Source organism: Kitasatospora sp. NBC_01539, assembly GCF_045040525.1.
Classification (GTDB): domain Bacteria; phylum Actinomycetota; class Actinomycetes; order Streptomycetales; family Streptomycetaceae; genus Kitasatospora.
The window spans coordinates 4,630,598-4,685,809 of the sequence record NZ_CP109390.1 but is presented as its reverse complement, the minus strand read 5'-3'; the positions used below and the strand labels follow the sequence as shown (position 1 = coordinate 4,685,809).

The following is a 55,212-nucleotide window of genomic DNA, read 5'->3' as shown; positions in this document are numbered from 1 at the left end:
TTCACACCGTCCACGTCGAGGGAGGAAACCGCAGGTAGAGCGATCACGGAGGCGTACACGCCGTCCACGCGACCCAGCGTTCACGCGCGAGCCCCCCTTTAGAAGGGGGCTCGCGTGTACGCCCCACCGTGAACGCCCGCCTTCGAGGAGACTCCAAGCCACTGCCCGCTGTGACCAGATGGGCCCAGCAACAAGAGATCACCGTGATCCGAATCCTGATCAGACCACCGGAAGCCGGAGCAAGTTGTGGGGTAAGGACTCCTTACCCCCGGCCCCGCTCCTGGCGGAGCAAGTTGTCGCATTGGACGGTCCTACGGCCCGCCACCGCACTTGCCCTCGCCCAGGGGTGCGAGAGCAAGCCCCCAACCGGCGGCAGCGGGGAGGCATGGAGCCACCGATGCTCGCCATCGGACAATTACGGTCTGCCCTCAGTCCTTGGCTGCGGGCGCGAAGTAGTCGCGGAGCATGACAGTCGTCCACTCGGCCTGGCGCTGCTCTCCGCGAGGGCCCATCTCACCGAACCACGGCTTCACGTCCAGGACCGGCGTGCCGTCGACAGCGTCGAGGTCCTCGACGTGGAGGTCCAGGCCGTCGACCTTGATCAAACGGCAGCGTGAGACTCCGAGCCAGTTCAGGCGCCGCATGTTGCGGTGCCCGAAGATCCCGACCTCCGGCCACTCTGGGTTGTCCCGAGGCCGGCGGGCTCCGAGGTTCAGGTCGGTCGGGTCGGTGAGGTGGAAACGGAAGACGATCTCCAGGTGCGAGAAGTCCTCAAGCCCCTTGGTCGCATCGGCGGTGAAGAGGGATCCGTCCAGCCGGATGATCGCCCGGGTGCCGCCCCAGAAGTCGTCTGTCGGTTCGATCCGGCCGCCGACCACGTGGCCGAGGGCCTCGACCTCGAACGTCTCACGGTCTGCCATCAGTGACTCCTCATCAGGCTGTTTCGGACAGGTATGCGGCAGCGCGTGCGTCGATCTCGCTGATCGCCGCGGTACCGCGCCGCCGGTAGGGGGAGAGCAGGGTGCGCATGTCGGCGGCAGCCTGGCGGGTGCGGCCGGATCGAACGCCATCCATGGCGTCGAGCGCCTGCGACCAGGTGGCACAGGCCCGATCGATGTTGTTCATCTGCGCGTACACGGAGCCGAGATATCCCAGCGTCACAGCGTGGGTGCGGGTGAACTTCGTCGCCTTGCGGGTGCGGACGCTGTGGTGGAACTCGCGCACCGAGCCGTCGAGGTCTCCTATGTCGCGCAGGGCGCAAGCGGTCTCGTGAGCCAGGCTCGCCTCACCGAAGAAGAACACCCGGTCCGGCTCAGCGATGTCGTCGCTCGCGGCGGACAGGTCGTCCTCGGCCCGCAGCAGTGCCTTGGCGGCGGCGTTCTTACGTCCGGCGGCGGCCAGGCTCCGGGCGTGGACGACGCCGAGGAGAGCCCGCTCCCGTGGGGAGGCGAGCGCGTATCGGTCGCCGTCGACGGAGGCGGCGGCAAGGTTGAGAGCCTGCTGGTGGTGTCCGAGGTCGATGGCCTGGTGCGCCATGGCCCGCAGCACGTGAGCGGCCATCGGCGGATCACCGGCCTCGGCCGCGAGCTTCACCGCCTCAGCGAAGTACCGCTGCGCTGTCGCGTGTTGGCCGCCGTCGAACGCCATCCAACCCGCCAGGTAGGCGAGTTCGCTGGCTGCGGAGAAGAGATCACGGCGAACACGCTCGTCGGTGAACTTACCCCGCAGGTAAGCGGTGACGTCGGTCGCCAGGTACTGCACCACGGACGTCCAGGCGTGACCACCGCCTCGCCGTTGGTCCACTTGGGAGAATAGGGTGGTCATGTCGCGGACGGCTGCGAGGTCGCCAGGGCCGACCCGCCGGGTTGCAGCAGAGCTACGCGCACTGCCCCGTTCGGCCATGCGCTGCCACCAGTCTTCGCCGGGCAGGGAGAGCGCAGCCACCGAGTAGACCGCCACCCCCAGGGCCCGCCTGCGTTCCACGTCCACGTCGGCTCTCCCGAGTTCGGCCAGCGCGCTCAGCGTATCCGCGTCCCAGTCGGGTTTTTGAGGTGCGGGCGCGATCAGGCCGATCTCCTCCAGCGTCACGACCCGTCCGCCGAGCGCGCGGCCCAACGCCTCGGCCAGGAAGGCACCGACGTTCCCGGCCGGCTGACCGCCGTTCTTCCAGTGCGTGATGCTCGACTTGTTGGTCTCCAAGAGCTCGTCATGCTCAGCTGCGACCCGCCTGACCAGGCGCGCGATTGCATCGCCGGAGAGCTTCGTCTCGCCGATGACCTTCCGCAACCGCTCGTTCGGTTCCCTCGTCGGCGCCAAAGCGCACCTCCCTGACGGGCCGTTAAACCGCTTAAACCGCATAGCGTGCCCAACACCGTACTCCCAGTAGCGATTAGGCGGTTCACTAACTGCATGCCGCTCGCCGGGTGGGGCCGATTCGGGTCCTGGATCCCTGCGGAGCGGCGGCCTGCGGCGGCTCCAGCCATGTCCGGCATCGAGATCCGCCCCGCCAACTCGCGACCCCGGAGACGCTGATGACGACTGCCGACCGCACACCGCACCCGTGGACCCTCAACGGCACCTCCACGCTGGTCGACCCCAACCGGCCGATCCGGCACCGGTCCACGAGTCCGACGCGGGAGGGCGCCGCCGCGACCAGCAATCGCATGCTGCTGGACGAGCACAGCAGCAAGGACGGGCTGTGCATCCGGTGCGAGAGTCTCTGGCCCTGCGACGTGACCAGAAGCATCCGCTTCGGGAGCACCACGTGAACAGCGCCGAGATCCACATCCAGGCCGGCGACCGGACCGTCATCTTCGTCCCGAACCGGGAACGCGCCCGCCAACGCGCCCTGGTTTTGCGTCAGCTCGTTGCCGGTCGTCGCCGCCGCAAGCGGCACCGGGAGTCGGTGGCGTGAGCACTCATAACTCCCCGGACTTCAAGCTCCCCGAGGACCGCCACCAGGGCCTGTACATCCGCACGTTCAAGATCGCGAAGGACGGCACCCGGTACGACGACTCCGGTGTCATCACCGTGGAATCGGAACCCGACGCCTACGCCTACCACCCCTCGGCCACCTGGCCCACCTGCCGCTGCCCGCAGCACCGCGACAGCTGACACGACCATCACCGGCGGGCTACCGCGCTTCTGCGGCCTCGCCAACCCCGCGTGAGAGGAAGAACCTGTTGTCCCTCGAACAGCTCTCAGGAAAGACCGTCCTGGTCACCGGAGCCGGTGGCCTAATCGGCAGCCGCATCACGTCCCAGCTCCGTCAGATCGGAGCCCGCCCCATCTCGGTGTGCAAGCTCGACGCCTACCCGCACGAGGTGTACCGCGAGCGGTTCGGCATCGACACCTCCGACTCGGACTTCATCGTCGGCGACATCGCCGAGCCGGACCTGATGCGCAAGGTGATCTCCGGCTGCGACTACGTCATCCACGCCGCCGCCCTGGCCGACGTGGCGGCCTGCACCCGCCGACCGCTGGACGCCATCGACACCAACATCACCGGCACCCAGCGCGTCCTGGACGCCGTCGCCGCTTCCGACCGGGTGCGCAGGATGGTGTTCGTCTCCTCCGCCAGCGTGTACGGCAACGGCAGCCCACAGTTCGTGGAGAGCGCTGCGGTCCAGCCGGTTTCGGTATACGGCAACACCAAAGCGTGGGGCGAGTACCAGACCGCCGCAGTGCTCGGCGGAGCCGGCATCTCCTACGCCGTGGTGCGGTACTTCTCGGTCTACGGCGAGCCGCAGGTCGTCAAGGAGCGGAGTCACTCCTGGGTGGTCGCCTGGTTCGCCATGCGGGCCGCGCTGGGCCTGCCGCTGCACCTCAACGGCGGCGGCCAGCAGATCCGCGACATGGTCCACGTGGACGACATCGCCACCGGCACGATGTGCACTCTGGTCGCACCCCGCGCTCACAACGAGACCGTCAACATCGGCACCGGGACTGGTACTTCGATCCAGCAGGTTGCCGAACTCGTCCGCAGCCACTTCCCGGGCGTGCCGCTGGTCGAGACGCCCATGCCGCCCGGCGACCCAGAGGGCGGATACGCCTCCGTCCAGCGGATGGAGGCCCTGCTGGGCTGGAGGCCGAGCATCACGATGGCGGAAGGTGTCACCCGCTACGTGGCCTGGCTCAAGGCCACCCCCGACGCCATCCCCGACTGGATGCGCCAGGCAGCAGCGGCTTAGATGATCGGCGGCCTGCCCAGCCGGGTCATGGTCCACACCGTGCGCCAGCGCATCGGCTTGCGCCGGCCGCACGGTGTACGCCAGCCCTCGGCGAAGCCCGCGAACCACGCCTTCAGCCCGGCCGCGTCCCGGGTCCGGGCGACGGTGAGCGCCACCCACACCCCGAGGTAGACCGGCACCAGCAGAGCAGGCAGGTGCCGGCGCGCCAGGTACACGCGGTTTCGGGCGTTCACCCGGTAGAAGAAGGAGTGCCGGGTCGGGCTGGTGCGCGGGTGCTGGAGCAGCAGCTCGGGGACGTACAGCACCCGCCATCCGGCGTCCAGCGCCCGCCAGGCCATGTCGGTCTCCTCGTGTGCGAAGAAGAAGGCGTCCGGCCAGCCCCCAACCTGCTCCAGCATCTTCGAGGACAGCGCGTGGCCGCCGCCGAGGAAGCCGGTCACCTCGCCTCCACGCATCGGATCTCCGGCCCGCAGACGGGGGACGTGGCGCCGCTGGGTGACGCCGGTCTCGTCCGCGATCCGGAAACCGACGATCCCCAGCCCGGGGTCGTCTTCGTACAGGGCGGCGATCCGTGCGAGGACGTCGTCCGCGACCAGCAGGCCGTCATCGTCGAGGTCGATCACCACGTCGACGTCCCGCAGGTGGTCCAGGGCGACGTTCCGGCCGCCGGTCACCCCGAGGTTCTCCGTCAGCTCCACGCCCTCTACCCACGACGGCAGTTCCGGCAGCACGCACGCCTGGCCCACCAGCACAACCTTCGCGGCCTTGACCGTCTGCATCTCCACCGAGGCCAGCAGCTCGGCCAGCTCTTTCGGCCGAGTGCCCATGGTCAGGATCGCCACACCCAGCTTGACGCCCACCGAACCTCTTCCCTTCGAGGAACCAGAGATGACCTCACGAACGCCGGAGCACAGCACCACGTCGCTCAGAGAACTCGCCGAGAACCGGAGCCTTCCCGCCCATCAGGTCATGGACCAGGACACACTCACCTGGATCACCAGAAACCGGCCCGAAGCCTCAGCCGCGCCGCCCACCCTGCCACATCCGCCGCTCATGCTGGTACCGGACGCCACCTGGTTCGCGCAGCCCCAGCTCGTCGACTCCATCCACGGCATCCGGCACAACGCTCGCGTCTCCCTGCTCGCCGGTCTGCTCGCCCGGGAGTACGGACTCGACAGCGATCACACCGCCGCCCTGTGCGCCGCCGCAGCGGTCCACGACTGCCGGCGTCGCGACGACCGCCACGACCCCGGGCACGGCCGACGGGCAGCACTGTGGTTCACGCGCAACCAGCAGGCAATGACCACCATGCTCGGCCGAGAACTCCCACCGGACCTCTCACAGCAGGCAGCCACAGCGATCGGCCTCCACGACGTCCCGTACGCGGACTTCACCTCGCAGCAGAACCGCGCCTACCAGCGCGCGCCCCACTTGATCGACCTGCTCAAGGCAGCCGACTGCCTGGACCGCTACCGGCTTCCCCTCGCCCGCTGGTGGCCCGACCCATTCCACCTGCGCATCGTCATCCCCGCATGGCTCCACCCCGTCGCCTTCGACCTGGTCGTCCGCAGCGAACAGGCCCGACTCAACGGCGCCACGAACCACGGAGCACTCATCCACGCCAGCCAGCTCCTCAACCCCCGGCAGTAGGAGGCCATCCATGCACAGCGAATGGGACAACGCCCACACCGACCACACCAGCAGCGCCACGCGCCCCGGCCCGTCCGGACTCGCCGAGACCGAAGCCGACTGGCGCCACCACCTCGCACACGAGACCCCGAACGGCTGGCTGCTGAGCGGCAACGCCATGACCAAGACGCTGGCCGCCGGACGCCCCATCCACCTGATGCACACCACCGTGGCCCTGGACGCGATCCGCGCGAGCGGACACCTGTATGCCTCCACTGGCTGCCTGGTCGCAGCCCTCTACTGCGCGCCCCTCACCCCCGAGCCCGCCGGCCTACGACCCCACAACCTGGGCACCTACCTGCTCGAGACCAAGAAGCACACCCGCACCCTGGTCTTCGAGATCACCCCCGACGCCCCCGTGCCGCCCAAGGGAATCGACTACCTCCGGCTGGGCGCTATCCACCTACGGACCTACCTCACCCACCGAAGCTTCCTCACCGACGCCGAAGACGCCCAACTCCGCCGAGCAGTGCTGGACCGGCTCCGGGCAGCGGTGCCCTTCCTCGACACCCTCCTCGCCAACGCCGCCGGGAGGCCGACACCGGAAGCCGAGTTCATCGACCAACTCGCCGCCACCGTGCCGGCCTTCCCATTCCTCGGCTACCTCTACTTCGAGGTGCTGTCCGAGTACCTGATGCTCAACTCCACGACCCCCGAGACCAAGGCGTACGCCCAGCTCGGAGAGATGAACAACCGCCTCTACAAACGGCTGGCCTTCTCCGCGGTCCAGGGCATGGACCAGCTCTTCGACCTGTCACGCTTCAACCCGGGACACGAACGCCTCTTCCAACTCGTCGGACAGATCGAGGCCGGCCTGGCATCCCAGGTGGCCCGCTTCACCAGGCAGCGCCTGTCGCACCTGTTCGCCACCGTGGCGCTCGCTCCCAGCCAGGACGCGGCGTCCTTCACCTTCCGCGACGCGGACTTCGACACCCTCGCCGAAACCGCCCCGTACCTGCTGGGCCAGCTCGTCTTCCGCGAGATGCGCATCATCGACCGCTACCCGCAGCTCTACCTCGCCTTCGAGCAGGCGAAAGCGCTGGAAGCATGGGCCTACTGGAACACCGAAGGCATCCCGACCCCGTTCAACGGCACAATCCCGAAGGGCGAGATCGGCATCAACACGGCCTACCCGCGAGCCAGCCACACGGTATGGACGGCAGAGACCTGCGAGCGTGGCTGGCTGCACCCGATCGAGCGGCTCGACGTGGCCTTCGTCCCCCGCCTCGCTGAGCTGTCCATGACCGCCATGCGGAGGGACCAGACAGGGAAAGCGGCAGGACACATTCGACAGGAAACGACTTGACTCCCTCCGCGCCGACGGCCCCGCCTTGCGGGTCATCGCCGCCCGTGCATCCATTGCCGAGGCAGGGGTCAGGTCTGTCCAGCCAACTCTGCTAGCTCGGGATCAGGCGTCTGCCTCTTCAGCAAAACCAATCGTGAGCAACCTGTACCGCAGGGTTTCCTTGCCCGTAGTGACCGACCAGGTGGTCGTTTGCTCGACCTCGACCACCACGCGCCTATTGAAGTAGTTCCCCAAACTAGCTGCCTCTTCAGGACTGACGGACATATCGATGCGCTGCCCATCGTCCGTCAAAAGCTGAGGGTGAACCAGCGTACTTACAGTCGAGAGCGTCCCATGGAAGCTCTTCTGCTCTACCTCTTCGCGAGTGCGCTGGATAGCATCCTTCAAGGCCAATGCACCTCTGCGATGGAGCGAAGCATTGGCGCTACAGGATCCGTTAAGCCAGGAGAGGTCAATGTCGATGTCGCTCTCGGTGACCTCTTTGGCAAGATCGTTCAGATGCCTCACCGCGCGCGGCCCCAAGAGCTTCAGTGAATCGACAGTAGTCGCCTCACCCAAATCATCCGACTCTACACTGTTGAGAATTGAAAAGAGATCGCGAAATACTCGGTCGAGCAAGATATCCGAACCAACGCCATCTGGAGTCTCGCTCCCCTCCAGAGACTCCGCAGCGCCCCCCAGATGAAACACGACGGAGCCGAACCCCAGAGCTGGCGAAAGGCGAAGCTCCGTGGCCCGCAGAATGGCAGCCTGGACGCTTCCAGCAGCAGTCGCCTTTTTCGCAATTGCCTGACCGCAAGCCGACACTGCCTCCTGGAGCGAACCAAGGATAGAGGTCGCCTCCCGCACAGGAATTTCGTGCCCGGGAATAGCGCGCCCATGAAGCCTGACGTCTAGCTTGGGCGCTCCCTCGGCAACCGCGTACCCCGAGTCACGCAACATTGCCCGAGTACTCAGGTTTGCAAGTTCGATGCTATCGCGAGGGCCCTCTAGCCTGGCATTAGCAAGCCTTGATCGCAGCGCAGAAGCCCTCTCTTCAGAGGTAGTCATCGTAGCCAACCTCCAGGTAACCGCGCTTCGGAACTGCATCTTCGAACACTGGAGAGCTTCCCTTTGGGCCGCTTCGAGCTCTCAGCCAGAAATCGTCCCAGTACCCTCGGTTGATGAAGTAAGCCTGCTGAGCCGGATCTGCCCCAGGATTTGGGATAGGGAAACAGCGCCAGGGAATCATGTAAGAGTCAACCTGAAGGTTGTGGTGCACCGCCCCCGCGCTCCCCTGAGCAAACAGCGAGGCAATGGCCTGCTCGTTCGGCGGAAGGGCGTCGTACTCGTTGCCGCTCACTACAAAGACCACATCGACATCTCCCGGATCAAGCTTCGATGTGGTAAAACTCCCAGCCATCCACACTGCATGTACAGTCACAAGAGACCTGACAGTATCGCGAGCCGTCTCCCAGTCATTCCAAATCTTTCTCCTGGTTACTGAAGAGGAGAAATCTGGATGCTCGACAAATTCAGTGCGTATTTCCGTTTCAGTGCACTGGTAGCGCCCAAGGGGCAGAAGGCCAGTTGCTCGGAAGGAATCTGGGATCGGCATATATCGCACCCCTCCAGGCGACGCCATGTGCGCTGTGCAAGAGCATGAGACTACCGCGCCGACGGCATGTGGTACACACCGTGCTGCCCTCTCCATCATCCACCGCTCGAGCCCCCTCTCGCGTGCACTTCGCCGCATGACGCCAGCGTGAAGTTGACCAGCATCCGGCTGGCCCCCTCCGCCCAACAGCACGGCTCACTCACTGGCACCCCTGCCTGCCCGAACGCCGATCAGTGCACTAGCCTCCGCGTTTCGGTTGGGGCTGGCTGAGACGAGGTGATCTCCGGGGCGGTGGTGCTCGACCTGTCGCTGTGGGTTGGGCATGCCGAGGGCCCGACGCGCGGTCGGGTGCTCCTTGGTCCTCGGGTCGTGGGCGGTCAACGGCGCGTCGCCGGGTCAGGTCACCGGGCGGGGCAGCGCCGCGAGGCGGGCGAAGGCGAGGGCCAGCTCGTTGCCCCAGGGCCAGGTCGAGGCGATCCGCAGGTGGACGCGTCGTGCGGCGCGGGTGATCCGGGCGGCGGCGTGCAGGATCTGGTAGCGGAGCTTCTTCGGCTCGGCGGTGGCCAGCTCGCCCTCCAGCAGCAGGGTCCGGGCCCAGACGAGCAGGTCGACGGCGGTCAGGGACAGTTCGAGCCAGGCCGCGTTGATCGCGAAGTGGCGGGAGGGGAAGCGCCCGAAGCCCGTGCTCTTGCCGCAGCGGATGTGGTCCTCGACTCTGGCGTGGGCGCGGTGGCGGACCTCCAGGTGTTGCAGTGACCCGCCGCCGGCGACGGGCGTGTCGGTGAGGAAGACCTGGTGACGCATCCCTTCGTCTTGATCGAAGAGCGAGAGTTGGGCTCCGGGGTGGGGCCGCTCGCGCCGCACGATGGCCCGGGTGCCGTCCGGGTGGCCGGCGAGGTGGACCAGGCCGGTCAGTTCGGCGACCTCGGCCCCGGTGCGAGGGGAGCCATCCTGTTCGAGTGCGGGGTGCCAGACCTGCTCGGGCAGGGCCCGGATGGCTTTGCGGAATTCGGCGGTGACGGCGTGTCCGACGGAGAAGGTGGTCTGGATGCCGCGCTGTCGCAGGGCGCGCACGTGGGTCAGGAAGGCCTTGGCGCCGCCCGCGCCGTCGGCGCGGATGAGGACCGGGGTGCCGTGCCGGTGGGCGTCGGGGATCTGGGCGAGAGCCTGGTTGAGGACCGTGATGTGGTCGGCGGCGGTGTTCGCTCCGGCGTTTCCGGGTCGCAGGAGCCCGGCCAGAGCCTCGCCGGTGTTGTCCAGGAAGCAGAGCAGCGGGTGGTAGCCGAAGCCGCGCTTGTAGGTGGCGGCGGCCTGTTCCTTCTCCGAGTGGCAGGTAACCAGGGTGGCGTCGATGTCCAGGACCAGGCCTGGCAGTTGACGTCCTCCGGCGCGGGACGGAGGTATCCCGTCCCTGGTCTCGGCGGCTTGCAGCCAGGCGACCTCGCGGGCTTGGGCGCGGGCGGCCCGCAGTGCGCTCAGGGCTGCGGCGTCGATGCCGGCCAGGACGCGCCAGGCGGTGGGGGTGGAGGCGACTGGGCCGAACACCTGGTGCTGGTCGCGCAGCAAGGCCAGGTCCCGGATCGCTTCGCCGCCGTCGGCGAGCATCACCGCCAGGTCGACCGCGACGCGACCGGGAGCGTGCCCGGTCCCGCGAGGTCTGAGCCGGCGAAGGGCCTCGGTGAAGGCGCTGGTCAGTGTGGTGGCATCGGCCAGATCCGCCAGCAGGCGTGATCCGGCGTGGCTGACGACCCCGTGCCCGTCGGCACTGACGACAAGCTTGGGGCGGGACCGGGTAGTGTGCACGCAGAAAGTGCCTTCCTGCTGGTACGACGGAGACCTTAGACAAGCCTCATCGTCCCAGCTCAGAAGGCACTTTCGCTTTTCTGGTCATGATCCGGACGCGCCCCGAAGTGAAACGCGCAGGCTAGGCCAGAGACCCAGCCGGACCTGTCGCCCCAGAGCAAGGGAAGGTGCGAAGCCGCCGGCCGCTGACGCGATCATCATCGTGGACTCGATGCAGCTCACCACAGACGCACTCTGACTACCTCGAGTAACAATCGCCACGAAACCGTCCACTGGCGACCACTGACATCGTGTACTGCCTCCAGTCTCCGCCGCCTTCCGTGGTTGCAGTTTTGGTTGCATTCACCCCCGTCCAGCAGCGTCCGGAGCCCGGCTGACGGACCGCCCTGCCGCAGGTCAGGATGCCTGCGACCCCCGCTGGACGGCCGGACGGACAGTTGGAAAGCGTGTTGGGGGCAACCCCTCACGAGTTCGAATCTCGTATCCTCCGCCGGCAGAAGGCCCGGACCGCATCAGCGGTCCGGGCCTTCGTCGTTGGCCGGAGCACTCCTGATTGACTTCGGAACACGTTCCGAAGTAGTGTCGAGCCATGTCCACTCTCACCGTGTCGTTCTCCGACCTGTCGAAGAACTCCAAGCGCGTCGCGGACACCGTCGAGCAGGCCCAGCGCGTTCACGTAACACGCCGTGACGGCGAGGACCTGTACCTGACCACGGAGCGTCACGACCGCCAGCGCGAGGAGACCGCCGACGTCACCGCACGGCTGTTTGCAGCGCTGATCACCAGTGACGAGGGTGTTCGCGCCGTTCTTCTCGCGCTCCCCGAGGTCTTCCCTTGGACCCGCCACCTGTCGGCCGAAGAGGTTCGAGAGTTCGTCGTCGACCTCGTGAACGCCACTCTCGACGTGGTGGAGCTGGACGTCCACGCCAACCTGCACAGAGTGATCGTCGAGTGGCGCGCCACAGCCCGGATCCTGGCGGATCCGGAACTGGCTGCACAGCTCACCGAGCCGCTTCCCGGCGACGACCACGGCGAGGTACCCGCACCATGAGCCCCAAGCGCGGCGACGACGTCCCACCGCCACCGATCGGCGACGAATGGCGACTGCGGTTCGCCACCGCCGAGGCGGCCAAGGGGTGGGGCGACCTCTGCTCCGAAGCTCCCGGGAACGCGCGACGCTGCTTCGAAGCCCTCCGCACCGACCCCATGTCCATGAGTGACCCGGATCGACAGCACAGGCTGCGGGGGTCTCTGGCGGCTCGCACCCTCGGAGGGAGCCAGCTGCCGCAATGGGAGTTCGAGGTGACCGCCGGCGGACGCGTGCGCTATCTCGTCGACGAGCCCGGCCGGACCGTCCATCTCGTCCATGCCTCGACTCGGCATCCCAAGGACACCGACAACTAGCCCACCGCGCAGTGGTCTCGGTTCTGGTCTCGTTCACCCCTGTCCGGCCAGATTCAGCCCTCCCCAACGGTTCGCTCCGCCGCAGGTCAAGACAGGCGTGAACCCCAGCGGACAGCGTTCCGGAGAATGGGAAAGCGTGTTGGGGGCAACCCCTCACGAGTTCGAATCCCGTATCCACCGCCCTCGCCCGCCAGTGCGGACGAAAGGCCCGGACCGCTTCACGTGGTCCGGGCCTTCGTCGTGTTCGAGACCCGAGCCGCAGTGGCTCGGGCCCTGTCCGCGGCTCGGCGGGTGACGTGCCGACGGCCGCGCTGCCGACGGGGGCCGCAGTCGTCCCGGATGTCGGCGCTGAAGGCGTCCCGCCCTCGGCAGGTGAGGGCGGGACGAGTCTTCTTCACGGCCGTCTCCAGGCCCGTTCGCGTCGGACGGACCGATTGCCCCGCGGGCGGGGCGGTCATCCGCTCTGGGCGGGCGTCTCCTTGATCCGGTCGACGACCGCACGCGTCATGACGGCCTGGGTGAACACCACCGTGCCGGGCTTGATCAGATCCTGCTCGCCGGAGCTTCCCTCGACCTGGACGGTGCGCTCGCCGAGAAGCACGAGGGTGTTGCTGTCGAAGATCCATTCGGTGCGCTGACCCGAGGTCTCGTCCAGGCGGGCGACCGCGACCCCGTGCCGACCGGCGGCGTCGACCGCGTCGTCCACCTTGACCACGCCGGGGATCTTCGCCGCGGTCTTGTAGAGCGCGACTGTCAGGTCGGCCGGCGGGTAGCTCTCGCGCAGCAGATCGCCGATGGTGGTGAAGGCTTCCTGGTCGGGGGTGCGGCCGTGGCCCCGGGTCTCCGTGTAGATCTTCCGCAGCAGCACGTCGGGGTCGGTGGGCAGAGCGGCGAGGTAGTTGTACGTGGGCGCGTTGAGGTACGCCTTCGGCATCTGGCCGGTCTCGGTGGGACCCGCCAGGGTGATGCCCTCGGGACCGGTGGTACCGGGCTCGATCAGCCAGCCCTCGGTGCCGTCCGGGGAGTTCCAGGTCCGGCGCAGGTGCAGCTCATCGCCGACCAGGGTGCTCTTGCCTTTCACGGTCCTCACGTGCGTGCCGGCCGACTTCGTACCGATGTAGATGAACTGGTTCTCCCGCACCTGCGACGGACCGGGGACGGCGGCGGCGGCCAGGGAGATGCGGTCCAGGAGCTGCGGGGCCCCCATGGGGTCCGCGGAACCGATCCGGGTGGTCAGCACCGGGCCGGTGGCGAGTCCGGGACCGTGGTCCGTGGCGTCCACGGTGTCGAGGAAGTGGACGCCGGTCGCGACCGCGCCGGCCAGGACGCAGGCTGCCGCGGGCAGGAGGATCGCGCGGCGCAGGAACGGGCTACGCGGCCTCGTGGTGCGGGTGGGCCGGGTGGGGGCGGCGTCGGCGGAGCGAAGGTCGTCGTGGATCCGGGTCATGAGGTGCTCCTTGTGGAACTGGTGGCGGCCCGCCGGCAGTTCCCGCTCCACGGGCGGCAGGAGGTGCTCGGTCTCCTCCCATTCGGCCGGGTGGGGCTGGGAAAGGTTGGCGTTCATCGGATTCCTTCCGGTGCGGGCCGGACCGCGTTCGCGCGGTCGCCATGTGTCTGTCGCGGGCGATCGGCGAGTTCCCGTCTGTTCCCCTTCAGTTCCGCGTCAGCGAGTTTGCGCAGCTTGGCGCGGGCTCGGGACAGCCGGGAGCGGACGGTGCCGACCGGGATCCCGAGGACCTGGGCGGCTTCGGCGTACTCCAAGTTCTCCGACAGGCACAGGAGGAGGACTTCGCGCTCGGGCCGCCGCAGCGTACTCAGCTGCGCCAGCGTGACCGCGATGCGCCGCCGGTCGTCGAGCCGACCGACCACCTCGTCGGCGTGGTCGGGTACGGGCGCCACCGCCGCGGCGGCGGCAGCGGCCGCGGCGCGGTACCGCCGATTGCTGCGGCAGTGATTGCGGGCGAGATTGGTGGCAACCCCCAGCAGCCACGGCCGGAGCGAGCCTCCATCGGGTTCCACCGTGCAGCGCAGCCGCCATGCCTCCATGAAGGCCGCCGACATGACGTCCTCCGCAACGGACCAGTCGCCGGTCAACCGGAAGGCATGGTTGTAGACGGTGCGGGCGTAGCTGTCGAACAGCTCCGCGAAGGCATCAGGGTCACCGGACCGCACCCGGGTTCGCATCTCTGTGGTCACTCCTGTCGGCTGTCCGGCATCCGGGGCGGGTTCCCGTGACGCGCGCCACAGTCAATCCGGCGGGTCTCCGGCCGCCCGTGCCCGAGGCTCTGCCGCCTGCAGACGATCACCACGGCAGCCCGCCAGGCCGCTTCCGGATGAGGACCACAGCGAGGTGCTCGCGCCATGAACCCGTGCACGGCGACGACGACGCCCCGCCACCGCTGATCGGTGACAAGTGGCGGCTCGTCAGGACCGGTCCGCCGGACGCACGATACGGGTAGGCCTCCTCGGCGCGTACGACCTGTCCGAGCGGTCCCGGCTCTGGGGGTGGGCCAATCCCAGACCGTGTCGCAGTGCGGTGGTGGCGGCCAGCGAGCGGATCGCCGAGTTCGGGCGCCGCAACGGGGTGCCCGAACTCCGGGACGCCGGCGTGGATCTGTCAGGCTTCGGCGATCCGCGCCAGGCCGCCGAAGCGATTGCCTTCGTCGAGGTGGGCGCACTCGGCGCCCCGGGCTGCATCGGTGGATCGGCCGGACCCGAGATCCGGGTTCACTTCGCCCCGGACGACCCTCGGATCCCGCACACGAAACTGGACTCGATTGACGCCAAGCCTGTGATCGACGTCCAGGTCGGGTGCCGGCCGGCCGAAGTCACCACCGCCGTGGAGCGGATCGAGGAGCTCGGCTTCGAACACCTGGGGCAGTCCGGTGTACCCGGACGTGAATACCTCCGCCGGCGCTCCGGGCAGCCCGCCAACGTCCACGTGGTCGAGCGGGGCGGCCACCTGTGGACCGACAACATCCTGTTCCGCGATCACCTGAGAACCCATCCCGACGTGGGCCGCACGCTACGTAGAGGCCGCCAAGAGTGACGCGGCGGTCTCAGTTCTGGTCTCATTCATGCCGGTCCGCCAGCTTCAACCAGCACCACGGGACCGGCTCCGCCCCAGGTCAGGACCAGCCCGAATCCACCTGAACGACGCCGAGGAGAATTGGAAAGCGTGTTGGGGGCAACCCCTCACGAGTTCGAATCTCGTATCCTCCGGACCCGACCGCACTGCGGTCGGGTCCTGCATCGTCGACCGTCTCACTTGCAGTCTCCACGGACCCTCATCGATGCCCTGCCTCCTGCCGGACTGTCGTGGAACTACGACGGTCAGACGGCCACGAGCCGCACGCGATCCCCGCAGAGCTTGGCCATGTCGTCGATGTCCGACGTCAGCAGGACGACCGGCCGCTGCTGCCGCAGCGCCATCTCAGCCACCGCCGCGTCGATCGCGTACTTGTGTCCGTGGAGACCCGCGGCGACCAGTATCGCGGAAGCTGCTCGGGCCTCCTCGTCTCCCACCTGCACGATCCGCAGCCCGGACAGAATCCAGCGGAGGCGAGCCTGGTCAGTGCGACTGTGCACGGCCTCGATGATGGTGAGAGCGCTGATCACCACCTCCATGCCCCGCTTCCGGGCCTCCGCGACCAGCGCAACGGCGGGCTCGTGGTCGCCGAGCAGCTTGGACAGGCCTTCGGAGTCGAGCACCAGGGTGCCCTCGTGACTCAGCTTGCGACGGGCCATCCGCCCTCCTCGGCGAACACCTCGTCGAAGACCTGACGGGCCCGGTCCTGCTCCGTCGCCGAGATCGACCCCTTCCGACGTTCATAGTCGGCCAGGTACTCGTCCAGGATCTGCCCGCGCAGCTCCCGCTCGACGGCCGCAGCGATGAATGCCGAGAACTCACGCTTGCCCACCCGTTGGCGGATCGCCTCGGCCGTACCTTCGGGCAGAGAAAGGCTGACCCTGGTGGCCGGCCCCTCGCCGATGCTGTAGGGCATCTCAGTCATGGGCACATATTATCAAAGAAGTAGGAATGTCAAGCCCTGCTCTCCGGGCGGTCTTGCTCCGGTTGCAGTCCTGGCTGCATTCACACCTGTCCGGCGCCGCCCGAAGCCCGGAGGGTCAGGAGCCACGCCGCAGGTCAGGACGCCTGTGCCTACCCGTGAACATCCGGACGGACAGCTGGAAAGCGTGTCGGGGGCAACCCCTCACGAGTTCGAGTCTCGTACCCTCCGCCTCGATCGAGGGCCCGGACCGCAACTGCGGTCCGGGCTCTCGTCGTTCTGCCGTGTCCTCGCCGCGCGGCGAGGACACGGCGGACAGGCAACAGGGGGGCAGGACAGTCGCAGCCCTGTCCGACTCGGGGGCGGCCGAGGAGTGCGGGGTCAGGCGGGCGTGTCTCCCGGAGCGGCGTCGGTGGTGCCGATGGCGTCGAACACGGCGGTGAGGGCTTCCGGGGGGAGGCCGAGTTCCTTTTCGGCGAAGCGGGCCATGGTGCGGCGGACATCGACCAGGCCGCGGTTGACGCCGAGAGTGACGTGGATGATCACACCGTCGAGGGCGGTGAGCAGTTGCCAGGCGACGGCGTCGGGGTCGTGCGGGGCGAACGAGCCGTCGGCCAGGCCGCGGGCGAGGAGTTCGGCGACGCGGGCGTGGCCGGCCCGCATGATCCGGTCGACGCTGTCCTTGACTGCGGGGCTGCGGTTGGAGCGGCACCAGGCATCGAGCCAGAGCCGGGCGTGCTGGTCCGGTTCGTCGGAGACCCAGGCCAGGAGCAGGGTGCGCAGGCTCTCCACCGCGCTGCCGGCTTCGTCGACGCGGGCGAAGACGGCTCGCAGGGCGGTGTCGGCGGCGTGGCCGAAGGCTTCGGCCTCCAGGGCTTCGACGCTGTCGAAGTAGTGGTGGACCAGCCCCCGGGTGCAGTCCGACGCCTCGGCCACGCTGCGGTACGTCACTTCTTCCAGCCCTTGGTCGAGCGCCACCTGCGCGGCCGCCCGAACGATCCGGTGGCGGCGTTCGGCGCGCGACAGGCGCTTGGTGCGGGGCTGGTCGACGGCGGTCATGGGTCACTTCTACGCGAGCGGGAGCAGCGGGGCAAGCTTCGGCGGCGATCTGTTGGCCTTGGGGCCAGTAGCCATTGACAGGCACTTTTCGGCCATGGTGCACTTCCTGCACTCCAGACTGTTGGCCTCTAAGCCAATAAAGCTGCCCCCACGAGTCAGGCGGAGACCATGGACTCCAGACACCCCCAGCACCCCGGCCTTCCCCGCGAGCTCACCCCGGAGGCCGAGGCCGAAGCCGTCCACGGCGGCAACCGGGCGGGCCGGATCGAGGTCCGCGGGATCGACCGCGTCCCCGACGCCGAGCGGCACGGCCGTCCACGTGATCTGTTCTGGGTGTGGTTCGCCGCGAACATCACCTATCTGTACTTCCTACTGGGCGGCTTCGTGCTGCTGACGGGCCTGAACCCGTGGCAGTCGATCGCGGTGGTCGTGGTCGGGAACCTCTACTGGGTGGGCGTGGGGGCACTGGCCGTCAGCGGCCCCGCATCGGGCACGCCCGGCGTGGTCGTCACGCGGGCGATGTTCGGGGTCCGCGGCAACCGCCCGCTGTCCGCCGGGATCGGCTGGCTGATCGCGGTGGCCTACGAGGCCGTCAACCTCGCGCTGGGGGCACTGGCCGGCTTCGCCCTGGCCGCGCACCTCGGGCTGCCGGTCTCCACACCGGTCAAGGTCACCGTCCTGCTGGTGATCGCCGCCGCGACGTTCGCCATCAGCGTCTACGGGCACGCGACGATCGTGCGGGTCAGCCCCTGGTTCACCGCGCTGCTCGCCGCCGCCATGGTCCTCCTGGCGGTGTTCGTGGTGGGCCACACCCGCACCGACTACGCACCGCCGCAGCCGCTGCACGGTACCTCGCTGCTCACCGCGCTCTGCCTGGGCGTGGCGCTGATCGCTGCCGTCCCCCTCTCCTGGGCCAACGGCGCCGACTACGCCCGCTACCTGCCGGCCACCACCTCGAAGCGCTCGGTCCTGCTCAACACCGCCCTCGGCGCGTTCGTCCCCGCGGTCCTGCTCGGTGTCCTGGGCGTGTTGGCCGGCACCAGCATCGACATGGCCGACCCGCAGGCCAACCTGGCCGCGATCGTGCCCGGTTGGTTCTACCCGGTGTTCCTGTTCGTCGTCGTCTTCAGCTCGCTGACCAACAACGTGCTGACCGCCTACTCCTCCGGGCTGTGCCTGCAGTCGGTGGGCATGCGCGCCAGTCGCTCCCGCACCGTCCTGATCGACGCCGTGCTCAGCGTCGGCATCGCCGGATACGCGCTGTTCGTCAGCGACTTCATCGACTCGCTCAACAACATCCTCGCGGTCACCGTCGTGGTCCTGGCCCCGTCGATGGCCCTGTACGTCACCGACATCGTGCTGCGCCGCAACCGCTACGACGGGGTGACCCTGCACGACGAGACGCCCACCAGCCGCCACTGGTACCGCGCCGGTTTCAACGTCGCAGGCACCGTCGCCTTCGCCCTCGGCACCGTCGCGTCGCTGCTGTGCGTCAACACCACCGTCTACCAGGGCCTGCTCTCCCGGGCGATGGGCGGCGCCGACCTGTCGTTCCTGTCCGGGCCGCTGCTCACCGCGGCCGTGTACGCGGTGCTGTGGCGCCGGAGCGAGCGGGGAGCCGACCGTGGCTGACATCCTTCTGACCCGGTCGGACCTGCCCGACCTCGCTCTGGGCTGCGCCGTGTTCGGCACCGGCGGGGGCGGCGACACCGCCGCCGACCTCCTGGCCGCCGACCACGCCCTCGCCGTCCACGGCGACGTCCCGCTGATCGGCTTCGCGGACCTGTCGCCCGATTCGCTGGTCCTGCCGCTGTCGATGATCGGCGCGCCCACCGCGGGCCTGGAGATGCTCGGCAGCGGCCGGGAAGCCGCCACGCTGCGCACCGAGGTCGAACGCGCCACCGGCCGGCCCGTCGACGCGGTGATGGCCCTGGAGATCGGCGGCGCCAACGGCCTCGCACCCGTCGGCTGGGCCGCCCAGCTCGGCCTGCCGCTGCTCGACGCGGACGGCATGGGCCGTGCCTTCCCCGAACTGCAGATGGTCTCCATGCACGTCATGGGCGTCCCCGCCGACACCGTCTTCATGGTCGACGCGCTGGGCAACACCGCGACCCTGCGCCCCGTCGACAGCGCCTGGTCCGAACGCTGGGCACGCGCCCTGTGCGTCGCCTCCGGCGCCTCCGCCCTCATCGCCGACTACCAACTCACCGGAAACGACGGCCACGCCGTCATCCACGGCTCCGTGTCCCGCGCGCTGCGCGTCGGCCGGCTGCTGCGCACCGCCGAACGCCCCGTCGACGCCCTGGTCGCCGAACTCGGCGCCACCCGCCTGGTCACCGGCACCGTCGAAGACGTGGTCCGCGACACCCGTGACGGCTTCGTCAAGGGCGCGCTGCACGTCCGGGGCCACGGCACCGACCAGGGGCGCAGCCTCACCGTGGACCTGCAGAACGAGAACCTGGTCGTCCGTGAGGAGGGGACGGTCCTCGCCGGTGTCCCCGACCTGATCGGTGTGCTGGACACCGAGACCGGTACCGCCATTCCGACCGAGGCACTGCGCTACGGACAGCGGGTCACCGTCCTGGCCTGGCCCTGCGACCCGCTGTGGCGCACCCCTCGCGGCCTGGAGACCGCCGGGCCGGCCGCCTTCGGCTACTCCCACCCCTATGTCCCGGTCGAGTCGACCGCCCCTGCCGCCCCCGCCGGCTCCGCCACCCCCGCCGTGCACGAGAGGCAGCCTGCCCGATGACCACCACCGGCCACCCCCGGGAGCACCTGCGCATCGGCATCGACGTCGGCGGCACCCACACCGACGCGGTCGCCCTCGACACGGACGACCGCATCCTCGCCCACACCAAGCAGCCCACCACCCCGGACGTCACCCGAGGCGTCCGCGCGGCCATCGACGCCGTCCTCCACCTGCTCGGGCCGGACGACGCCCGCCATGTGCGGCAGGTGATGCTCGGGACCACTCACGCGACCAACGCGGTCGTCGAACGCCGGAACCTGGCGCGCGTCGCCGTGATCCGGATCGGACGCCGGATCACCTCGGCCGTTCCCCCGCTCACCGCCTGGCCCGCCGACCTGCGCGACGCCGCCGTGGCCGGGACGGTGATGGTCGACGGCGGCTACCTCGTCGACGGGCACCAGGTCGCCCCGGTCGGCCGGGAGGAGGTCCGCCGCTTCCTCCACCAGGTCGCCGACCGGGCCCAGGCGGTCGCCGTCACCGGCACGTTCGCTCCGATGTACCCGGACCAGGAGCAGGTGGTCGCCGAACTCGTCCGCGCCGAGCTCGGCGCCGGGACCCCCGTCTCGCTCAGCCACGAACTCGGCTCGCTCAGCCTGCTGGAGCGCGAGAACGCGACCACGCTCAACGCCGCCCTCGGACCGGTCGGCGCCCAGGTCGCGGACGCACTCGACCAGGCCCTGCGCGCACACGGCCTGGACGTCGCCAGCTACCTCGCGCAGAGCGACGGCACCCTGATGGAGGCCGGCCACGCCAGACGCTTCCCCGTCCTGACCATCGGCTCGGGCCCCTCCAACTCCCTGCGCGGCGCCGCCCTGCTGACCGGACACCAGGACGCGATCGTCATCGACGTGGGCGGCACGACCACCGACCTCGGCGTCCTGGTCGACGGCTTCGCCCGCGAGAGCGCCGCCGGCAGCCTCATCGGCGGGGTCACCACCAGCCTCGCCATGCCCGACGTCCTGTCCCTCGGCTACGGCGGCGGCACCGTCATCCACCCGGACCGCGTCGGACCCGAATCGGTCGGCCACGCCATCCGCCGCCACGGGCTCGTCTTCGGCGGCACCACCCCCACCCTCACCGACGCTGCCGTGCACGCCGGACGCAGCGCCACCGGTACGCGCTCCCGTCTCCTGGACCGGCCCGCCGAACCGTTCCAACGGGCGATCACCGCCTTCGACGGCGACCTCGCCCACGCTGTCGCGCTGGTCTCCCACGGCCGCCGCGACCAGCCCGTCGTCGCTGTCGGCGGCGGCGCCGACCTCCTCCCTGGCACCATCGCCGGACGCACTGTCGAGCACCCCGGCCACGGCGGCGTCGCCAACGCGGCCGGCGCCGCCATCGCCCTGATCAGCGGCGAGTACGAAACCCTGATCCCCGCCGACTCCGGCCGCGGCGAAGCCCTCGCCCTCGCCCGCACCGAGGCCCTCACCCGCGCGACAGCCGCCGGAGCCGACCCCGAGCACACCACGGTCGTCCGCATCCGCGAAGTCCCCGTCAGCTACGCCGGACGCCCCGCCCTCCGCGTCACCGTCAAGGCCGCCGGACGTCTGCGCACGAGCCGGCCGTTCCCTCCCCGCCCGGAGAGCCCGCCGAGCGCCGCCTCCTGAGTCCGTCAGGGGCGGCCAGACCGTCCCGCCGACCTCGGCGAAGTGGTCCTGGTCCTGTCCAGCTCCGGCCGCCCCTGTTCATTCGAGGAGCATGCGTCCAATCCGTCGCAGGTCGGGAGGAGTGCGAACCCCGGCGGACGGGATTCGGGAGAATTGGAAAGCGTGTTGAGGGCAGCCCTGCACGACTTCGAATCTCGCATCCTCCGCCTCGATCGATGGCCCGGACAGCATCTGCGGTCCGGGCCTTCGTCGTCTCCGCGCCCCGATGCCAGCACCTTCCCCCTCCGGGCCGACCTGATCGCCCCGCCCCCTGCCGGGCGCTTGCCCATACACTTGACTATCTATACAGTCGAGTGTATGGATGCTGGATGGGAGATCGAGATCGAACCGGAAGTCCGGCACTGGCTGGACAACCTGTCCGACCGTGACTACCTCCAGGCGGAGCATGCCGCCGAGCGGCTGCTCGACGCCCCCACCACCCTCTCCGAGCCGTATGCTCGCCACCTTGGCGACGGCCTGCGCGAGCTGCGATTCATGCTCGGCCACGACAGTCAGGCAATTCGCCTGACCTACTGGCTCGCACCGGGCCGGAGAATCGTGCTCCTGACCGTCTTCCGCAAGACCAGGATGCGCGAGGACGCCGAGGTGGATCGCGCCAAACAGGCCAGGAAGACCTGCGAGAGCGAACGGCACACCGCACACGACGAGTTCAGCCGCACCATGACGAAGGGAGAAGCCCGATGAACCACACTCGCTGGAAGCTCGCCCGCGAACGCGCGATCACCGAAGGCCGGAACGAACCGCCCGAGGTCGAAGCCATGCGCACGGAAATCCGAATGGCCTTCGACCTCGGACAAGCGGTCTACGACCGCCGGACAGCACTGGGCATCTCCCAGACGGAACTCGCCAAGCGCGCCAACATGACCCAGCCCCAGATCTCGAAACTCGAGCTCGGCGGCACCGTCCCCACGCTGCCACTGCTGGCCCGCCTCGCCAAGGCGCTGGACGCGTCTCTGAACATCGCCCTGGACGGCGACACCTCCACCGTCGCCTTCACACCGCACGCGGCCTGAGCCCCTCCTGGTCCCAGTTCCGGTCTCATTCATCGGGCTTCGGGACTGTCCGACCCCCGCCGCGAAAACCAATCCATCGCAGGTCAGGACGCCTGCAGCCGTTTCCGGACAGCCGAACGAACAATTGGGAAGCGTGTTGGGGGGGCAACCCCTCACGAGAGATTGGGTGAGGCGGTGGAGGATCCACAGGCTGTCGGGGCGGGGAATCCTGAGCATGTCCCGCTGGGCGTCGGCCCGCGCCGTGCGGGCCGCCCACTGCGTTCCCGCTCCCACCACGGCCTTTCGGACGGCCTCGGCCCCGGCCTGACGGCCGCCGGCCGGTGGCGCAGGTTCGGCAAGGCCGGGCCCCGGGCGGCTCCGGCGGCCACCGCGTGCCGGATGATGGAGGCAGCGGAGATGAGGGGCGCGCAGTGACAGACAGTGAATCGATCGGGTCCGGGTCGGAGACCGCCGTGGATACCGCCGGGCCCGAGGCCGGGGCGGTACCTGCACCGAGTGCCGCGACCCCGGGCGCTGCAACCGCGGGCGCCGCGGCCCAGGGTGGGAGGGCAGGGCGTCGGCGGTCCATGGGCCGGCGGCTGACCGTGGCCGTCCTCGTCCTCGTGGTCCTGTGCCTCCCGCCCTGGTGGACGTTGTTCGCCTCCGGTGCCGACTGGCCGCTCCCGGTCGTCCTGGCCGGTACGGCCGTCCTCGCCGCCTGGGTGGTCTCCTTCCCCTTCCTGATGGTCGCGGGCCACGGGCCGCGACGGGTCGACCGGGCCGCGCGCGTCGCGGACACCAGCCTCGGCATGATCTGGGTGCTCTTCACCTGGTCGTTGCTGGGCGGCTCGGTGAACCTCGTGCTGATCGGGCTCGGCGTCGGCGGCGCCGACCGGGCCAGGACCGTCGCGGTGTCCGTCGCCGTGGTCTCGGTCGGACTGCTGGCCTGGGGACATGTCGAGGCCATGCGCGTGCCCCGGGTGAAGCGGCTGGACGTCCACCTCCCGCGGCTCGGCGGCGGCCTGGACGGGACCCGTGTCGTCGTGCTGGCCGACACCCACTACGGGCCGATCGACCGGGCGGCTTGGTCGGCGCGGGTCGCCGAGGCGGTCAACGCGCTCGACGCGGACGTCGTGGTCCACGCCGGCGACATCGCCGACGGCACCCCCGGCCAGCGCCGGGAGCAGTCCGCGCCGCTCGGGACGATCCGGTCGCGGCTGGTCAAGGTCTACGTCACGGGGAACCACGAGTACTCCGGGGAGGCCCAGGGCTGGCTGGACCGCATGGCGGAACTCGGCTGGGAACCACTGCACAACCGCCATGTCGTGGTGGAGCGCGGTGGCGACGCCCTCGTACTCGCGGGCGTGGACGACGTGACCGCGGAGTCCTCCGGCCTGGCCGGACACCGCGCGAACCTGAACGGCGCGCTGGCGGGGGCCGACCCGGCCAGCCCGGTCCTGCTGGTCGCCCACCAGCCCAAGTACGTCCCGCAGGCCGCTGCCGCCGGCATCGACCTGCAGATCTCCGGGCACACCCACGGCGGCCAGATCTGGCCGTTCAACTTCCTCGTCCGGATCGACCAGCCGGTGGTGCACGGCCTGAGCCGGCACGGGGAGCGGACCCAGCTCTACACCAGCCGGGGCACGGGCTTCTGGGGGCCGCCCTTCCGGGTCTTCGCACCGAGCGAGATCACGGTGCTCACGCTGCGGTCGGACGCCACGCCGGCAACCGCGTAGCGCGCCGGACCGCCACGGACCGTACGAGCGCCGCGGACCGTACGAACGCGGTGGACGCCGACGCCGTCCACCGCGGGCCGGCGCCCGGGTCGGGACCTGCGTTCCGGCACGCCGGCGGACCGGCACGCAGGAGGCGGCAGGGCTCACCCCATGCTCTTGGCGCCGTCCAGGGACTCGCGGATGATGTCGGCGTGGCCGGCGTGCTGGGCGGTCTCGGCGACGATGTGCATCAGCACGCGGCGGGCCGACCACTCCGCGCCGGCCTCGAACCACGGGGCCTTCGGCAGCGGCTGGGTGGCGCCGAGGTCGGGCAGGGCGGTGACCAGGTCGTCGGTCCGGCGGGCGGCCTCCTCGTAGTCGGCCAGTACACCGGCGAGCGTCTCGCCGGGCAGCAGCCGGAACTCGTCGGCGCGACGGGCGAAGTCCTCCTCGGTCATGGCGGCGAAGTCCGGCATCGACGACGGGCCGTCCAGGATGAAGTCGGCCCAGGCCCGCTCCACCGAGGTGACGTGCTTGACGAGGCCGCCCAGACAGAGCGCGCTGGCGGTGGTCCGCAGCGCGGCCTGCTCGTCGGTGAGGTCACGGGTGGTGAAGCGGAGGAAGTGGCGCTGCTTGGCCAGGGCCACCAGCAGGTCGGCGCGCTCGCCGGTCGCCGTCCGCGCGTCGGTGCTCGGCGCGTCGGCCGTCTGCGCGTCGGCGGTCTGTGCGTCGGTGCTCGGTGCGTCGGTGGTCGACTCGTTGACGGTCAGGGTCTCGCTCATGGTCTCCGCCTTCGTGGTTCTTGCTCCGTCGGACAAGTCCACGCTACGAGGCATAGCGGTCACTTTCCGGCCTGAATTCCCGGGATGATCGAGCCATGGCGAACACCAGCAACCGCACGCTGCGACTGCTCTCCCTGCTCCAGACGCACCGGTACTGGCCGGGCGACGAGCTGGCCGACCGGCTGGGCGTCTCGGTCCGCACCCTGCGCCGCGACATCGACCGGCTCCGCGAGCTGGGCTACCCGGTCGAGGCGCAGCGCGGTGTCGCCGGCGGCTACCAGCTCGCCGCGGGCGCGGTGCTTCCGCCGCTGGTGATCGACGACGAGGAGGCGGTGGCGCTCGCGGTCGGTCTGCAGGCCGCCGCGGAGGGCCCGGTGGAGGGCATCGCGGAGGCCTCGGTCCGGGTGCTGGCCAAGGTGGTGCAGGTGATGCCGCCGCGGTTGCGGCGCCGGGTCGACGCGCTGCGGGCGATGACCGTGCGCACCGACTGGGGCGGGTCGGCCGGCTCGGGGGTCGATCCGGACGAGCTGACGGTGGTGGCGCTGGCCTGCCGGGACGCCGAGCAGCTCCGCTTCTCCTACACGGCTGCCGACGGGCGCCACGCGGATCGGCACGTCGAACCGCACCGGCTGGTCTGCCTCGGCCGCCGCTGGTACCTGGTCGCGTACGACCTCGGACGGCACGACTGGCGCACGTTCCGGCTCGACCGGCTCGCCGTGCCGCAGGGTGTCGGCATACGGTTCGGATCGCGCGCCCTGCCTGCCGCCGATGCCGCCGCCTTCGTGCGCGCCGGGCTCACGACCATGCCCCGGCCGTACCGGGTGGAGGCCGTGGTGGACGCCCCGGCCGCCACCGTGCGAGGGCGGATCGGCCGGTGGAGCACGGTCGAGGAGGTCGACGCGGGGAGCTGCCGGGTCCGGATGACCGCAGACTCCCTGGACTGGCCGATGATGGCGCTCGGCTCGGTCCGTGCGGACTTCCACGTCGTCGGGCCGCCCGAGCTGCTCGACCGGATCGGCGAGTGGGGCGACCGGTTCCTCCGGGCGGCCCGGGAGGTCCGGGAGGCCCGGGAGGCCCGGGAGGCCCGGGAGGCCCGGGAGGCCCGGGGGTAGTCGAGGGCGTCGCCGCCCGCGGCGGGCGGGCCCCCGCCGTCGGGGCCGTCCGCCCGCGGGCGCGTGTCCGGGATCACAGGACGGTTCGCCGGGTGGACGAAATGCCACGGCGGCCGGAACGGTTGGCACTCACGCACTCAATGCACGTGCACATATCGTCCGTACCTGCGAGGACCACCCATGACCGTCACTGCATCTCCCGCCTCCCGCGCGGCCGCTCTCCTGTCCCGGCCCGTCGCGCTGAACGGCCTGACCGTGCCCAACCGCATCGCGATGGCCCCGATGACACGCATGTTCTCCCCCGGCGGTGTGCCCGGTGAGGACGTGCGGTCGTACTACGCCCGTCGCGCCGCCGCGGGCGTGGGCCTGATCGTCACCGAGGGGACGTACGTCGGCCACGAGTCGGCCGGGCAGAGCGACCGCGTGCCGCGGTTCCACGGCGAGGAGCAGCTGGCGGGGTGGTCGCGGGTCGCCGAGGCCGTGCACGCGGCGGGCGGCACGATCGTGCCGCAGCTGTGGCACATCGGCATGGTGCGCAAGCAGGGCGAGCCGCCGTTCGCCGACGCCCCGGCCGTCGGCCCCTCCGGCATCCGCGTCGACGGCACCGAGGGCACCGGCAGGGCGATGACCCGGCGCGACCTCGACGACGTCATCGGCGCGTTCGCCGAGGCCGCGGCGGCCGCCGAGCGCATCGGCTTCGACGGGGTGGAGCTGCACGGCGCCCACGGCTACCTCCTCGACCAGTTCCTGTGGGCCGGGACGAACCGCCGCACCGACGCCTACGGTGGCGACCCGGTGGCCCGCACGAGGTTCGCGGCCGAGATCGTGGCCGCGGTCCGCGCGGTGGTCTCGCCCGGCTTCCCGGTGATCCTCCGCTACTCGCAGTGGAAGCAGGAGGCGTACGACTCGCGCCTCGCCGACACACCGGAGGAGCTGGCGGCGATCCTGACGCCACTCGCCGAGGCCGGCGTCGACGCCTTCCACGCCTCCACCCGCCGCTACTGGCTGCCGGAGTTCGAGGGTTCCGACCTGAACCTCGCCGGCTGGACCAGGAAGCTCACGGACCGGCCCACCATCACCGTCGGCTCGGTCGGCCTCGACGGCGACTTCATCCGCGGTTTCATGGGCGAGGGCGCGCCCGTCCGGGCCATCGACAACCTCCTCGACCGTCTGGAGCGCGACGAGTTCGACATGGTCGCGGTGGGCCGTGCCCTGCTGCAGGACCCGGAGTGGGCGGCGAAGGTGCTGGGCGGCCGCCTCGACGAGCTGAAGCCGTACGACGCGGCCGCGCTGCGGACCCTGAGCTAGGCGCACCCGGCCCGGCCACCGCGCACCGCTGGTGCCGCCGGCTGCGCACGCGGCAGGCCGGTGCACACGCGGCAGGCCGGGGAGACCCGGCCGCGGGAGGCGGTCGGGGCCCTCCCCCGCGTCCCCGCCCGGGCGGTCACGCGGGCGGGAGGGCGCGGCAGAGTGCCTCCAGGGCGGCGCCGTACGCGTGGTCGGGCGGGGTGGCGTAGCCCACGACGAGGCCGTCGGGCGCCGGCCCGGCGGCCTGCGGGTGCCGGAAGGCGCCGAGGCCGTCGAGGGCGAGCCCCTGCCAGGCGGCGGCCTTGAGGGCCGCGGCCTCGGTGCCGGCCGGGAGGCGCAGCACGGCGTGCAGGCCTGCGGCGATGCCGGTGACGCGGATGTGCGGGGCGTGCTCGGCGAGGGCGGCGACGAGCCGGTCGCGGCGGTGGCGGTAGCGCTGCCGCATCCGGCGGACGTGCCGGTCGTACCGGCCGGAGGTGACGAGTTCGGCCAGGGTGAGCTGGTCCAGGGTGCCGGCCCAGGCTTCGCGTTCGCCCTTGACGGCCAGGACGGGGTCGACGAGGTGCTCGGGCAGGACCATCCAGCCGAGGCGGAGCGCCGGCGAGAGGCTCTTGCTGACCGATCCGAGGTGGACGACCCGCTCGGCGTCCAACCCCTGGACGGCGCCGACGGGTTCGCGGTCGTAGCGGAACTCGCCGTCGTAGTCGTCCTCCAGGAGCAGGCCGCCCCGGGTGCGGGCCCAGTCGACGGCGGCGGCACGGCGGTCGGAGTGCAGGGGGCCGCCGGTGGGGAACTGGTGCGCCGGGGTGAGGAGTGCGGCCCGGACGGCCTGGTGGTCGGCCAACTCCTCGGTACGGGCGCCGCGTTCGTCGACGGTCAGCGGCACGCCGGTGACGCCGGCCTGCGCCAGCAGGTCGCGGTGGAAGCCGAGGCCGTACGCCTCGACGGCCAGCGGGCCGCGCAGCACGCCCCGGCCCGATCCCCCGGTGCCGCCGAACAACAGCCTCAGGGCGTGGGCGAATCCGGAGCAGACGACGATGCGGTCGGGCGTCGTGCGCACCCCGCGGACCCGTGCCAGGTACGCGGCGAGGGCTTGGCGGAGTTCGATGCGGCCCTGCGGATCGCCGGGCCCGAACGCGTCGTTGGGGGCGGAGCCGACGGCTCGGCGGGCGGCGGCGAGCCAGTCCGTGCGGGGGAAGGAGGCGGCGTCCGGCTGTCCCTGCCGCAGGTCGTGCAGCGGCCCCGGCCTGCGGGCGGGCGCCTTGACCGGCACCCGGACGGGTTTCGGCGGGGCGGCCCGGTCGGCGACGCGGGTGCCGGATCCCTGGCGGGCGGTGAGCCGGCCCTCGGCGACGAGTTCGGCGTAGGCGGAGGCGACGGTGTTGCGGGCGATGCCGAGGTCGGCGGCGAGCGAACGGTAGGGCGGCAGTCGGGTGCCGGGGGCGAGGCGGCCGTCGCTCACCGCCTCGCGCAGCGCCCGGGTGAGGGCGGCCTGGCGGCTGCCCGGCCCGGCGACGGCCAGGTGGAGGTCGAGGCCGATGCGCTCGGCCGAATTGACCCATGATTCCGGCATGGAAGCGCACTCTACCGGGGGTCTTTCCGGGCCTAGATTCGTGGTCATGACGAACACCGGCGCCACCACAGCCACCGCCCGCCTGAACTTCGCCAAGGCCGCCCCGAAGGCGTTCCGGGCCCTGATCGGGTTCGACGCCGCGGCCCGCGAGGGTCTCGACCCGGCCCTCGTCGAGCTCGTCCAGATCCGCGCGTCCCAGCTCAACGGCTGCGCCTACTGCCTGCACATGCACACCTCGGACGCCCGCAAGGCCGGTGAGAGCGAGGAGCGGCTGCACATGGTGTCCGTCTGGAAGGACGCCGCGCACTTCTTCACCGAGCAGGAGCAGGCCGCGCTCGCGCTCACCGAGGCGGTCACCCTCGTGGGGCAGGCGGGCGTGCCCGACGCCGTCTACGGCCCGGCCGCGGCGCGGTTCACCGAGGAGGAGCTGGCCCGGCTGCTGGCCCTGATCTTCACGATCAACACCTGGAACCGCATCGCGCTGAGCACGGCGAAGGTGCCCGGCACCGACGAGCGCACGGCGCACTGACCGGGCGCCGAACGGCGATCGGCCCCTCACTCGGGCTCAGGCCCTCAGGTGCCCGAGCACGGAGCGGACGGCCTGCCCGACCGCGTGCCGCGCCGCCTCGGTGTGGTCGACCGTCTCGAAGCCGTGATGCCCCAGCGGCACGTCGACGACCTCCACGTCGGCACGGCTGTCCACGGCCGCGGCGAGGAACGCCTCGACGGTGGCCGCGATCTCGGCGTGCTCCAGTTCCACGCGGGTCAGCACGATCGGCAGCCCCTGCGCGCCGGCGACCGCCTCCACCGGGCGGAACCGGGGCTCCACCATCCCCCAGCCCGGCAGCGGCGCGAGCACCGGGTACGTCGCCGCCACGCAGCGCAGCCACGGCGGGGGCGCCGAGAGCCAGTCGGCGGTCAGGAGGCCGCCGCCGGAGAGGAACCAGAGCGCGATCCGCTGCCCGTCGACGCGCGGGTCGGCACGGACGAGTTCGACCGCGTCGGCGACGTCCCGGGCGGCGCGGGCGTAGTCGGTGAGCGCGTGCAGCCGGTGGTCGACCGTCGCGCCGACCACGCCGAGGCCGGCGGCGTACCGGGCGTAGCCGACGAGGGTCGGCCAGTCGCGCGGGGTGGGCCGTGCGTCGGCGGGGACGGGGCCGCCGTGCACGAACACCACCGCGGGGCGCGGCCCGTCGGCGTCCGGCAGGTGGAGGTCGACCCGGCCGGTGCGCTCGCGCGGCCGTTCGGGGGTGTCCAGGAGGAACGGCCGCAGGTGGGCGGGCCGTTCGTCCGCGGCCGCGGTCAGCCGGTGTCCCCCGCCGGCCGCGGCGCGCAGCAGCACCTCGGCGAGCTCGTCCGGCGCGGAGAGCATCGGCCAGTGTCCGGTGGGGAGTTCGAAGAACCCGACCCGGGGGTCGGCGAGCGCCCGGTACTGCGGCGGGCCGGACGCCACCAGCGCCTCGACGAAGGCGAGGCTCATCCCGCCCGCGGTGCAGAGCACGCCGCTGGTCGGCAGGGCGGCGGCTGCGCCGGTGAGCCGGAGCGGCCGGGTGAGGGTGCCTGCGGGCTGGGGAGCGGCGAGGCGGGCCAGCCGGTCCAGCGCGTCCGCGGTGAGGCCGTCGGTGCTGCCGGTGCGGTGCCAGCCGTCGGCCGGTGGCGGGGGTACGGACGAATCGCCCGGCGCCCGGTCCCGGGCCAGCCGCTCGTGGACGGTCGGGTCGGGCACCAGGGCGAGGGCCGTGTCGCCGTCCTGCGGCAGGCCGGCGTCCAGGTGGACGATCCGGGCGATGCGCCCGGGACGCCGGTCGGCGGCGCCCAGCACCGGGTGGATGCCGTAGCCGTGGCCGACGATCACCACCTCCGGTGCGTCGACGTGGTCGACGAGCTGCACCAGGTCCTCGATGTGGGTGTCCAGGTCGGTGCCGGGCCCGGCCAGGTGGCGGCGGTCCCCCATCCCGGTGAGCGTGGCCGGGTGCACCTCGGCTCCCGACTCCCGCAGGCGGGCCGCCACGTCCCGCCAGACCCAGCCTCCGGTGTAGCCGTCCGACACCAGGACGAATGCCGTCATGACCGTCTCCTCCTCGCACACCTCGGCTCCGCGGTGCGGGCCTCGCAGCCCGTCCGCGCTCCTGGGTACGGTAGGAACTCCCCCTGAGGGAGGTTCAAGCCGTGGTCTCCGACGACCTGTGGAGCATCGGGGAGCTCGCCGGCCAGGCGGGCGTCACCGTCAAGACCGTCCGTTTCTACTCCGACCGCGGCCTGCTGCCCGAGGCGGCCCGGAGTTACGGCGGGCACCGCCGGTACGGCCCTCCGGCGCTCGACCGGCTGCGTCTGATCCGCTCGCTCCGCTCGCTCGACCTGCCGGTGCCGGAGATCGGCCGGATCCTCGCCGCCGGGGAGTCCTCCGCCGGTGCGCTGGAGGACGCCGTGGCCGGGCAGCTGCGGGAGGTCGGTTCGCAGCTCGCCGCGCTCCGCTGGCGGGAGGCCGCCCTGCAGCTGGTCCGCGACGCCGCACCCGAGGAGCGGCCCGGTCTGCTGCGTCTGGTCGGGGCCGTCCCGACGCCGCCCGGCTCGGACGCGCTGGCCCGGTTCTGGCGCCGGGCGCTCCCGGTGCGGCTTCCGGCCCCGCTGCTCTCCGCGATCCTGGAGGCGGCCGTCCCGCAGCCTCCCGCCGACCCGACCCCGGCCCAGGTGCTGGCCTTCGCCCGGCTGCACGTCCTGGTGGGCGGCGTGCGGTTCGGCAAGGAGGAGTGCCGTCCCGCGTCCCGCATGCCGGACGACGGGTTCCGCCCGGCGGTCCTGTACGCGGGCCTCGGCGAGGCGTACGCGCTGGCCTCCGACGACCTGCGGGGGCAGCGGCCGCCGCAGGAGGGCGGCTCGCTGGACTGCTTCGTCGCCGCCCACGCGCAGGCGCGGGGCGCGCGGGACACCCCGGCGTTCCGCCGCGGGCTGGCGGGCATGCTCGCGCAGACCGCGGACCCGGTCGTCGAACGCTACTGGGACCTCACCGGGGAGCTCGTCTCGCCGCCGTCCGGCCCGGCGGAGCCGACCCTGGGCTCCGCGCACACCTGGCTGTACGCCGCCCTGAAGACCCAGGTCAGGGCCGCCGCGCGCTGACCCGGCGCACCGCGTGCACCGTCGGCCGGTGCGCCACGGCGGCGGCGCCGGGCCGTACCCGTCCGCGCCGGGCCGTACCCGTCCGCGCCGGGCCGTACCGGTCCGCGCCGGGCCGTACCGGTCCGCGCCGGGCCGTACCGGTCCGCGTCAGGCCGCCGCCCGCGGCACGGACCGCGGAGCAGGCTCGGCCGCCACCGGATCGGCCGCCACCCCGGCCGGTGCCACCACCGGCGCCGCCACGGCCGGGCGGGCGGCGCGGGGCCGCAGCACCTTGCCGAGCACGCCCGGGGCGAAGAGGCGCTGCGGCGGGACCTGCAGGTTGGCGACGCTCAGGAAGGCGCGTCCGACGGCCGGGTCGACCGCGGCCGCACGGTGGAGGCGGCCGATGTAGCGGTTGAGCAGCCTCACCCGGAGGGTGCGGCGACCCTCGACGAACGGGAAGCGCAGGTCGCCGCCGACGGACATGTCCCACGGGACGTCGGTGATGCGCGCGGCACGGCGGAAGAACCGCCGGGCGAGTCCGTCCCCGGGGTCCTCCGCGAGGCACGCCTGCAGCGCGGCGGCCTCGCAGGCGGCGACGGTCATGCCCTGCCCGTAGGAGGGGTTGAACTGGCAGAGGGCGTCGCCGAAGACGAGGTAGCCCTCGGGGAAGCGGGTCAGCCGTTCGTAGTGGCGCCGGATGGAGACCGGGATGCGCATCATCCGGGGCGCGCCGAGCGGTTCGAGCCGCTGCAGGAGCCGGTGCAGGTCGGGGACGGGCAGCCGTTCGGCGAACCGGTGGTAGCCGTCCGGGTCGACGGGCGGCAGGTCGGCGTTCATGCCGAAGAGGGTGACGAGCCAGCGGTCGCCCTCCCCGCTGAGGGCGACGCCGCCGCGCGGCGCGGTCGCCTCGGCGCCGATGACGTAGGCGTCGACGTCGGAGTCGCCCGGACGGCGCCGGTACTCGCGCGAGACGTAGGCGATGCCGGAGTCGACGCGCTCCTCCGGGGCGGGTTCGTAGCCGAGGGCGCGGAGCCAGGTGGCGCCGCGGTTGCCGCGGCCGGTGGCGTCGACGAGGAGGTCGGCGGGCAGTTCCTCCGGTTCGGCGTTGACGCGCAGCAGCCGGACGCCGGTGATCCGTCCGGTGGCGCCGTCGGCGAGGGGTTCGACGACCTCGCACCGCTGGTGGATCTCCACACCGGGCAGCGCCGCCACCCGGGTGCGGAGGTGGTGTTCGAGGGTGGGGCGGCTCACCATCAGGCAGCGCAGTCCGGATTCGGCCTGCAGCAGGGGGTGGCCGTCGTTGACCCAGCGCACGTCGTTCTGGGCGTCGCGGATGATGGCGCCACGGGCGACGAGGTCGTCGCCGAGACCGGGGAAGAGGTCCTCCAGGACCTCGAAGCCCTTGGAGAGCAGGCCGTGCGCGTGGTGGCTCTGCGGTACGCCGCGCCGCGGTGCGGCGTCGTCGGGCAGCGCGTCACGCTCGATCACGGTGACCCGCTCGTACACCCCGGCGAGCACCCGGGCGGCGAGCAGGCCGCCGATCCCCGCTCCGGCGACGACGGCGTGTCCGCGTCCGTGCGGGCCGTTGCCTGTCATGGTGTCCCCCTTCCGTCGACGGAGCACTCGCGTCGACGGAACAAGCGTGCCCCGCGCGGCTTGTCATCCGATTGCCATCGGCTTGACGACCCGCGGCCGCGGGTGCGGGAGGGCGCACCGCGGCCCCGGCGGGGCACCGTGGGGGGTGCCCCGACGGGGCCGGGTGGGATCGGGGGGAGGACGGTCAGACGTCCTTGAAGGAGGGCATCTCGCCATCGGTGCGGCCGAGGTCGATGATCGCGAAGGCCGCGTTCTGCGGGTCGGTGAGGGAGGCGAAGCGGCCGAACGGGCTGTCCATCGGGCCGTAGTGCACGGTGCCGCCGAGCTCGGTGGCCCTGGCGACGGCCGCGTCGCAGTCGTCCACGGCGAAGTGCACGTTGATGAACGGCGGCAGGCCGGACGGGAAGTCGGAGCCCATCTCCATCCGCCCGAGCACCGGGTCCGCGCCGACGTTGTAGACGCGGTAGTCCATGCCGCCGGCGTCCATCTGCTGGGCCCGGTACGGGAACGCGGCCGCGAGGAAGGTGTCGGTGGCGGCGGTGTCGCGGGTGCAGAGCTCGGCCCAGGCGTAGCCGCCGGGCTCGCCGATCTTCTCGAAACCCTCGTGGCGGTCGGCCTGCCAGATGCCGAAGGCCGCGCCGCCCGGCTCGCGGGCGATCAGCATGGTGCCGAAGTCACCGACCTGCATGGGGCCCATGACGATCTCGCCGCCGGCCGCGCGGATCCTCTCCCCGGAGGCCGCGGCGTCCGGGGAGGCGAAGTACAGGCACCAGGCGGACTGCGCCTCCTGGCCGGGCATCGGCGGCACGACGGCGGCGACGGCCTTGCCGTCCTTGTACGCCTGCGTGTAGTTGCCGTACTCGGAGGAGCTCTCGCCGAAGGTCCAGCCGAGGACGGCGCCGTAGAAGTTCTTGGCGCCCTCCAGGTCGGTGAACATCGCGTCGGCCCAGCAGGGGGTGCCTTCGGGCTGCACTGCCATGGTGTCTGCTTCCTCTCGCAGGGTGGGGTGGTGGTGGGGTGGAGCACAGGCCGGGTCAGCCCATTGTCCTGGCCCCGTCCAGGGATTCGCGGATGATGTCGGCGTGGCCGGCGTGCTGGGCGGTCTCGGCGATGATGTGCAGCAGGACGCGCCGGGCCGACCAGGTGGCGCCGGGCTCGAACCACGGCGCCTCGGGCAGCGGGTGGGCCGCGTCGAGGTCGGGAAGGGTGGCGACGAGCTCGTCGGTGCGGGCCGCGACCTCCTCGTAGGCCGCCAGCAGGCCGGCCAGGGTCTCGCCGTCGTCCATCCTGAACTGGCCTTCCCAGTCGACGGGTTCGCTCCGCATGGCGTCGGCGCCGCCGAGCACGAAGCGGATCCAGCGGGCCTCGACGCCGCTGACGTGCTTGACGAGCCCGCCGAGGCACAGCGCGCTGGCGGTGGTGCGCTGCACGGCCTGCTCGTCGGTGAGTTCACGGACGGTGTACCGCAGGAACCCGCGGTGCTTGCCGAGCGTCTCCAGCAGGTCGGCGCGCTCGCGCGGGAGGGCGGCGGCGGGCGGGGTGTTCATGATCCTCCTCCTGGCCGGGTGGCGGCGGTCGTACGGGGACGGGGTCACACCGGGACGGTCCAGCGCTGGGCGCCGGTCCCGTTGCAGTCCCACAGCTGCAGGCGGCTGCCGTCGGCGGTGTCGCTGCCGGGCAGGTCGAGGCAGCGGCCGGACGGCGGGTTGAGGAGCGAGCCGTCGGCGCGCGGCCACCACTGCTGGGCGCCGGTGCCGTTGCAGTCCCACAGCTGGACGGCCGCCCCGTTGAAGACCGAACTCCCGTCGACGTCGAGGCACCTGCCGAGGGCCCGGATGCTGCCGTCGGAAGCGGTGGTCCACTGCTGGGCGGCCGTTCCGTCGCACGTGGCGAGCTGCGCGGCGGCGCCGTTCACCGCCTGACTCCCCCCGGATGCCATGCACTTGGCGTCGGGGCCGACGACCGGGCCGGTGGCCGGGCGGGCCGGGCCGACGTCGAAGGAGGGCGGCGCGTCCTCCGGGGCGCGCCCCCAGGCGGGGTCGGGCGCGTCGGAGAGGGTGAAGGCCAGGGTGCCGCCGCGGCGTACGAACTCCTCGCTCAGCCAGGGGCGTCCGGTGGCGGCGCCGTCCACGGCGAGGGCGTGCACGTACCGGGCCTGCTCGGAGGCGCCGGGTGCGGTCACCTCGATCACGGCTCCGTTGCCTCGGCGCACCGTCACGCCGGGGAACAGCGGGCTGGCGAGCACGAGTTCGGATCGTCCCGGCGCCTGCGGGTACATGCCGAGCGCCGCCCACACCACCCAGGAGGACATCTGTCCGAGGTCGTCGTTGCCGGGCTCGCCGTCGGGGGCGTCGGCGAAGAGCTCGGTGAGGGCGCGCCGCACGGTGTCCTGGGTGCGGTCCGGCCGGCCCGCGTAGGCGTACGCCCACGGGGTGTTGGCGGAGGGCTCGTTGCCGAGGTAGGCGTGTTCGGAGTCGGGGCCGCCGTTGAGTTCGGCGAAGAACCCGTCGAGCCGGGCGACGGCGGCGGTGTCTCCGCCCATCGCGTCGAAGAGTCCGCGGTGGTTGTAGGGCACCATCCAGGCGTACTGCGCGGCGCTGCCCTCGACGAAGTGGTCCTGCTGGGCGGGCCGGAAGTCGGGCCAGGCGTGGTCGGTGCCGCGGGGCTGGAGGTAGCCGCTGCCGCTGTTGAGCAGGTTGCGCCAGTTCGCGGAGCGGTGCATCAGGGTGTCGTGGGCGGCGGTGTCGCCGATCCGGCCGGCGAGCTGCGCGAGGGCGAAGTCGGCGCTGGTGTACTCCAGGGTGGTCGCCGCGGAGCCCCAGATGCCGGACGCGTCGGACGGGATGTAGCCGATCGTGTCGTACGGGCCGTGGCCGGGCCGCTGGCGGGGGTCGCGGCTGCCCGCGGTGGCGATGCGGAGCAGGCCCGCGGCGTCGAAGTCGGTGCCGCCGAAGGCGTGGATGCTCGCGGCGATGATCGGCAGGGGATCGCCGACCATGACGCCGGTGCCGCCGTTGGCGAGGGTCCACCGGTCGAGGTAGCCGGCGCTCGCGCCCTGGTCGACGACGGACTGCGCGACGTCGGCGGCCCGGGCGGGGTCGAGCAGCGCCAGCAGTTGCACCTGCGAGCGGTAGACGTCCCAGCCGGAGTAGTCGGCGTACTGCGCGTGGCCGGGCCGGGCGGTCCGGATCGCGCCGTCGAAGCCCGGGTAGCGGCCGTCGGTGTCGCTGATCACGCTGGGGTGCAGCAGCGCGTGGTAGAGCGCGGTGTAGAGGATGCGGCGCTGCGTGGTGGTGCCGCCGTCGACGGCGATCCTGCCGAGCAGGTCGTTCCAGGTGGCGCGGGCGCCGTCGCGGAGCGGGTCGAACGCGGTGGTGCCCTGTTCGGCGGCGAGGTTGGCGCGGGCGCCGTCCGCGCTGACGAAGGAGACGCCGACCCGGGCGGTGACGGTGCGGTCGGTGCCGGTGTCGAAGGAGACGAGGGCCTGGGCGCCGGAGGCGGCCCGGGTGGGGGCGGGGTGCTGGTCCTCGCCGGTGCCGGTGCCGTGGTCCTGCGCGGTGCGGGCGGCCTGCGGGGCCACGCCCTCGCTGCCGCCGGTGGCGGTGCGGCGGGCGGTGTCGACGGTGCCCGCGTCGGCGCCGCCGGTGCGGACGATCCCGGCGCTGCTGAACGGCCGGTCGAACTGCGCGTGGAAGTAGACGCGGTAGCGGTTGCCGGTGCCGCAGAAGCCGCCGCTCTCGGTCCAGCCGGAGAGGGTGTCTGCGCCGATGCTGATGCTGCCGGTGGCGTCGTTGAAGGCCTTGCCCGCGTCGACGGTCAGCGAGGCGGTGTGGCCCGCGGGGTACGTGAAGCGGGCGATGCCGGTGCGCTGGGTGGCGGCGAGTTCGGTCCGCAGGCCGTTGCCGAAGGCGACGGCGTACGAGCCGGGGGCGATGGTCTCGTCGGCGTGCCGGAAGTCCGTGTGGTCGGTCGGGCGGCCGTCGAGCACCGGCATGAACGGCGTGGTGCCGTAGTCGCCGCAGCCGGCACCGGAGATGTGGGTGAGGCTGAAGCCGCTGATCCGCTGGTCGTCGTAGTAGTAGCCGCCGTGCTGGTAGGTGGCGGTGTCGGGACTCCACTGCACCATGCCGAGCGGCGCCGAGGCGCCGGGGAAGGTGTTGCCGGCCCCGCCGCCGTTGCCGAAGTCCGGCTCGCCCTGCCGGGTGCCGACGTACGCGTTGACGTACTGCGCCGGGTCGGCGACGGTCACCCGGGCGGGTGGTGGTGGTGCCGCCCCGGCGGGTGCGGTGAGGACGCCGACGGCGAGGACCGCGGCGGCGACCGGTACGAGTGCGGACGTGAGGGATCTGGAACGGTGCACGGAGCCTCCTGGGACCCGCCGTGGGCCTGCGGTGCGCGAACCGCGCGGCGGCGGGCGCCGCGGTGGGCGGCCCGGCGGGGGCGCGGGCGGGCAAACCGGCCCCGGCCGGTCCGGGAGACCCGTACCGGCCGGGGCCGACCATCTGCTCGTCGGTTCATCGTGCAGCCGGTCGCGGCGGACCCGGTGCCGACAGGCCCGCCTGTCGCCCGCCCGGCCCAATCACCCGACCCTCCGTCAGGCGGTGTCCGCGGCGGCCCTCGTACGGCGGGCGTGCACCACGCGGGCGGCGACCAGCACGACGGCCGCGGCCACCAGCGAGAGCACCATCTGCATCCGGCCGTCGTGGGTGGTGAACATGTACGCCACGACGAAGCCGATCATCCCGATGGTGGCCCAGGTGAGGTACGGGTACAGCCACATCCGGACGGTGAGCCGCTCCGGCGCCTCCCGTTCCGTGACCTTCCGCAGCCGCAGCTGCGAGAAGCAGATCACCAGCCAGACGAAGAGCGCGACGGCGCCGGAGGAATTCAGCAGAAACTTGAAGACCGTCTCCGGGAACTCGTAGTTGAAGAACACCGCGACGAATCCGAAGACCACCGAGGCGAGAATCGCGGTGCGCGGCACCCCGCGCCCGGTGACCCCGGCGAACGCCTTCGGCGCGTCGCCGCGCTGGCCGAGCGAGAACGCCATCCGGGAGGCGGTGTAGAGGCCGGAGTTCAGGCAGGAGAGCACCGCGGTGAGCACGATGACGTCCATCAGCGGGGCCGCGCCGGGGATGCCGACGTGCTTCAGCACGGCGACGTACGGGCTGTCGAGGACGTCCGCGGAGTCCCAGGGCAGCAGGGTGACGACGACGGCGATGGAGCCCAGGTAGAAGACGCCGATGCGCCAGATCACGCTGTTCGTGGCCTTGCGCACGGCGCGCTGCGGGTCGGGCGACTCGCCGGCGGCGAGGGTGACGATCTCGCTGCCCATGAAGGCGAAGACGACGGTCAGCATGCCGCCGAACACCGCGCCGACGCCGTTCGGGAGGAAGCCGCCGTGGTCGAGCAGGTTGGCCGTGCCGACCGCGTGGGTGCCCGGGAGCACGCCGAACACCGCGAGGCCGCCGACGACGACGAACGCCGCGATGGCGACCACCTTGATCCCGGCGAACCAGAACTCGAACTCGCCGTACGAGGCGACGGAGAACAGGTTGGTGGCCGTGAGCACCGCCATGACCAGCAGCGCGAACGCCCACTGCGGCACGCCCGGCACCCAGGTGTGCAGGATCTTCGCGCCCGCGGTGGCCTCCACGGCGAGCACCACGACCCAGAAGAACCAGTACAGCCAGCCGATGGTGAAGCCCGCCCAGCGGCCCAGCGCGCGGTCGGCGTAGGCCGAGAACGATCCGCTCCGCGGGTCGGCGGCGGCCATCTCGCCGAGCATCCGCATGACCATCACGACCATCGTGCCCGCGAGCGCGTAGGACAGGAGGATGCCGGGGCCGGTGGCCGCGATGCCGGCGCCGGAGCCGACGAACAGGCCGGCGCCGATCACGCCGCCGATCGCGATCATCGACAGGTGCCGGTCCTTCAGGCCGGCCTTGAGGTGGCCGTCGCCGGCTGCTCCGGGCGGGGTGGGCGGGGCGGCCGGGGACGGCTGCCCCGAGCGCGTCGTGGTGTCCGGGCTCATGGGTGTCTGCTGCCTCTCCGGTACGGCGGGGGTGTGCCGCACACCCGGAGGAACGTAGCGGGGGAATCGGATTTCCGTAACCCTCGCCGATAATTCACCACACTTCTCTGAGGATGATTTGAGGTTGCCGGTAAATGCCGATCGCGACAGTGCCTGACATTTCTCCGGCGCCTCACGGGTAATCACCCGGCCCGGCTTTCCGTCGGATTTCCCGCGGGCCGCGGCCGTGGCGGCGGTGTGTTGTGCGCCGCGCACCCGCGCCCGGGCTGCCACGATGAGGGCGACCTGACCGACCGCCGCACCAGGGGCCGCACCGTGAGCGTCACCATCCACCTCGCGCAGCAACCGGAGGCCGACGCCCTGCTCGGCCGGAGCCCGCTCGCCGCGCTCACCGGCATGCTGCTGGACCAGCAGATCCCCATGGAGTGGGCCTTCACCGGCCCGTACACGATCGCGCAACGGCTCGACGCGGACGACCTGGACGCCCACCGGATCGCGGCCGCCGACCCGGAGGAGTTCGCCGCCCTGCTGTCCGAGAAGCCTGCCGTGCACCGGTACCCGGGCTCGATGGCCAAGCGGGTGCAGCAGCTCTGCCAGTACCTGGTGGAGCACTACGACGGCGACGCCGAGGCGGTCTGGCGGGACGCGCCCAGCGGCCGCGAGCTGCTGAAGCGGCTCAACGACCTGCCCGGCTTCGGCAGGCAGAAGGCACAGATCTTCCTCGCCCTGCTGGGCAAGCAGTTCGGCGTCACCCCGGACGGCTGGCGCGAGGCCGCCGGGGCGTACGGCGAGCCGGGGTTCCGGTCGGTGGCGGACATCACCGGGCCGGAGTCGCTCGTGAAGGTGCGGGCGACCAAGCAGGAGGCGAAGCAGGCCGCCAAGAAGGCCGGGGAGGCCGGGGGCTGAGCCCGCGGGCTCCCGGCGGTCGGCCGGGAGCCCGCCCGGGCGGTGTACCGCGCCGGTCAGCCGCTCGCGTACTCGACGGTGAGCAGGGCCCGCGCCACGGTGTGGAAGGTGAGGTTGAAGCCGACCACCGCGGCCGGGGTGTCGGGCGTCAGCCCGAGCGTGGGCACGTCGAGCGCGTGCACGGCGAAGACGTAGCGGTGCGCCGGGCCGGGCGGCGGGGCGGCGCCGTCGTACCGGTGGCCCGGGAAGTCGTTGCGGGCGTGGTGGCCGTCGCCGGGCAGGGCCGCGTCGGAGGCGCCGGCGCCGCGGGCGAGTTCGGTGGTGCCGACGGGCAGGTCGAGCGCCAGCCAGTGCCACCAGCCACTCCCGGTGGGGGCGTCCGGGTCGAAGCAGGTCACGGCGAAGCCGCGGGTCTCGGCGGGGAATCCGGACCACGCGAGGTGCGGCGACTCGTTGCCGTGGGCGTGCACGTGCGCGTCGGGCATCGTGCCGCCGGCCACGAGGTCACGGCTGGTCAGGTCGAAGTCGGGCACCTTCGGCAGGTGGTCGTACGGCAGGGGCGGACGGAGCGTCACGGGCGCTTCACCTTCTCCTTCTTCGTCGCGCGGATGGCTCTCCTCCGAGTCTAGGGAGCGAGCCTCGCGGTGACGGCCGCGCCGAGCGGAGTGTCCGGCCGTCCGAGGTCGAGCGGCAGGTCGAAGTGGTTGCGGCCGGCGACGACCACGGCCTCCACCGGCACCCCGGCCTTCCGCGCGGCGGCCGCGAACTCCTCCTGCTGCCGGGCGAACTCGCCGGTCTCGTGCTCGCCGACGGCGAGCAGCAGCGGCGGCAGCGGCTCCCCCGGCGGGTGGTCGGCGAGGAGCAGCAGCGGGCTGTTGCGGCGGGCGGCGGCCGGGTCGAGTCCGAGCGCGTCGTTGACGTAGGTGAGGGTGATCGGCTCCAGGTCGTACACGCCGCTGAGCAGCACCGCGTCGGCGACGCGGCGGCCGCGCGGGGAGGCGGGGCCGAGGAGGGCCATCGCGGCGAGGTGGGCGCCCGCGGAGCTGCCGGAGAGCTGCACGCGGTGCGGGTCGACGCCGAGGTCCTCGGCGTGGTCGAGCAGCCAGTGCACCGCGCGGCGGACCTGCGCCACGATGGCGTCCAGGGGCCAGCCGGGTGCGAGGCCGTAGCCGACGGCGGCGTAGGCCGTGCCGAGGGCGGTGAAGTCGGGGGCGGCGAAGGCGGAGTCGGTCTTGTCCAGCTCCTGCCAGTAGCCGCCGTGGACGAAGACGTGCAGGGGTGCGCCGGACCGGGCGGCGGGGAAGAAGTCGAGGAGTTCGGGCGGCCCGGCGCCGTACGGCAGGTCGGTGCGGACCTCCAGCGCGGCGTACGCGGCGCGGCTGCGGTCGGCGTAGGCGGCGAGTTCGGCCGCCAGGTCGTCGACGCAGGTGCTCGGGGAGTACTCGCGGGCGAGTTCCTCGTGGTCGAACTCGCGGTACAGCGGCGTCATCGCCCGTCTCCCAAGCCATGAGGTATAGACCAATGCCGAGCGCCGGGCTAGCGTGGGGGCGCACCCGCACCGTCTGCCCCGGAGCCGCCCCGTGGAGTCGTCCGTCCTCGCCTTCGCCACCGACCTGCTGGACGAGGGCGCCGACACCTTCTTCGGCCACCTTACCGACCGGGCGGGGGTGAGCGGCCTGACCCTCGCCTCGGTCTACCACGAGGCCCGGGACGTGTTCCCGCACAACCCGCGCCGCGTCGTGCGGTACCTGGAACCCGGCGCCGCGTACTTCCGCCCCGACCCGGCCCGCTGGGCCGGACGACGGCTCGTCCCGGCGCCCTCCGGCGCGATCGGCGACCGCGACCCGTTCGCCGAGGCCGCCGCCGAGGCCGACCGGCGCGGCCTGAAGCTGCACGCCTGGACGGTCTTCTGCCACAACGACCGGCTGGGCTTCCAGCACCCCGACTGCGCCCCGGCCAACGCCTTCGGCGACCGCCACCTCACCGAACTGTGCCCCGCCAACCCCGAGGTCCGGGCCTACGCGCTGACGCTGGTCGAGGAGCTCGCCCGGTACGGCGTCGACGCGATCCGCGCCGAGTCGCTGCACTTCCACGGCCTCCGGCACGGCTACCACCACGAGCGGTACTTCGAGGAGCTCGGCGCCGTCGCGGAGGCCCTGCTCGGCATCTGCTTCTGCCCGCACTGCCGCGCCGCCGCCCGCGCCGCCGGCGTCCCCGCCGAGGAGGTGCGGCAGGTCGTCCGGGACGAGCTGCGCGCCCGCCTCGCCGACGAGCGGAGGGCCGCCGAGCCGGCCGCCCTCGACGAACTCGCGGGCGGCGCCCTCGCCGCCTACCTGGACGCCGTCACCGGCACCGTCACCTCGCTCGCCGCCGAGGTCGCCGAGGCGGCCGCCGCCCACGGCATGCGGCTCACCTTCATGGACGGCGCCGGGCCCGGCAAGGGCTGGCTCTCCGGCATCGACCTCCCGGCCCTCGCCAAGGCCGCGCACCAGGTCGAGACGCTCGGCTACGCCCGCTCCCCCGAGGAGGTGCGGGAGAAGGTCGCCGCGTTCGCCCTGCACGGCGTGAGCCCCGAGGCGATGGCGGTGATCCTCCGGCCGATGGCCGAGGACTGCGACGGCCCGGCCAACCTCGCCGCCAAGATCGGCGTGCTGCGGGAGCTGGGCGTGCCGGAGGTGGAGTTCTACCACTACGGCCTGATGCGGCTCTCCTCGCTCGACCGGATCGGCGCCGCCCTGCGCGCCTGAGCGGGCTCCGGCCGGGGCCTACCTCCGGCGCCGGGACGTCCCGAACAGGCTGCGGGTGATCTCCCGTCCGAGCTGGGTGCCGGCCGACCGCGCGAGCGACTTCAGGGCCGGGTTGCGCATCAGCGACCCGATCAGCCCGCCGCCGTCGCCGCCCCCGGCCGGGGCCTCCCGCGGGGGCGCCTGCCGTGCCGCCGGTTCCCGCCCCGGCGCGGGCGCCTCCTCGTGGGCGGCCGGCCGGGCGGCCAGCTTCTCGTACGCGGACTCCCGGTCGACCGCCTCCGCGTAGCGTGCGGCGAGCGGCGAGGACGCCACCGCCGCGCCGAGCGCGGCGGCGTCCAGCGGGCCCATGAGCGACTGCGGCGCCCGCAGCCGGGTCGCCGCCACCGGCGTCGGCGCGCCCTCCTCCGAGAGCACCGTCACCACCGCCTCCCCGGTGCCGAGGCCGGTGAGCACCTCCGCGAGGTCGTAGGAGGACCGCGGGAAGGTGGAGACGGTGGCCTTCAGGGACTTCGCGTCGTCCGGGGTGAAGGCGCGCAGTGCGTGCTGCACCCGGTTGCCGAGCTGGGCGAGCACGTCCGCGGGGACGTCCTTCGGGGTCTGCGTGACGAAGAAGATCCCGACGCCCTTGGAGCGGATCAGCCGGACCGTCCGGGTGATGGCCTCCAGGAAGGCCCGGGAGGCGTCGGCGAAGAGCAGGTGCGCCTCGTCGAAGAAGAACACCAGCTTCGGCCGGTCGAGGTCGCCGACCTCCGGCAGCTCCTGGTAGAGGTCGGCGAGCAGCCACATGAGGAAGGTGGAGAAGAGCCGGGGCCGGTCCTGCACGGCGGGCAGCTCCAGCACGGACACCGTGCCCCGGCCCCCGGCCGTGCGCAGGAGGTCGGCGGTGTCGAACTCGGGCTCGCCGAAGAACGCGTCCGCGCCCTCGGTGGCGAGCACCGTCAGCGAGCGGAGGATGACGCCCGCCGTCGCCGCGGACACCCCGCCGAGGCCCTTGAGCTCCTCCTTGCCCTCGGGCGAGGTGAGGAAGGTGATGACGGCCGTGAGGTCCTTGAGGTCGTAGAGCTCCAGCCCGGCCTTGTCGGCGTAGTGGAAGACCAGGCCGAGCGAGGCCTCCTGGGTCTCGTTGAGGTCGAGCACCTTGGAGAGGAGCAGCGGGCCGAAGCTCGTGACCGTGGCCCGGACGGGGATTCCCGTGCCCTGCCCGCCGAGCGCGTAGAACTCGGCGGGGCTGCCCTGCGGGGTCCAGCTCTGCCCGACCTCGGCGGCGCGGGCCGAGACCCGTTCGCCGGGCACGCCGGGCGCGGCGATGCCGGAGACGTCGCCCTTGATGTCGGCGAGGAACACCGGCACGCCCTGGGCGGAGAGCTGCTCGGCGATCAGCTGGAGGGTCTTCGTCTTGCCGGTGCCGGTGGCCCCGGCGACCAGCCCGTGCCGGTTGAGCACCCCGAGCGGGATGCGCACCGGCGCCTCCGGGTACGCCGTGCCGTCGTGCAGGACGGCGCCGAGGTCGAGGGCGGGGCCGGTGAAGGCGTAGCCGTCGGCGATCTCCCGGACGGCCTCGGGCGGGCCTGCGGGGGCGGAACTACGGGGATCGGTCATCGCGGCGGGCTCCCGGGCGGCGAGGCGGACAGGCCGTCTGCCATCAAACATCCGCACGAGGAGGCCGTTCGGTAACGCCGCGCTTGCTGCGCCCTCCGCACGCATGACGGTAGGCTTTCCGTGTGATCTTCAAGCGCATCGGCAACGGGCGGCCGTACCCGGATCACGGCCGGACCAGCACCCGCCAGTGGGCGGACGTCGCGCCGCGTCCGGTGCGGCTGGACCAGCTGGTCACGACCAAGGGTCAGCTGGACCTGGAAACCCTCCTCGCGGAGGACTCGACCTTCTACGGCGACCTCTTCGCCCACGTGGTGAAGTGGCGCGGCGACCTCTACCTGGAGGACGGCCTGCACCGCGCGGTGCGGGCCGCCCTGCAGCAGCGTCAGGTGCTGCACGCACGTGTGCTGGAAATGGACTGACCGGGGTCGAACCACCCCCCGCGGACGCCCTCCCGGGCGGCTCGGGAGACCTCCGGTACATCCTTTCGGGTGCCCGGGTACTCCAGATGATGATCATTTAGTACCTTCACAGCACCTGTCGCACTAATCTGCTGAACAACGGCCTATTCTTCTGGCGCACGCCCCTTTGGCCGCACCCGAGACCGAGCCTGTCCTGGCACGAGGGGGACACCGACGTGAGCATGCTGACCCCCCGGGGATTGAAGGGGAAGCAGTACCGGATCACCGGGAACTCCTACCCCCGCCTGGGCCGACCGCCCCGCAGGAGCCGCAAGGTGCTGGCCGCCCTCGGCACCCTGCTCGCTCTGGCGCTGATCGCCCTCGGCGGCGTCCAGCTCCTCGACATCTTCAAGGGCCGCCACGCCTCGGCGCAGGCCTGCTCGACACCCGGCGCCTCCGGCAAGCCGCTCGCGGCACCCGCCTCGGACGCCGCGGCCGGCACGGCCTCCCCGGCCCCCGGTGCCACCAGCACCGCGGTGCCGCAGCCGCAGACCGTGACGGTGAACGTCTTCAACGCCACGGACAAGTCCGGCATGGCGGCGAGGACGGCCGAGGAGCTCAAGAAGCGCGGCTTCACCATCGGCCAGGTCGGCAACGCGCCGGCCGCACTGGACAAGAAGGTCACCGGCACCGTCCAGGTGATCAGCGGCCCGGGCGGGCTGGGGGCCGCGACGCTCCTCGGCTCCCAGGTGGCGAGCTCCGCCGCCACCGCCGACACCCGCACGGACGCCACCGTCGACTTCGTGATCGGCGACGGCTTCGCCGCCCTGCTCGACCCCGCCCAGGCCGCGGCCGCCCTGGCCGAGGCCACCAAGCCCTCGCCCACACCGTCGCCGCAGCCCGGCTCCTGCTGACGGCCCCGCGCCACGGCACGGAGGAAGGGCCCGCACCCCCGGGGGGTGCGGGCCCTTCCTCCGTGCCCGCGCGTCCGCGCGGAAGGCGCGGGAAGCGCGGAAGGGCCTCTCAGCCCGCGGTGCCGTAGAGCCGGTCGCCGGCGTCGCCGAGGCCGGGCACGATGTAGCCGTGCTCGTTGAGCCGCTCGTCGAGCGCGGCGGTGACCACGGTGACCGGCCGGCCGGCGAGCTCCTTCTCCAGCAGCTCGACGCCCTCGGGGGCGGCGAGGAGCACGACCGCGGTCACGTCCGTGGCCCCGCGCTCCAGCAGCATCCGGATCGCCGCGACCAGCGTGCCGCCGGTGGCCAGCATCGGGTCGAGGACGTACACCTGACGGCCGGAGAGGTCGTCGGGCATGCGGGTCGCGTAGGTGGACGCCTCCAGCGTCTCCTCGTTGCGCACCATGCCGAGGAAGCCGACCTCGGCGGTCGGGAGCAGCCGGGTCATGCCGTCCAGCATGCCGAGGCCGGCGCGCAGGATCGGGACGACCAGCGGCCGCGGGTGGCTGAGCCGGGTGCCGGTGGTGACGGCGACCGGCGTGGTGATCTCCACCGCGTCCGTCCGGACGTCCCGGGTGGCCTCGTACGCCAGCAGGGTGACCAGCTCGTCGGTGAGCCGGCGGAAGGTCGGGGAGTCGGTGCGCTCGTCGCGCAGAGTGGAGAGCTTGTGGGCCACCAGAGGGTGGTCGACGACGTGGAGACGCATGTATCGACCATAACGGGCAAGGGCACTGACGTACGACTCGCCCGGCGGCGGGCCCCCCGGGGCCGGGCGGTGGGGAGGCCGAACCGAGACCTTCCCCGTGGTATCAAGCCGACACATCTGGGAAGGTCGGACCGTATGAAGAGCAACCCGGACCCCGGGCCCGGCTCGACGGAGTCCAGGTCCGCCGCACCCGAGACCGAGGCGCAGCGCCGCAAGCGCCGCGCCCTCTTCCTCCGTGAGCTCGCCGAGGCACGCGAGCTCCGGGCCCGGGTGCAGCCCCGGCGCACGAAGGAGCGGCGGCTCCGCGAAGCCATGCGGATGCGAACTTTCCGGATCTGAGACCGGACACGCCGTCCGACCGGCCCCCGGCCGGCCATTCCGACACGACCTGCAAAGACGCGCTGCCGAACACCCCCCGCAGCGCCGGGCTTTCTGTCACGATGCCGGAGGGACGGTCCGACCGGCGGGCCGTCTCCGGCGCGGGGGCGGCCAGACCGCGTTCGCCCGAGATCGCCTACAGCCGAGACCAATCTTGGGAGTGTCCCCGGTGGCGTACTTCGCTGCAGTGCTCGCCCGCACCGACGGCGGGTGGAATGTGAGCGAGACGGAACTCGACGATGTCGAAACCCTTGCCGATCTCGCCGACCTGGCCCGGGAGGCCGCCCAGGACGACGACAGCGTCCTGGTGTTCATCGAACAGGAGGACGCCTGGTTCGCCGTCGTCCGCGTCGACGGCGAGGAGGACCCGCGCATCTTCGTCTCCGACGGCGCCGCCGCGGCGCGCAGCTCGTACGGGGCGGTGCTGACCGACGAGCTGATCGAGTCCGAGGACTTCGACGACGACCTCGACGCCCTCGTGGCCGACGTCGAGGAGTCCGAGGACGACGAGGAGGGCACGCTCTCCGTCGACGACGACGGTGACGACTCCGCCGCCGGCCCGCTCGGCCCGCAGGCCGGCCCGCTCGGCGAGGCCGACCTGCTCGCCGACTTCGGGCTCTCCGCCAAGGAGCTGCTGGCCCTCGCCGCCGAAGGCGCGGTGCCCGGCGACGCGCTCTCCGAGATCGCCGACGCGCTCGGCGCGGGCGAGGTGCTGGAGGCCGTTCGGTAGCGGCGGCGCGGGTGCCCGACACTGGTGCCATGCAGTCCGCACCCGTCCCCCGCATCGCCCCCCTCCCGGCCCCCGTACGCCCCGACCCGGTACGCGACCGGTGGACGGACCTGATGCGCCTCGCCATCGCCGAGGCGGCACTGGCCACCGCCACCGGCGACGTGCCGGTCGGGGCGCTCGTGCTCGGGCCGGACGGCGCCGTCATCGGCCGCGGCCACAACGAGCGCGAGGCGGTCGGCGACCCCACCGCGCACGCCGAGGTCGTGGCGATCCGCGAGGCCGCCGCCGCCGTCGGCGAATGGCGCCTGAGCGGCTGCACCCTGGTCGTCACGCTGGAGCCCTGCACCATGTGCGCGGGCGCGATCGTGCTGTCCCGGGTCGACCGGGTCGTCTACGGCGCCCTCGACGAGAAGGCCGGTGCGGCGGGCTCCCTCTTCGACGTGGTCCGCGACCGCCGGCTCAACCACCGCCCCGAGGTCGTGTCCGGCGTCCTCGCCGACGAGTGCTCCGCCCAGCTGCTCGCGTTCTTCGGCACCCAGCGCTGAAACGGATTTCGTGACGGCCCCGGGCGTCCGGTAGAGTCTCCCTCGGTAGCGTGTCCGAGCGGCCAAAGGAGCACGCCTCGAAAGCGTGTGTGGGGGCAACTTCACCGTGGGTTCGAATCCCACCGCTACCGCCACTGAGCAGCAAGAACGAAGGCCCCGACCGGAGACGGTCGGGGCCTTCGTCGTGCGTGGCGTGGGTACGACGGAGGGGGCGCGGCCTCGGGGGGAAGGGCCGCGCCCCCGTCGGGGCTCCCACTACCGGCGCCGCGTCAGGGGGGAAGCCGCGGCGTCCGGTCCCACAGCGGGGAGTCCCGGTTCCTCGCACCGGGGATTCCTGCCAGATCCCGCGGTACTCCTCCATCGTGCGACACCCGCCGCGCCCGGGCGACCGCACAAAGCCACCACTCGCGGGGACCTTCGTCCCGGGGAGTGAATGCCGCTCTCACCCGATGGGCCGTCCGGTGGATAAGCTGCCCGACAGCAGGGACGCCCGGGGAGAGCGGCGGCGGCCCGTGGCAGGGAGGCGGCCGGTTCGATGGCGCAGGCGAAGAAGATCGGCATGTACCTCCTGCTCATCTTCGTGATCTACACGATCATCACGTCACCGACCAGGTCGGCGGAGCTGGTGCAGTCCGGCTTCGTCGGGATCTCGGACGCCGCGAAGGCGCTGGGGACGTTCATGACGGGGCTGGTGAGCTGAGGCGGGCGGCCGGACGGCTACCGTGGCGGGGTTCGTCACCCCTTCAGCAAGGAGCGGCATCGTGATCCGGCACCTGGTCCTGTTCAAGCTCGTCGACGGCGTCTCCCCGGAGGATCCGCGGGCGGTCGCCGGCGCCGCGGCGTTCGCCGCGCTCGGCCCGCAGATCCCCGAGCTGCGCGAGTGGGAGTGCGGCTGGAACACGACCGTCCGCGACATCGCCCACGACTACGCGATCAACAGCCTGGTCGAGGACCGGGACGCGCTGCAGGCCTATCTCACCCACCCCGCGCACCAGGCCGCGGCCGGGCAGTGGCGGGAGTTCGCCACCTGGGTGATCGCCGATATCGAGGTCTGACCCCGAACACCTGCACATCGTGCACGCACCACCCTTGCAGCCCTTCGCCACCACCCCGGCGGAGGGCTGTGGCGTTCCCCATCGGGCCGAACGGCGTCAGCCAACACGCGCAAGGGTGGTGCTTGCCGCGGATGTGGACGACTTGTGATGCTATGACCGGTTTTGCCGGATCTGGCGAGGTGGTGAGCGCGGCCGGAACCCTCCGGGCAGCGGCCCGGATCGCAGGTGTCGAGTCTGGGAGGGGTGACGTGTCCGTGCGGACACAGGACAGCGCACGGGGGACGGACGGGCCGCAGGCCCCCCGGTCGCCCGCGGAGAGCCTCGTCGCGGACCTGCGGGCCGCCGAGATGAGGGACCGCCAGAGCGGCACCCGGACACCCGTCGACGTCCGCACGCTCACCCGGGTGCTGTTCGAACGGCTCACCGAGCTGGCTCCGGACACCCCCGAACGGGAACGGGTGCGGGCCGCCCTGATCGAGATCAACATCCCGCTGGTCCGGTACGCGGCCACCCGGTTCCGCAGCCGCAACGAGCCGATGGAGGACATCGTCCAGGTCGGCACGATCGGGCTGATCAACGCCATCGACCGCTTCGACCCCGGCCGCGGCGTGCAGTTCCCGACGTACGCGCTGCCGACCATCCTCGGCGAGATCAAGCGGTACTTCCGCGACAACGTGCGCACCATGCACGTGCCGCGGCGGCTCCAGGAGCTGTGGGTGCAGGTCAGCGGGGCGATGGAGGAGCTCACCGTCACCCACGGCCGCACCCCCAAGGTGCCCGAGATCGCCGCGAGCCTGCGCATCCCGGAGGAGGACGTGCGGGCCTGCCTCGACGCCGGCCGGGCCTACAACGCCGCCTCCCTGGAGGCCGCGCAGGAGCACGAGGGCGGGCTCGCCCTGCTCGACCGGCTCGGCTACGAGGACTCGGCGCTCGCCGACGTCGAGCACCGCGACATGGTCCGCCACCTGCTGGTGCAGCTGCCGGAGCGGGAGCGGCGGATCATCATGCTGCGCTTCTTCGCCAACCTGACGCAGTCGCAGATCTCCACCGAGCTGGGCATGTCCCAGATGCACGTCTCACGGCTGCTCTCCCGCATCCTCAACCGCCTGCGGACCGGCAACACCTGGGAGGAGTGACCGGCACCCGCGGATCGCCGCGCGTTACCACTGCGTGACATCTTGCGACGGCCGGGTTTGCCGGGGGCGGTGTGCCGGTATGTGGGGGGAGGGACGCCGACGGGAACCACGCAGCGGTGGTGTCCGTTGAACGATCAGTCACGAGGGGGGTGGGCGCGTGTCCGCAGAGCCGGCCGGTGCGGTCGTCGTCGAAGAGGGGCCCGTCGAGCGGCCCGCAGGTCCGGTGCTGCCCGCGCAGCACGTCCCGCACCCGGTGATCCACGTACCGGTGCTCCCGGACCCGATGGGGCCCGGCACGGTCGTGCCGGGGCACCAGGTCGTCCCCGAGCAGGCCGTCGCGCCGGAGGACGGTGCCGCAGGGGCGTCCGTCACCCCGGACGCGGCCGTGGTCGGTGACCGGCCGATGGACACCCGCACGCTCTCCCGCGCGCTGTTCCGCCGCCTCGCCGGCCTGGAGCCGGGCGGTGACGAGCACACGTACGTCCGCGACACCCTGATCGAGCTCAACCTGCCGCTCGTGCGCTACGCCTCGGCCCGCTTCCGCAGCCGGAACGAGCCGATGGAGGACATCGTCCAGGTCGGCACGATCGGGCTGATCAAGGCCATCGACCGCTTCGACCCGGACCGCGGGGTGGAGTTCCCGACGTTCGCGATGCCGACCGTCGTCGGCGAGATCAAGCGGTTCTTCCGCGACACCAGCTGGTCGGTGCGGGTGCCCCGGCGGCTCCAGGAGCTGCGGCTGGCACTCACCAAGGCCGGCGACGAACTCGCGCAGAAGCTCGACCGCTCCCCCACCGTCGCCGAGCTCGCCGTCTGCCTCGGCGTCAGCGAGGAGGACGTCGTCGAGGGCCTCGCCGTCGGCAACGCGTACACCGCGAGCTCGCTCGACTCCGCGCCCGGCGACGAGGACGGTGAGGGCCCGCTGGCCGACCGGCTCGGCTACGAGGACCTCGCGCTGGAGGGCGTCGAGTACCGCGAGTCCCTCAAGCCGCTGCTGGCCCGGCTGCCCGCCCGCGAACGGCGGATCATCATGCTGCGCTTCTTCGGCAACCTGACGCAGTCGCAGATCGGCGAGGAGATCGGCATCTCCCAGATGCACGTCTCCCGGCTGCTCACCAAGACCCTCGCCCAGCTCCGCGCCGGCCTGATCTCGGAAGGCTGATCCGGGCGGGCCGGTCCCGGAGGGCCGGGAGCCGGGTCGGTCAGTCCAGCAGGTTGGCCCGCAGCCCGTCGAGCACGGCGTCGTCGAGGCCGAGGCCGTCGCGCCAGAAGTCCTCGAAGGACGGCCAGGCCGCCTCGACCTCCTCGAACGCGGCGTCGAGGTAGCGGCGGTCGGCCCGGAAGACCGGGAGGAGCAGCGCCGGTTCCTCCATGAGGCCGCGGGTGCCGAAGCTGTCGACGACGTGCTCGATGATCGCGGCCGAGCGCTCGTTGGTGAGCAGGTAGTCGGCGTACACGGTGTCGCGGTCGACGCCGAGCGCGGTGAGCACGATCGCGGCCGTCCAGCCGGTGCGGTCCTTGCCTGCGGAGCAGTGGAACAGCAGCGGAGTGCCGTCGGGCTCGGCCATCAGCCGGACCACGGTCGCGAAGCGGTCCCGCGCGACCGCGTCGGTGACGAACCACCGGTAGAGGCCGATCATCATCGCCTCGGCCTTGCCGCCCCCGAGCAGGGCCCGCTGCTTGTCGGCGTCGCGGTCGGCGAGCGCGTTGCGCAGCGCCACGTAGATGTCGAAGTCCTCGGCGAAGACCGGCAGGTGGTGCAGGGTGATGCCGTCCGGGCTGGTGCGCTCGACGGTCACCGGGGTGGCCGACAGCTCCGCGGCGGAGATCGCGGCGGTGGGCAGCCCGGCGACCCGGTCCGGTCCGGCCTCGCGGACCTCGTCGAGGCTGCGCAGGTCGACGATCTGCCGCAGCCCGTGGTCGGACAGCACGGCGAGGTCGCCGTCGGTCAGACGGTTGAGCGCATCCGCGCGCAGGGCAGCGCCCGGCCGCACCGTCCGCCCGTCCGAGGTCCGGTACCCGCCCAGGTCACGGGCGTTGACCGCGCCTCGGAGGCCCAGGCTGCGAGCGGTCTCGGTGGGCTGGGTCACGGCGGCGGCTCCTGGCAGGGGTGTACGGCGTGGGCCCGCCCAGTCTAGGGACCGCCCCGGGGCGCGGACGCCGACCGGGGAGCGGCCCTACTTGACGGCGAGCCAGATCACGCCGCCCACGACGGCGAGCGCGACCAGCACGGCCACGGCGATCACGCCGGTGCGGCTGGAGCCGCCGCCGTTGCTGCTGTAGGTGGTGACGGCGCCGGGGGCCTGGGGCGCCGGGGTCTCGTCGACGAACGCCCGGAACATCTGGGTGCTGCCGGCGGGGTCGTAGTCGTTGTCAGCCATGCCGAGGACTCTAGCCAACCCTGCGGCCGGCGGAACAGTCCGGACCCCTCCCCGGGGTGATCTCCACGCACCCTCCCCACCGGCCCGCGGGGCGCCCGTGCGACAGGTGTGTGAACTCCCTCCCGATGCCGGAAGACGCCGCCCGGCGATCGGGTTGACTCCTGGCATGAGCGCTTACCGAAACGACGCCCGCCGAGTCACGCTCGGCTCCTCGGACCTCGCCGTCTTCCCACTCGCCCTCGGCGGCAACGTCTTCGGCTGGACGGCGGACGAGGCGGAGTCCTTCGCCGTCCTCGACGCCTACGCCGCGGCCGGTGGCAACTTCGTCGACACCGCCGACTCGTACTCGGCCTGGGTGCCGGGCAACAGCGGGGGCGAGTCCGAGACGGTCATCGGCGCGTGGCTGCGCAGCCGCGGCAACCGCGAGGACATCGTGGTCGCGACCAAGGCGGGCATGCACCCGGAGGCGTCCGGGCTGAAGGCCGCGAACGTCAAGCGGGTCGCCGAGGAGTCGCTCCGGCGGCTCGGGATCGAGCGGATCGACCTCTTCTACACGCACCGCGACGACCCGGAGACACCGGTCGAGGAGATCGTCACCGCCCTCGACGAGCTGGTGCGGGAGGGCAAGGTCCGCGAGGTCGCGGCGTCCAACATCGGCCCGGAGCGGCTCGCCGCGTCGCTGGCGTTCTCCGAGCGCGAGGGCCTGGCCCGGTACGTCGCGGTGCAGCCGCACTACAACCTCGTCTCCCGCGGCACCTACGAGGGGGACCTGGCGGAGGTGACGGCCGGCCACGGGCTGTCCGCGGTGCCGTACTACGCGCTGGCCTCGGGCTTCCTCACCGGCAAGTACCGGCCGGGCGGCGCGGAGGTGGCCAGCGCCCGGGCCCAGGGCGCGGCCCGCTACCTGGCGCAGCCGCGCGGCCCGCTGGTGCTGGAGGCGCTCGACAAGGTGGCGGCGGCCCGCGGGACGGAGCCGTCGACCGTCGCGCTCGCCTGGCTGGCCGCCCGGCCGACCGTGGCGGCGCCGATCGCGAGCGCCCGCACCGCGGCCCAGCTGCCGCCGCTGCTGGCCTCGGTGCACCTGCGGCTGTCGCCCGAGGAGACGGCCCTGCTCGACGAGGCCTCGGCCTGAGCCCGACCGCCCGCGCGGCGGAAACCCACAGGCTGTGGACGGAGTCCGGTGCCGGACCTCCGTCCACAGCCTGTGGACAACTTTTCGACCCGTGGAGGCCCGCGGCGGGCTACGGCCGGCCGAAGTGGGTCGGGTAGCGGTCGGCCGTGAGCACGGCGATCCGGACGGACCGGCCGGGACGCGGGGCCTCGACGTAGCGGCCGTCGCCGAGGTACAGCGCGACGTGCTCGATCCCGGAGGCCCGCCCGGTGTCCGACCAGAAGAGCAGGTCGCCGCGGCTCAGCCGGTCCGCGGCGACCGGCGTGGTGGCGGCGTACTGGTCGTCGGCGACCCTCGGCAGGACGACGCCCGCCCTGCGGTAGGCCTGCTGCACGAGGCCGGAGCAGTCGAAGCCGCCGGGGCCGTCGCCGCCCCACAGGTAGGGCCGGCCGAGCTGCGCGAGGGCGAACGCCACGGCGCTCTCGCGGCGGGCGTCGGCACCGGCACCCTGGGACCGGCCGGTGCGGTCGAGGTAGACCGACCGGTGCGCGGTGTAGCGCCAGGCGCCCTCGGCGTTGCGGAACCAGTAGCGGGCGCCGTCCCAGCCCTGCCGCAGGGCCGGCCGGGCGACGGCCGGCGCGGACACGGACGCGGATGATGCCGGGCCGCGGGCCGGGGCCGAGGACGCGGAGGCCGCGAGCGGCCGGGGCCGGGCCTCGTACACGCCGGGGCGGGTGGTGTAGCGCCAGACGCCGTCGGCGTTGCGGAACCAGTAGCGGGCGCCGTCCCAGCCGGGACCGTCCGGCACGGGGAAGGCCTGCGCCGCGGGGGCGCCGGCGCCGAGCCCGGCGAGCACCGCGGCCGACAGGCAGACCGAGCGCA

Annotated in this window: 57 protein-coding genes and 2 tRNA genes (1 of these 59 running past the window's edge); 33 read left to right on the top strand and 26 right to left on the bottom strand. The window is 72.2% G+C overall.

Annotated elements, in window-relative coordinates:
• Positions 1–428 precede the first annotated feature (428 nt).
• The gene (locus tag OG335_RS20305; RefSeq protein ID WP_405012542.1) at positions 429–920 is read right to left on the bottom strand and encodes a TrmO family methyltransferase; all 492 of its coding nucleotides are present in this window, start codon (positions 918–920) and stop codon (positions 429–431) included.
• Between the two features lie 13 nt (positions 921–933).
• Positions 934–2,316 (bottom strand): Tat pathway signal protein, encoded by a 1,383-nt coding sequence (locus tag OG335_RS20300; protein WP_405012541.1) that lies wholly within the window; start codon positions 2,314–2,316, stop codon positions 934–936.
• Positions 2,317–2,531: 215 nt separating this feature from the next.
• Between OG335_RS20300 and OG335_RS20295 the strand changes: the two genes are divergently transcribed.
• From OG335_RS20295 to OG335_RS20280, 4 genes are all read left to right on the top strand, one after another.
• Entirely contained in the window at positions 2,532–2,768 is a 237-nt protein-coding gene (locus tag OG335_RS20295; protein WP_405012540.1) for a hypothetical protein, read from the top strand.
• Positions 2,765–2,914, top strand: coding sequence for a hypothetical protein (locus tag OG335_RS20290; protein WP_405012539.1), 150 nt, complete (start codon positions 2,765–2,767; stop codon positions 2,912–2,914). Before OG335_RS20295 ends, OG335_RS20290 begins: the two co-directional genes overlap by 4 nt.
• Positions 2,911–3,114 (top strand): hypothetical protein, encoded by a 204-nt coding sequence (locus tag OG335_RS20285; protein ID WP_405012538.1) that lies wholly within the window; start codon positions 2,911–2,913, stop codon positions 3,112–3,114. Before OG335_RS20290 ends, OG335_RS20285 begins: the two co-directional genes overlap by 4 nt.
• Positions 3,115–3,182: 68 nt before the next feature.
• Positions 3,183–4,190, top strand: coding sequence for an NAD-dependent epimerase/dehydratase family protein (locus tag OG335_RS20280; RefSeq protein ID WP_405012537.1), 1,008 nt, complete (start codon positions 3,183–3,185; stop codon positions 4,188–4,190).
• On the opposite strand, the gene OG335_RS20275 is transcribed toward OG335_RS20280, so the two are convergent.
• The gene (locus OG335_RS20275; RefSeq protein WP_405015461.1) at positions 4,187–5,017 is read right to left on the bottom strand and encodes a glycosyltransferase family 2 protein; all 831 of its coding nucleotides are present in this window, start codon (positions 5,015–5,017) and stop codon (positions 4,187–4,189) included. The two genes, OG335_RS20280 and OG335_RS20275, sit on opposite strands and share 4 nt — an antisense overlap.
• A gap of 61 nt (positions 5,018–5,078) precedes the next feature.
• Here OG335_RS20275 and OG335_RS20270 point away from each other — a divergent pair, with 61 nt between their 5' ends.
• Positions 5,079–5,840 carry a hypothetical protein gene (locus OG335_RS20270; protein ID WP_405012536.1) on the top strand — a complete coding sequence of 254 codons (762 nt, stop codon included), beginning with the start codon at positions 5,079–5,081 and terminating at the stop codon, positions 5,838–5,840.
• Between the two features lie 10 nt (positions 5,841–5,850).
• The gene (locus OG335_RS20265; RefSeq protein WP_405012535.1) at positions 5,851–7,185 is read left to right on the top strand and encodes a hypothetical protein; all 1,335 of its coding nucleotides are present in this window, start codon (positions 5,851–5,853) and stop codon (positions 7,183–7,185) included.
• Between the two features lie 102 nt (positions 7,186–7,287).
• On the opposite strand, the gene OG335_RS20260 is transcribed toward OG335_RS20265, so the two are convergent.
• The 3 genes from OG335_RS20260 to OG335_RS20250 all read right to left on the bottom strand — a co-directional run bounded on the left by OG335_RS20260 (position 7,288) and on the right by OG335_RS20250 (position 10,585).
• Positions 7,288–8,034, bottom strand: coding sequence for a hypothetical protein (locus tag OG335_RS20260; RefSeq protein WP_405012534.1), 747 nt, complete (start codon positions 8,032–8,034; stop codon positions 7,288–7,290).
• 187 nt (positions 8,035–8,221) lie between these two features.
• The gene (locus OG335_RS20255; protein WP_405012533.1) at positions 8,222–8,782 is read right to left on the bottom strand and encodes a DUF6932 family protein; all 561 of its coding nucleotides are present in this window, start codon (positions 8,780–8,782) and stop codon (positions 8,222–8,224) included.
• 396 nt (positions 8,783–9,178) lie between these two features.
• Positions 9,179–10,585, bottom strand: coding sequence for an IS1380 family transposase (locus tag OG335_RS20250; RefSeq protein WP_405012532.1), 1,407 nt, complete (start codon positions 10,583–10,585; stop codon positions 9,179–9,181).
• Between the two features lie 589 nt (positions 10,586–11,174).
• On the opposite strand from OG335_RS20250, the gene OG335_RS20245 reads away from it, so the two are divergent.
• Positions 11,175–11,636, top strand: coding sequence for a prevent-host-death family protein (locus OG335_RS20245; protein WP_405012531.1), 462 nt, complete (start codon positions 11,175–11,177; stop codon positions 11,634–11,636).
• Positions 11,633–11,989, top strand: coding sequence for a hypothetical protein (locus OG335_RS20240; RefSeq protein WP_405012530.1), 357 nt, complete (start codon positions 11,633–11,635; stop codon positions 11,987–11,989). The genes OG335_RS20245 and OG335_RS20240 overlap by 4 nt, the downstream gene beginning before the upstream one ends.
• A gap of 454 nt (positions 11,990–12,443) precedes the next feature.
• Here OG335_RS20240 and OG335_RS20235 read toward each other — a convergent pair whose 3' ends face one another.
• Both OG335_RS20235 and OG335_RS20230 read right to left on the bottom strand, forming a co-directional pair.
• Positions 12,444–13,553: a CU044_5270 family protein gene (locus OG335_RS20235; RefSeq protein WP_405012529.1), complete on the bottom strand. Its 1,110-nt coding sequence runs from the start codon at positions 13,551–13,553 to the stop codon at positions 12,444–12,446.
• On the bottom strand, positions 13,550–14,173 hold the full coding sequence (locus tag OG335_RS20230; RefSeq protein WP_405012528.1) for an RNA polymerase sigma factor: 624 nt from the start codon (positions 14,171–14,173) through the stop codon (positions 13,550–13,552). Before OG335_RS20230 ends, OG335_RS20235 begins: the two co-directional genes overlap by 4 nt.
• A gap of 229 nt (positions 14,174–14,402) precedes the next feature.
• Between OG335_RS20230 and OG335_RS20225 the strand changes: the two genes are divergently transcribed.
• Entirely contained in the window at positions 14,403–15,038 is a 636-nt protein-coding gene (locus OG335_RS20225; RefSeq protein WP_405012527.1) for a GrpB family protein, read from the top strand.
• A gap of 284 nt (positions 15,039–15,322) precedes the next feature.
• On the opposite strand, the gene OG335_RS20220 is transcribed toward OG335_RS20225, so the two are convergent.
• Positions 15,323–15,736: a PIN domain-containing protein gene (locus tag OG335_RS20220; protein WP_405012526.1), complete on the bottom strand. Its 414-nt coding sequence runs from the start codon at positions 15,734–15,736 to the stop codon at positions 15,323–15,325.
• Positions 15,718–16,002 (bottom strand): hypothetical protein, encoded by a 285-nt coding sequence (locus OG335_RS20215; protein WP_405012525.1) that lies wholly within the window; start codon positions 16,000–16,002, stop codon positions 15,718–15,720. The genes OG335_RS20220 and OG335_RS20215 overlap by 19 nt, the downstream gene beginning before the upstream one ends.
• A 109-nt stretch (positions 16,003–16,111) precedes the next feature.
• On the opposite strand from OG335_RS20215, the gene OG335_RS20210 reads away from it, so the two are divergent.
• Positions 16,112–16,230: transfer RNA gene (locus tag OG335_RS20210), tRNA-OTHER, on the top strand.
• A 150-nt stretch (positions 16,231–16,380) separates the two neighbouring features.
• On the opposite strand, the gene OG335_RS20205 is transcribed toward OG335_RS20210, so the two are convergent.
• Positions 16,381–17,058, bottom strand: a complete 678-nt coding sequence (locus OG335_RS20205; protein ID WP_405012524.1) for a TetR/AcrR family transcriptional regulator — start codon at positions 17,056–17,058, stop codon at positions 16,381–16,383.
• A 168-nt stretch (positions 17,059–17,226) separates the two neighbouring features.
• Here OG335_RS20205 and OG335_RS20200 point away from each other — a divergent pair, with 168 nt between their 5' ends.
• The 6 genes from OG335_RS20200 (at position 17,227) to OG335_RS20175 (ending at position 24,202) form a co-directional block, all read left to right on the top strand.
• Positions 17,227–18,690: a purine-cytosine permease family protein gene (locus OG335_RS20200; protein ID WP_405012523.1), complete on the top strand. Its 1,464-nt coding sequence runs from the start codon at positions 17,227–17,229 to the stop codon at positions 18,688–18,690.
• On the top strand, positions 18,683–19,807 hold the full coding sequence (locus tag OG335_RS20195) for a DUF917 domain-containing protein (protein ID WP_405012522.1): 1,125 nt from the start codon (positions 18,683–18,685) through the stop codon (positions 19,805–19,807). Before OG335_RS20200 ends, OG335_RS20195 begins: the two co-directional genes overlap by 8 nt.
• Complete coding sequence (locus OG335_RS20190; RefSeq protein ID WP_405012521.1) at positions 19,804–21,414, top strand: hydantoinase/oxoprolinase N-terminal domain-containing protein; 1,611 nt, start codon at positions 19,804–19,806, stop codon at positions 21,412–21,414. Before OG335_RS20195 ends, OG335_RS20190 begins: the two co-directional genes overlap by 4 nt.
• Before the next feature lie 357 nt (positions 21,415–21,771).
• The gene (locus OG335_RS20185) at positions 21,772–22,158 is read left to right on the top strand and encodes a type II toxin-antitoxin system RelE/ParE family toxin (protein WP_405012520.1); all 387 of its coding nucleotides are present in this window, start codon (positions 21,772–21,774) and stop codon (positions 22,156–22,158) included.
• The gene (locus tag OG335_RS20180; RefSeq protein ID WP_405012519.1) at positions 22,155–22,487 is read left to right on the top strand and encodes a helix-turn-helix domain-containing protein; all 333 of its coding nucleotides are present in this window, start codon (positions 22,155–22,157) and stop codon (positions 22,485–22,487) included. The genes OG335_RS20185 and OG335_RS20180 overlap by 4 nt, the downstream gene beginning before the upstream one ends.
• Positions 22,488–23,053: 566 nt before the next feature.
• Entirely contained in the window at positions 23,054–24,202 is a 1,149-nt protein-coding gene (locus tag OG335_RS20175; RefSeq protein WP_405012518.1) for a metallophosphoesterase, read from the top strand.
• A gap of 143 nt (positions 24,203–24,345) precedes the next feature.
• On the opposite strand, the gene OG335_RS20170 is transcribed toward OG335_RS20175, so the two are convergent.
• On the bottom strand, positions 24,346–24,963 hold the full coding sequence (locus tag OG335_RS20170; protein WP_405012517.1) for a DinB family protein: 618 nt from the start codon (positions 24,961–24,963) through the stop codon (positions 24,346–24,348).
• A 95-nt stretch (positions 24,964–25,058) separates the two neighbouring features.
• Here OG335_RS20170 and OG335_RS20165 point away from each other — a divergent pair, with 95 nt between their 5' ends.
• Together OG335_RS20165 and OG335_RS20160 are read left to right on the top strand one after the other, a co-directional pair.
• A complete protein-coding gene (locus OG335_RS20165; RefSeq protein ID WP_405012516.1) occupies positions 25,059–26,075 on the top strand; it encodes a helix-turn-helix transcriptional regulator in 1,017 nt (338 codons plus the stop codon).
• 180 nt (positions 26,076–26,255) lie between these two features.
• On the top strand, positions 26,256–27,383 hold the full coding sequence (locus OG335_RS20160) for an NADH:flavin oxidoreductase (protein WP_405012515.1): 1,128 nt from the start codon (positions 26,256–26,258) through the stop codon (positions 27,381–27,383).
• Between the two features lie 136 nt (positions 27,384–27,519).
• Here the strand turns inward: OG335_RS20160 and OG335_RS20155 are convergent, their stop codons facing one another.
• Positions 27,520–28,956 (bottom strand): PLP-dependent aminotransferase family protein, encoded by a 1,437-nt coding sequence (locus tag OG335_RS20155; RefSeq protein ID WP_405012514.1) that lies wholly within the window; start codon positions 28,954–28,956, stop codon positions 27,520–27,522.
• A gap of 46 nt (positions 28,957–29,002) precedes the next feature.
• Between OG335_RS20155 and OG335_RS20150 the strand changes: the two genes are divergently transcribed.
• Entirely contained in the window at positions 29,003–29,485 is a 483-nt protein-coding gene (locus tag OG335_RS20150) for a carboxymuconolactone decarboxylase family protein (RefSeq protein ID WP_405012513.1), read from the top strand.
• A 36-nt stretch (positions 29,486–29,521) separates the two neighbouring features.
• Here the strand turns inward: OG335_RS20150 and OG335_RS20145 are convergent, their stop codons facing one another.
• The gene (locus tag OG335_RS20145) at positions 29,522–31,024 is read right to left on the bottom strand and encodes an alpha/beta hydrolase (protein ID WP_405012512.1); all 1,503 of its coding nucleotides are present in this window, start codon (positions 31,022–31,024) and stop codon (positions 29,522–29,524) included.
• 101 nt (positions 31,025–31,125) lie between these two features.
• Here OG335_RS20145 and OG335_RS20140 point away from each other — a divergent pair, with 101 nt between their 5' ends.
• Positions 31,126–32,073, top strand: a complete 948-nt coding sequence (locus OG335_RS20140; protein ID WP_405012511.1) for a MerR family transcriptional regulator — start codon at positions 31,126–31,128, stop codon at positions 32,071–32,073.
• A 147-nt stretch (positions 32,074–32,220) separates the two neighbouring features.
• Here the strand turns inward: OG335_RS20140 and OG335_RS20135 are convergent, their stop codons facing one another.
• From OG335_RS20135 to OG335_RS20115, 5 genes are all read right to left on the bottom strand, one after another.
• Positions 32,221–33,651, bottom strand: coding sequence for an NAD(P)/FAD-dependent oxidoreductase (locus OG335_RS20135; protein WP_405012510.1), 1,431 nt, complete (start codon positions 33,649–33,651; stop codon positions 32,221–32,223).
• 184 nt (positions 33,652–33,835) lie between these two features.
• Complete coding sequence (locus OG335_RS20130) at positions 33,836–34,630, bottom strand: VOC family protein (RefSeq protein ID WP_405012509.1); 795 nt, start codon at positions 34,628–34,630, stop codon at positions 33,836–33,838.
• Positions 34,631–34,685: 55 nt separating this feature from the next.
• Positions 34,686–35,198 (bottom strand): DinB family protein, encoded by a 513-nt coding sequence (locus OG335_RS20125; protein ID WP_405012508.1) that lies wholly within the window; start codon positions 35,196–35,198, stop codon positions 34,686–34,688.
• 44 nt (positions 35,199–35,242) lie between these two features.
• Positions 35,243–38,011 carry a GH92 family glycosyl hydrolase gene (locus OG335_RS20120; protein ID WP_405012507.1) on the bottom strand — a complete coding sequence of 923 codons (2,769 nt, stop codon included), beginning with the start codon at positions 38,009–38,011 and terminating at the stop codon, positions 35,243–35,245.
• 234 nt (positions 38,012–38,245) lie between these two features.
• Positions 38,246–39,685 (bottom strand): amino acid permease, encoded by a 1,440-nt coding sequence (locus tag OG335_RS20115; protein ID WP_405012506.1) that lies wholly within the window; start codon positions 39,683–39,685, stop codon positions 38,246–38,248.
• A 315-nt stretch (positions 39,686–40,000) separates the two neighbouring features.
• On the opposite strand from OG335_RS20115, the gene OG335_RS20110 reads away from it, so the two are divergent.
• On the top strand, positions 40,001–40,591 hold the full coding sequence (locus OG335_RS20110) for an HhH-GPD-type base excision DNA repair protein (RefSeq protein ID WP_405012505.1): 591 nt from the start codon (positions 40,001–40,003) through the stop codon (positions 40,589–40,591).
• A gap of 56 nt (positions 40,592–40,647) precedes the next feature.
• Here the strand turns inward: OG335_RS20110 and OG335_RS20105 are convergent, their stop codons facing one another.
• Both OG335_RS20105 and OG335_RS20100 read right to left on the bottom strand, forming a co-directional pair.
• Positions 40,648–41,166: a YbhB/YbcL family Raf kinase inhibitor-like protein gene (locus tag OG335_RS20105; RefSeq protein ID WP_405012504.1), complete on the bottom strand. Its 519-nt coding sequence runs from the start codon at positions 41,164–41,166 to the stop codon at positions 40,648–40,650.
• Between the two features lie 50 nt (positions 41,167–41,216).
• The gene (locus OG335_RS20100) at positions 41,217–42,080 is read right to left on the bottom strand and encodes an alpha/beta hydrolase (RefSeq protein WP_405012503.1); all 864 of its coding nucleotides are present in this window, start codon (positions 42,078–42,080) and stop codon (positions 41,217–41,219) included.
• 91 nt (positions 42,081–42,171) lie between these two features.
• Here OG335_RS20100 and OG335_RS20095 point away from each other — a divergent pair, with 91 nt between their 5' ends.
• On the top strand, positions 42,172–43,338 hold the full coding sequence (locus tag OG335_RS20095) for a hypothetical protein (RefSeq protein ID WP_405012502.1): 1,167 nt from the start codon (positions 42,172–42,174) through the stop codon (positions 43,336–43,338).
• Between the two features lie 18 nt (positions 43,339–43,356).
• On the opposite strand, the gene OG335_RS20090 is transcribed toward OG335_RS20095, so the two are convergent.
• Complete coding sequence (locus tag OG335_RS20090; protein WP_405012501.1) at positions 43,357–44,937, bottom strand: helicase HerA-like domain-containing protein; 1,581 nt, start codon at positions 44,935–44,937, stop codon at positions 43,357–43,359.
• 122 nt (positions 44,938–45,059) lie between these two features.
• On the opposite strand from OG335_RS20090, the gene OG335_RS20085 reads away from it, so the two are divergent.
• Together OG335_RS20085 and OG335_RS20080 are read left to right on the top strand one after the other, a co-directional pair.
• On the top strand, positions 45,060–45,356 hold the full coding sequence (locus OG335_RS20085) for a type II toxin-antitoxin system VapB family antitoxin (protein ID WP_014136828.1): 297 nt from the start codon (positions 45,060–45,062) through the stop codon (positions 45,354–45,356).
• 221 nt (positions 45,357–45,577) lie between these two features.
• Positions 45,578–46,249 (top strand): LytR C-terminal domain-containing protein, encoded by a 672-nt coding sequence (locus tag OG335_RS20080; protein ID WP_405015460.1) that lies wholly within the window; start codon positions 45,578–45,580, stop codon positions 46,247–46,249.
• Positions 46,250–46,358: 109 nt separating this feature from the next.
• Here the strand turns inward: OG335_RS20080 and upp are convergent, their stop codons facing one another.
• Positions 46,359–46,994 (bottom strand): uracil phosphoribosyltransferase, encoded by a 636-nt coding sequence (upp, locus tag OG335_RS20075; RefSeq protein ID WP_405012500.1) that lies wholly within the window; start codon positions 46,992–46,994, stop codon positions 46,359–46,361.
• 135 nt (positions 46,995–47,129) lie between these two features.
• Between upp and OG335_RS20070 the strand changes: the two genes are divergently transcribed.
• The 8 genes from OG335_RS20070 to OG335_RS20035 all read left to right on the top strand — a co-directional run bounded on the left by OG335_RS20070 (position 47,130) and on the right by OG335_RS20035 (position 52,000).
• Positions 47,130–47,333 (top strand): hypothetical protein, encoded by a 204-nt coding sequence (locus tag OG335_RS20070; RefSeq protein ID WP_405012499.1) that lies wholly within the window; start codon positions 47,130–47,132, stop codon positions 47,331–47,333.
• 208 nt (positions 47,334–47,541) lie between these two features.
• Positions 47,542–48,102: a hypothetical protein gene (locus tag OG335_RS20065; RefSeq protein ID WP_405012498.1), complete on the top strand. Its 561-nt coding sequence runs from the start codon at positions 47,542–47,544 to the stop codon at positions 48,100–48,102.
• Between the two features lie 29 nt (positions 48,103–48,131).
• A complete protein-coding gene (gene tadA / locus OG335_RS20060) occupies positions 48,132–48,647 on the top strand; it encodes a tRNA adenosine(34) deaminase TadA (RefSeq protein WP_405012497.1) in 516 nt (171 codons plus the stop codon).
• Positions 48,648–48,691: 44 nt separating this feature from the next.
• Positions 48,692–48,781: transfer RNA gene (locus OG335_RS20055), tRNA-Ser, on the top strand.
• Positions 48,782–49,182: 401 nt separating this feature from the next.
• On the top strand, positions 49,183–49,347 hold the full coding sequence (locus OG335_RS20050) for a hypothetical protein (RefSeq protein ID WP_405012496.1): 165 nt from the start codon (positions 49,183–49,185) through the stop codon (positions 49,345–49,347).
• A 61-nt stretch (positions 49,348–49,408) separates the two neighbouring features.
• Positions 49,409–49,702 (top strand): Dabb family protein, encoded by a 294-nt coding sequence (locus OG335_RS20045; protein WP_405012495.1) that lies wholly within the window; start codon positions 49,409–49,411, stop codon positions 49,700–49,702.
• Between the two features lie 248 nt (positions 49,703–49,950).
• A complete protein-coding gene (locus OG335_RS20040) occupies positions 49,951–50,838 on the top strand; it encodes an RNA polymerase sigma factor SigF (RefSeq protein WP_405012494.1) in 888 nt (295 codons plus the stop codon).
• Between the two features lie 283 nt (positions 50,839–51,121).
• A complete protein-coding gene (locus OG335_RS20035) occupies positions 51,122–52,000 on the top strand; it encodes an RNA polymerase sigma factor SigF (protein WP_405015459.1) in 879 nt (292 codons plus the stop codon).
• Positions 52,001–52,040: 40 nt separating this feature from the next.
• Here the strand turns inward: OG335_RS20035 and OG335_RS20030 are convergent, their stop codons facing one another.
• Positions 52,041–52,928 carry a tyrosine-protein phosphatase gene (locus OG335_RS20030; protein WP_405012493.1) on the bottom strand — a complete coding sequence of 296 codons (888 nt, stop codon included), beginning with the start codon at positions 52,926–52,928 and terminating at the stop codon, positions 52,041–52,043.
• Positions 52,929–53,015: 87 nt separating this feature from the next.
• A complete protein-coding gene (locus OG335_RS20025) occupies positions 53,016–53,219 on the bottom strand; it encodes a hypothetical protein (protein WP_405012492.1) in 204 nt (67 codons plus the stop codon).
• 166 nt (positions 53,220–53,385) lie between these two features.
• On the opposite strand from OG335_RS20025, the gene OG335_RS20020 reads away from it, so the two are divergent.
• Complete coding sequence (locus tag OG335_RS20020) at positions 53,386–54,351, top strand: aldo/keto reductase (RefSeq protein WP_405012491.1); 966 nt, start codon at positions 53,386–53,388, stop codon at positions 54,349–54,351.
• Between the two features lie 109 nt (positions 54,352–54,460).
• Here the strand turns inward: OG335_RS20020 and OG335_RS20015 are convergent, their stop codons facing one another.
• Positions 54,461–55,212: the 3' portion of a C40 family peptidase gene (locus tag OG335_RS20015; RefSeq protein WP_405012490.1), read on the bottom strand. 139 nt of this gene lie beyond the right edge of the window; 752 of the gene's 891 nt are visible here — the last part of the coding sequence; the start codon falls outside the window, past its right edge; its stop codon occupies positions 54,461–54,463.

Bases quoted from the DNA above. Each gene is read 5' to 3' on its own strand.
- OG335_RS20305 (WP_405012542.1), bottom strand. From the start codon at position 920: ATGGCAGACCGTGAGACGTTCGAGGTCGAGGCCCTCGGCCACGTGGTC.
- OG335_RS20295 (WP_405012540.1), top strand. From the start codon at position 2,532: ATGACGACTGCCGACCGCACACCGCACCCGTGGACCCTCAACGGCACC.
- OG335_RS20275 (WP_405015461.1), bottom strand. From the start codon at position 5,017: ATGGGCACTCGGCCGAAAGAGCTGGCCGAGCTGCTGGCCTCGGTGGAG.
- OG335_RS20270 (WP_405012536.1), top strand. From the start codon at position 5,079: ATGACCTCACGAACGCCGGAGCACAGCACCACGTCGCTCAGAGAACTC.
- OG335_RS20265 (WP_405012535.1), top strand. From the start codon at position 5,851: ATGCACAGCGAATGGGACAACGCCCACACCGACCACACCAGCAGCGCC.
- OG335_RS20255 (WP_405012533.1), bottom strand. From the start codon at position 8,782: ATGCCGATCCCAGATTCCTTCCGAGCAACTGGCCTTCTGCCCCTTGGG.
- OG335_RS20245 (WP_405012531.1), top strand. From the start codon at position 11,175: ATGTCCACTCTCACCGTGTCGTTCTCCGACCTGTCGAAGAACTCCAAG.
- OG335_RS20240 (WP_405012530.1), top strand. From the start codon at position 11,633: ATGAGCCCCAAGCGCGGCGACGACGTCCCACCGCCACCGATCGGCGAC.
- OG335_RS20235 (WP_405012529.1), bottom strand. From the start codon at position 13,553: ATGAACGCCAACCTTTCCCAGCCCCACCCGGCCGAATGGGAGGAGACC.
- OG335_RS20230 (WP_405012528.1), bottom strand. From the start codon at position 14,173: ATGCGAACCCGGGTGCGGTCCGGTGACCCTGATGCCTTCGCGGAGCTG.
- OG335_RS20220 (WP_405012526.1), bottom strand. From the start codon at position 15,736: ATGGCCCGTCGCAAGCTGAGTCACGAGGGCACCCTGGTGCTCGACTCC.
- OG335_RS20215 (WP_405012525.1), bottom strand. From the start codon at position 16,002: ATGACTGAGATGCCCTACAGCATCGGCGAGGGGCCGGCCACCAGGGTC.
- OG335_RS20205 (WP_405012524.1), bottom strand. From the start codon at position 17,058: ATGACCGCCGTCGACCAGCCCCGCACCAAGCGCCTGTCGCGCGCCGAA.
- OG335_RS20200 (WP_405012523.1), top strand. From the start codon at position 17,227: ATGGACTCCAGACACCCCCAGCACCCCGGCCTTCCCCGCGAGCTCACC.
- OG335_RS20190 (WP_405012521.1), top strand. From the start codon at position 19,804: ATGACCACCACCGGCCACCCCCGGGAGCACCTGCGCATCGGCATCGAC.
- OG335_RS20185 (WP_405012520.1), top strand. From the start codon at position 21,772: ATGGATGCTGGATGGGAGATCGAGATCGAACCGGAAGTCCGGCACTGG.
- OG335_RS20180 (WP_405012519.1), top strand. From the start codon at position 22,155: ATGAACCACACTCGCTGGAAGCTCGCCCGCGAACGCGCGATCACCGAA.
- OG335_RS20175 (WP_405012518.1), top strand. From the start codon at position 23,054: ATGGGCCGGCGGCTGACCGTGGCCGTCCTCGTCCTCGTGGTCCTGTGC.
- OG335_RS20170 (WP_405012517.1), bottom strand. From the start codon at position 24,963: ATGAGCGAGACCCTGACCGTCAACGAGTCGACCACCGACGCACCGAGC.
- OG335_RS20165 (WP_405012516.1), top strand. From the start codon at position 25,059: ATGGCGAACACCAGCAACCGCACGCTGCGACTGCTCTCCCTGCTCCAG.
- OG335_RS20160 (WP_405012515.1), top strand. From the start codon at position 26,256: ATGACCGTCACTGCATCTCCCGCCTCCCGCGCGGCCGCTCTCCTGTCC.
- OG335_RS20155 (WP_405012514.1), bottom strand. From the start codon at position 28,956: ATGCCGGAATCATGGGTCAATTCGGCCGAGCGCATCGGCCTCGACCTC.
- OG335_RS20150 (WP_405012513.1), top strand. From the start codon at position 29,003: ATGACGAACACCGGCGCCACCACAGCCACCGCCCGCCTGAACTTCGCC.
- OG335_RS20145 (WP_405012512.1), bottom strand. From the start codon at position 31,024: ATGACGGCATTCGTCCTGGTGTCGGACGGCTACACCGGAGGCTGGGTC.
- OG335_RS20135 (WP_405012510.1), bottom strand. From the start codon at position 33,651: ATGACAGGCAACGGCCCGCACGGACGCGGACACGCCGTCGTCGCCGGA.
- OG335_RS20130 (WP_405012509.1), bottom strand. From the start codon at position 34,630: ATGGCAGTGCAGCCCGAAGGCACCCCCTGCTGGGCCGACGCGATGTTC.
- OG335_RS20125 (WP_405012508.1), bottom strand. From the start codon at position 35,198: ATGAACACCCCGCCCGCCGCCGCCCTCCCGCGCGAGCGCGCCGACCTG.
- OG335_RS20115 (WP_405012506.1), bottom strand. From the start codon at position 39,685: ATGAGCCCGGACACCACGACGCGCTCGGGGCAGCCGTCCCCGGCCGCC.
- OG335_RS20100 (WP_405012503.1), bottom strand. From the start codon at position 42,080: ATGACGCCGCTGTACCGCGAGTTCGACCACGAGGAACTCGCCCGCGAG.
- OG335_RS20090 (WP_405012501.1), bottom strand. From the start codon at position 44,937: ATGACCGATCCCCGTAGTTCCGCCCCCGCAGGCCCGCCCGAGGCCGTC.
- OG335_RS20080 (WP_405015460.1), top strand. From the start codon at position 45,578: ATGCTGACCCCCCGGGGATTGAAGGGGAAGCAGTACCGGATCACCGGG.
- upp (WP_405012500.1), bottom strand. From the start codon at position 46,994: ATGCGTCTCCACGTCGTCGACCACCCTCTGGTGGCCCACAAGCTCTCC.
- OG335_RS20070 (WP_405012499.1), top strand. From the start codon at position 47,130: ATGAAGAGCAACCCGGACCCCGGGCCCGGCTCGACGGAGTCCAGGTCC.
- tadA (WP_405012497.1), top strand. From the start codon at position 48,132: ATGCAGTCCGCACCCGTCCCCCGCATCGCCCCCCTCCCGGCCCCCGTA.
- OG335_RS20050 (WP_405012496.1), top strand. From the start codon at position 49,183: ATGGCGCAGGCGAAGAAGATCGGCATGTACCTCCTGCTCATCTTCGTG.
- OG335_RS20035 (WP_405015459.1), top strand. From the start codon at position 51,122: ATGGGGCCCGGCACGGTCGTGCCGGGGCACCAGGTCGTCCCCGAGCAG.
- OG335_RS20025 (WP_405012492.1), bottom strand. From the start codon at position 53,219: ATGGCTGACAACGACTACGACCCCGCCGGCAGCACCCAGATGTTCCGG.
- OG335_RS20020 (WP_405012491.1), top strand. From the start codon at position 53,386: ATGAGCGCTTACCGAAACGACGCCCGCCGAGTCACGCTCGGCTCCTCG.